Consider the following 54891-nt stretch of genomic DNA (forward strand, 5'->3'; position numbering starts at 1 on the left):
TTACAATTCGCTTAAAATCAATAAGATAATAATTTTGCCATAAATTATTCAATGTATTTAGAATCAGCACATTATAAAAATTTAACGAACTAATGTAACAACGAAGCACTAAATAATTCGAAATAACTCTATTATGACCATATTATTTATCAACTCCATTAGAAAAACAAAATGGGGAGGAGGGGAAAAGTGGATATTAAATACTGCAAATGGTCTTAAATCGTTAAATCATCAGGTTGTTATAGGTGCTCGTCAAAATTCAATTTTAATAAACAAAGCACAACAACAGCAATTAAATACAATTAAAATAAAAAACTATACTGATTTTAGTTTAATTAGCTGTTTACAACTTGTTCGTTATATCAACAATAATAATATTCAGGTAATTGTTGCCTGCCTAAACAGGGATGTAAGAATTGCCGGGGTTGCTTCAAAATTATCTAAAATCAAACCTAAAGTAATTAGCAGACAAGGTGTTGAATTGATAAAAAATCAATGGAAATATAAATTTACTTTTACCCATTTAACACATGGCATATTAACCAACTCTTTTTCAATGAAAAAACTATATGATAGTTTTGGTTGGTGGGATAATAATTTTGTAAAAGTAATACATAATGGTATTTCAACTAAAAAAATAAATAATTCCAAATTTGATTTAAAATTAATTACAGACATTAAGCCTTCTACAAAAATTATTTTAAGTGCTGGAAGACTTGATAAACAAAAAGGTTATATTTATTTATTAGAGGCCGCCAAATTCGCTATTGAACAAGGTAAAGACTGGAAATTTTTTATTGCTGGAAAAGGCAAACAGTATAATTATTTAAAGCAACTGATTGATAAATATAAACTCAACAACAACTTCTTTCTACTGGGCTTTATTGAAAATATCCATCCTCTGCTACAAGCAGCTGATATTTTTGTATTGCCTTCCCTTTACGAAGGTATGCCAAACGTTTTGTTAGAATCAATGCTTGAAAGTGTTCCTGTAATAGCCACTCCTGTAAATGGAACGCCCGAATTGCTAGAAAATAACAAAACCGGCTTATTTATAGAAATAAAAAACTCAAAAGATATTTTTGAAAAAATAGAGTATATTTTTGACAATCCGGAAAAAACAAAACAAATGTCACAGTTGGCCAAAAACAATGTAATCAACAATTTTAGCCTAATAAATTCTATAAAAAAAGTAGAATTATATTTAAAGGAATTATTAGCTAACTAGATTTTTTATTGGTCATATCAAAGTACTTTTGCATAACCAATAAAGAAATTAATTTTTCCCTTTTCTTGTTTTTAAACTGTGCAACATAGGCGTTTGCATTCTTTATTATTTCTAAGGCTTTATCACGATTTTTAATATAATAGGTATTTTTTTTATCAAAATCGTAATAATCTTTCTTAATACATATATAATGAAATTATGTAGTTTTGCGGACTATAAAGGTTTTATAATGAAAAGAGAAGATATAGAAATAATGGCACCTGTAGGTTCCTATGAATCTTTAAGGGCAGCCATCAAGGGTGGGGCTAACTCTGTATATTTTGGGATTGAAGGATTAAATATGCGATCGAGGTCGTCAAATAACTTTACAATTGATGATTTACATGAAATAGCCAGAATTGCGCATAAAAACAACGTAAAAACCTATCTAACAGTAAATACAGTATTATATGATCAGGACTTAAACCTGATGAAAAAAGTTATCCTTGCGGCAAAAGAAGCCAAGCTTTCAGCAATCATTGCTTCAGATGTTGCAGCCATATCTTTTGCACGAGAAATTAATGCTGAAGTTCATTTAAGTACCCAACTTAATATTTCCAACATTGAATCGTTGAAATTTTATGCAAAGTTTGCCGACGTAGTGGTATTAGCAAGAGAGTTGAATCTGGATCAGGTGGCTCAGATATATAGGGAAATAGAACTGCAACAAATAAAAGGACCTGGAGGTAAACTCATTCAAATAGAAATGTTTAGTCATGGAGCATTATGTATGGCAGTTTCCGGGAAATGCTATTTGAGCTTGCACAATACGGACCATTCAGCCAACAGAGGAGCTTGTTTACAGACTTGCAGGAGAAGCTATGTGGTTACAGATAAAGATACAGGACAGGAACTTGAAATTGATAATGAATACATTATGTCGCCCAAAGATTTGAAAACCATCCATTTTTTAAATAAGATGGTAGATGCAGGTGTAAGGGTATTCAAAATAGAAGGAAGAGCAAGAGGACCTGAGTATGTTTATACAGTTGTTAAAGCATACAACGAAGCCATAAATGCCATATTGGAAGGTTCATTCGACCAGGAAAAAATTGAAAATTGGAACAAAGAGTTGAGCACTGTGTTCAACAGAGGATTCTGGGATGGATATTATCTGGGTCAAAAGCTTGGGGAATGGAGCCATAACTATGGAAACAGGGCTACAAAAAGGAAAATGTATATTGGAAAAGGAACAAACTATTTTCCGAAGATTGGAGTGGCTGAGTTTTTACTGGAAACACAAAGCCTGAAAGTTGGGGACGAAATATTGATTACAGGCCCAACTACAGGCATTGTAAAAATGGTTGTTCCGGAATTGAGGGTAGATTTAAAACCAGTTAAAGAAACTATTAAAGGAGACCGTTTTTCAATGCCTGTGCCCGAAAAAATCAGGCGCTCAGATAAACTATATAAAATTGTTCCTGCCCATCCAACTCTAAATCAATAATAACTTTTAATTACAACACCAATGAAATATTCAGGAAACATAGAAAAAATGAGGAGTAACCTTGCTGATGAAGTTCAATATTCATTACCTATAGGAGATAGTTTAATTCTTATGGAGAAACTAATAGGAAAGCAAATTTCCCTTCATTTTTTAAATCAGATAAACTGTGTTTCCTGTGGTAAAAAAACAAATAAATCCTTTGGTCAGGGCTTTTGCTATAACTGTTTTGTAAACGCACCTGAAGCTAGTGAATGTGTTTTACATCCTGATAAATGCAAAGCCCATCTTGGTATCAGCAGAAATATGGAATGGTCAGTAAACCATTGCCTAACACAACACATTGTGTATCTTGCAAACTCTTCAAATCTGAAAGTTGGTATTACACGAAAAAGTCAGGTACCAACAAGATGGATTGACCAGGGAGCTACTGAAGCAATGATAATTGCTGAAACTCCAAACAGACACATTGCAGGTACTATTGAAAAATTTTTAATGCAATACTACTCAGATAAAACAAGTTGGCAAGCCATGCTTAAAGGCAATCCTAAGCCTGTTGATCTCGTAGGGGAGAAAACTAAAATACGGGAATTACTCCCAAATGAGCTAAAAAAATATCTTATAGACTGCAACGATATAGCGCAAATAAACTATCCAATAAATAAATTTCCTGTAAAAATTAAAAGTGAAACTTTTGATAAAACAGATAGGGTAGAGGGGGAATTAACCGGAATTAAAGGACAATACCTGATATTAGATAATTCAAGAGTTATAAACATTAGGAAACACAGAGGTTATTTGGTTGAAATTTCATATTAGCCTACATAAACCATTTTAAAAACACATATAGTGATATTATTCCGGTAAAACATCACCATATGAGTTCTTTTTGATGATTTTAGTTTTCTGCGAAAATTTAATAGATATATTACTCATTAAATAACTGTCAGTTACATTTTCATTAATTGATTTAATTTTAAAAAAATCATTAGTAAAAAACTTTAACTCTTTATTTCTTTTTACCGGTGCTTTAAATAAATTATAGTGCCCTTTCCATTGTTTTGTAATTAATTCACTCACAATTTCATTATTAGTGTCAAAATAACTCATAATAACAACTGGGGCGCCCGATGATATATCATGTACTTTTTTTAATAAATTATAACTTAATAATTGCCTTTTTGAAGGATTGATACCATTACCTACATTTAATTTAAACAAATAAAAAATATAGCCTGTTTTCAGGTATTTAAACTTGTACCATGAAACTACTTTATTCCCAAATGAGTTTCCCTTGTTTTCAAACTGCGTAGAAGAGGTTAAAAGACTAATAACCTTTTTATTAATTAAAAGAAAGTTATTAAATGATAATGAGCCTTTATAGATGGTATCGGTGCAAAGTATTTCATATTCATTTTCATCAATTACATTCTTAAAATGTTCGAACGAAAAAAAACCTCTTACCTCCACAATATCTGATTTCAAAATTTTAATAAAGTTTAAAATAGAATCTCTATGTGAAGATGATTTTTGAGAATAAGAATTGGTAAAATCAAAAGAAACAACTGATATTTTATTATTTGTATTAAAACAACCAGTACAAATAATAATAAGGAATAATATAAATAGCAGTACTTGTTTCATTGAATTGATTTTTAGCCAATATAAAATCAATTCAAACGCAACAACGGATATATTACATGAGAGTTATAATATTATTGATAGTAAGGCTAATATTTTACATTATCGTATTTATCAATTGAATCGATATGAATGGTAACACCAATATTATGGACTTGTTTAACAAGAATTTCATATTTTGAAGCAATAGTATGTGCTTCTGTTAAACTCATTGCTCCCGGAAGTGAGATATGAAAAGTTAATTCTGCGTGATGCCCATATTGATGGATTAAAAAATGATGCGGATCCAGATCCCTTTTAAACTCATTTATTCCAATATCCTGAATACTTTCTTTTAATTCTTCATCAATTTTTTCTCCTAAAAATATTGATAAGGATTCTTTTAAAATTTTGTATGTAGTATAAAAAATCAAAAGCGAAACCACTAATCCCAATACACCATCAATCCACCAAAAATAATGGCCCAGAAATAAACCACCTAAAATAATTATACTGGAAAACGCATCACTCCTATGATGCCATCCATCTGCAATCAAGGATTTAGCATTGCTTTTTTTTCCATAATAAATAGAATACTGAGCCATAGCCTCCTTTACTACAATAGAAATTAAGGTAACTATAATGGCAAAATTACCATATTCAAAGGCCTCATGACTACGTAACTTTATAACAGATTCATAAGTAAAATTAGCACCAACCAACGCCAGTAAAATTCCAACAAAAATTGTGGCCATTAATTCAGCCCTCCCATGACCAAAAGGATGTTCCTGATCTGCTGGTTTAGACGAAACCTTAATACCAACCAATACGGCTACTGAAGAAATTGAATCCGTTAACGTATGCCAGGCATCAGCTACAAGAGCAACAGAATGTGATACAATACCGGCCCAAAACTTTAAAAAAAACAACAATATATTCAGCAATATTGATAGCCATGAAATAATAATCCCAATTTTAAATTTATCCATTACTTTATCTTTTCTGCATCAATGGGGTAACCATTCTTTCGCCATTGATTAAATCCACCTTTTAATTGATAAACATCTTTATATCCAAGTGTATACAACCATTCTGCAGCCGCTTTTGTTCTTTGTCCTTCTTCACAATAAATAAAAATTACAGCTTCTTTATCAATTTTTTTCAAATACTCTGAAAATTTTTCTTTTGTATCTGCTAATACTGCATCTATTAGCCTACTTTTAATATACTCACTTTCAATGCGTAAATCAAACAAATGCACATTACGCTTATTTTCGTATACTTCGCTAAAAAATTCATTGCTTGTAAGTATATTATTTTCCGCTTTTTGGATAAAACCAGAAAATAACATAAAGCAATTCATTAATACAACTGTAAAAAAACTCCGTGTCATAAATTATTAAATCATAAAAAAATCTGAAATAATTTGATCCGTAATCATTTTTTTATCATCAGAAACCATTATAAAACCTTGCTCCATTATAACATTTTTATTACGAAGCTGAATTTCTAATTCTTTATAAAAATGTTGCCAAATATGCTCATTAAACAACTCTTTTAAACTTGAAATACATAAACCTTTTCGGGTTCGTAAACTAAGCATCACTACCTCATTGTACCGATCCTTTTCTGACAAATACTCTTCTGTAAAATAATCAGCATTATTAAATAATCCGTATATATAATCTTTTATGCTAGAAACATTCCACCTCCTGATATTACCATATAAGGAATGGGCTGCGGGTCCTATTCCAATATAGTCTTTACCAGTCCAATATGAAGAATTATGTTTGGATTCAAAACCTGAAACAGCAAAATTTGATATTTCATAATCTACAAAACCCTTACTATTAAGCTCCTTGATTAAATAAGAATACTGTTGTAAACTATCATTATCCGAAAGTTCAGCGATTTCCCCTCTTTTAAGTTTTTGATAAAAGGGCGTTCCTGTTTCAAAAGTTAAATGATAGGCCGAAATATGCTGAACATTTAACATCAGGGCAGTGTTGACAGTTTTTTTCCAACTATCTAAATTTAAACCTGGTACCCCATAGATTAAATCAATACTAATATTTGAATAACCAACTTTTTGGGCAAGCGAAACAGTTTCCCGAGCCTGCAACGCACTATGCCTCCTGTTCATAAAATTTAATACGCCATCATCAAAACTTTGGGTACCTATGCTTAACCGGTTAAATCCCACCTCAAGCAGGTCTGTTAAATACTCTTTTGTAACGTCATCCGGATTAACTTCTACAGTCATTTCTACTACTCGGGATTTATCAACATACTTAAATATTTCTGAAAAAATAGCTTCAAAATCATTCTTACTTAGCAAACTCGGTGTTCCCCCTCCAAAATAAATTGTATCAGCCCCATTAGAGATAATTTCTTCTTTTCGTTGCAATATTTCTTTTTTTACAGCGTCAATAAACTGTTTTTTAAAGCTTATATCTGTAATACTGTAAAAATCACAATAACCACATTTTTTGATACAAAACGGTATATGAAAATAGATACCTGCCATTTAAAATAACTATTAAAATCTTTTAACATCAACGTTTCACGTGAAACATTTATTTTATACTATATTGCGAACAATTGTTAATAAGTTCCGTTGAAAAATAAGGAATTGTTGAAAACTTCACTATTGAAAAATGCATATTTTAAAAACATATTGGAGAACATTAATTGTAATAGCATTTATACTCTTTTTAAGTCTTATAAATGTTAACAAGATCACTCCAAATAACATCCATTTTTTTAAGCACTTTGATAAGTTTGCCCATTTTATTATGTACTTTGGTTTAAGTCTTATCTTTTTTTTAGAGAACTATAAAAACAAATATTCTTTACGCAAATTTTGGATTATTATTGATACAATTTCTTTTGGAATATTAGTTGAGTTTCTCCAACTTATTTTGACCAATATTAGAACTGCCAATTTTTTCGATGCTGTTTTTAATAGCATTGGGGTAATATTCGGAGCTGGCTTATTCCTTTTAATAAAAGATTCAGCCTTTGTTTATAAGATTCTCTTATTCAAAAAAACATATTATAATAAATAGTAGTCATCTTTATTTTCTATCCTGTCAATAATATTCTTAAGCGTTTCTGATTTAAACATATCATACATATCAGCTCTGAGCTTGCAAAACTTGTCGTGTATCGGACACGGCAGTTTTTTATCGTGTATAGATTTACAGGAATTTAATCCTATCAAACACATTTCAAACATATCCATTCCGTCCACTACCTTTATTATATCCAAAAGTGAAATATCTGACGGATCCATAGCTATTGAAAAACCACCATGCGGACCTTTTGTTGACAACAACATTTTTTGTTTTGCCAGTTGCTGCAATATTTTACCTAAAAAAGGAGTTGGTATATTTAACTCTTCTGAAATCTTCTTAATTCCAATTTTCTTTTCCTCGTTTTTATTTAAAGCTAAATATATAACTGCCCTTACCGCATATTTACAGGTATTTGATAACATAATAAAAGATTTTTATATGCAAAAATACATAAATAAAATAAATCACAACAACAAAAACACTATGCCCCTAGTATCCAATCACTTAAATAGTATATTTTTAAGTAAAAACAAAAAAAAGGCTAACAACCAAATATAGTTATTAGCCTTAAAAATTAGATAGAATATTTCTTATTTACATGGAATTTTTTCTATACGCGCCATATGGCGACCTCCTTCAAAGGTGGTATTAATAAATGCAGTAACTATTTCTTTAGCAACTTGCGTTGAAATAAACCTGGCAGGTAAAGAACAAACATTAGCATCATTATGTAACCTGGCCAACTCCGAAATTTCCTTATTCCAACATAAAGCAGCTCTAATTCCCTGATGTTTATTAACTGTCATATTAATACCATTTCCACTACCACAAACAGAAATACCAAAATCTACCTCATTGTTTTCAACAGCGGAGGCCATTGGATGAGCCCAATCTGCATAATCTGTACTTTCAGTCGAATGTGTACCAAAATCAATAACCTCTAAACCTAAGTCACTTAAAAAGTCTTTTAAGACTTCCTTTAATTCATAGCCTGCATGATCAGCGGCCATACCTACCTTTGTATATTGCATTTTTGTTTTCAAAGATAGAAAGAAATCAACACTTTAAAAACATGTTGATAACCGTTTAAACACTGTTAATAAAATGTGAATTCAGAAATTAGAATTTAAAGAAAATAAATTTGGAAAAATGAAATTAAAATTAAATTAAAGTCATTCCTATTCAAGTCAAGAAATAAAACATCTTTTTTAAAGCCAATTTCAAACAGTATTTTAACAGCTTAAATAAGCTATAAACAGATATTCTTATTAAATTTGCCAGCTATTAACAACATGTTAATAAAGTAGGTTAAATATTTGATTTTAAACAATAACTACAGTAAAGAAATTGTTAATTGAATATTAATATCTCGATCGTAGATGTTTATGAAGATATAAAGCAAACGATTTTCCATATTTTTATAAACTTTACTAACAGGATATTATCATTACTATAGATTTTTAAATTTCTCTTTTTATATATTTATTATAATGGAAGTAAAAGAAAGTTGGATTAAAAATGGTTTCGTAAATGAACCTTGTGATAAGATTGAAAATATTCGTGAAGAGTTTTTAAAATTGAAAAAAGAGAAGAATGCCGTATTAATGGCGCATTTTTATCAGGAAGACGATATTCAGGATATTGCAGATTTTGTTGGTGATAGTTTAGCATTGGCCCAATATGCCAGTAAAACTGATGCCGATATTATCATTGTTGCAGGAGTTCACTTTATGGGTGAAACAGCTAAAATATTGTCGCCGGAAAAAACGGTACTGATTCCAGATCTTAATGCAGGGTGTAGTTTGGCCGATAGCTGTCCGCCTGATGAATTTGAGGAGTTTATTAAAAATTACCCAGAGCATAAAGTGATTACTTACGTAAACACCTCTGCCAAAATTAAGGCACTCTCTGATGTTGTGGTAACTTCAACCAATGCCAAAGCTATTGTTGATAGTTTTGATAAAGAGGAAAAGTTAATATTTGGTCCCGACCGTAATTTGGGTAATTACATTAATGGTATTACTGGTAGGGAAATGGTGCTTTGGAATGGAGCATGTCATGTCCATGAAAAATTTTCGTTGGAAAAGATCCTCGATTTAAAGAAGGAGCATCCGGATGCTAAATTATTAGCTCATCCCGAATGTAAAAAACCTTTGTTGATGGTTGCAGACCATGTAGGATCGACTGCTGCTTTGTTAAAATATTCCTTTACCGACAATGCAAATAAATTCATTGTTGCTACAGAATCTGGTATTTTACACCAAATGCGCATAAAGAGCCCGAATAAGACCTTTATTCCTGCTCCGCCTAATGATTCTACATGTGCATGCAATGATTGCAATTTTATGCGCTTAAATACGATGGAAAAGCTATATAATGCCTTGAGGTATTCCTGGCCTTCTGTAGAAGTTGAGGAAAGTATTAGGGTAAAGGCCGTAAAACCTATTGAAAGGATGTTGGATATATCTGAAAGATTAGGTCTGTAAATCATTTTAAATCAATATAATCTAAAAGTATTTATGAATCCATTGAATATATTATTAGTTGAGGATAATGTATTGAATCAAAAGCTCATTTTTTTAAACTTGTCAAAATTTGGTCATCAGATTGATGTAGCCGACAATGGAAAAGTAGCAGTAGATAAGGTGAAGAATAATAAATATGATATAGTAATTATGGATTTGATGATGCCAGTAATGGATGGTATCGAAGCAACAAGGAACATCAGGGAATGGGAAAAGGATAAAACTTTTAAAACCTGTATTATTGGTTTAACCGCTAACACCTTTGATGCCGACCGGGATAAATGTCTAGCCAACGGTATGGATGAATATATGGCTAAACCTTTTAACCTTAAATTGTTTGATAACTTACTTAGGGAGTTGGATATTGTTAAATAGTATTATTGATGCAAGATCAGTTTGATATACGTGAAGAGGGCTACCAGTCGGTAGAAAATGAGGTGGAGAATAAGTTACGGCCTTTAAGCTTTGATGATTTTCAGGGACAAAACAAAATTGTTGAAAATCTTAAGATTTTTGTACAGGCTGCCTCCATGCGAAATGAAGCTCTGGACCATGTTCTTTTGCACGGACCACCTGGACTTGGCAAAACTACGCTTTCCAATATAGTAGCTAATGAGTTAAATGTGGGTTTCAAGATTACCAGTGGACCTGTTCTTGATAAACCTGGCGATTTAGCCGGAATTTTGACCAATCTTGAACCCAATGATGTTTTATTCATTGATGAAATACATAGGCTTAGTCCTGTAGTTGAAGAATATTTGTATTCTGCAATGGAGGACTACAGAATTGATATAGTGATCGATAAAGGACCAGGAGCAAGAAGTATCCAAATTGATTTAAATCCCTTTACCCTTGTTGGTGCCACTACCCGAAGCGGACTGTTGACTAGTCCACTAAGAGCCAGGTTTGGTATTAACTGTCATCTTGAATATTACGATTCTGATGTTTTGTCAGGTATCGTAAAAAGATCTTCGAGTATTTTAGATACCCCAATTTCAGAGGACGCAAGTTATGAAATAGCTGGAAGAAGCAGGGGGACTCCCCGAATAGCTAATGCTTTGTTACGTAGGGTCAGAGATTTTGCCCAGGTTAAGGGTAATGGAAGTATAGATCTTAAAATTTCTGAGTTTTCGCTTGAGGCTTTAAATATTGATCAGCATGGCTTGGATGAAATGGATCATAAAATTTTATTGACTCTTATTGATAAGTTTCAGGGAGGACCTGTAGGCATTAGTACTATAGCTACTGCTATTGGCGAAGATGCAGGTACTATTGAAGAAGTGTATGAACCTTTTCTTATTAAAGAGGGATTTATAAAGAGGACTCCCAGAGGACGTATGGTAACTCCTTTTGCCTACGATCATTTAGGAAGAAGTAATAATAACCAGGAACAATTTTCATTGTTTTAAAAACTAAGCTACTTGAGTAAGTTAAAGTCGTTGGCAGGAGAAACCATAATTTATGGAGGGGGTACTATTTTAGTACGTTTGTTAAATTGGCTTATGATGCCTTATTACATTCGTACTATGGATCAGCTTCAATATGGTTATCTTACTGAAGTTTATAGTTATATCGCCATCTTTTTAGTGATTTTAACTTATGGATTTGAAACCACTTTTTTTAGGTTTTCGAAGGAAGATAATTACAAAAGAGTTTTTACTACCGGGTTATACAGTATTGTAGGAACAAGTATATTATTTCTCTTCATTTTATTTATCGCCATTAAAAATTTAAATTTCTCAAATACATATGGTGCTTATGAGAATTTGTTGTTAATAGCTGGTTTGATAGTTGCTATTGATGCTATATCTGCCCTTATTTTTGCTAAAATGAGGTATAAGGGACAAAGTATTAGGTTTTCTCTTATTAAGCTCTTAAACGTATTTATATTGATTTTTTTTAATGTCTTTTTTTTATTTATCTGTCCTCTTTTAAAAGATCTTGATTTTTTATTGGATAGTAATTACAGCCGTTTTATTAATTGGTTTTATAATTCAGATTACGAAGCCTATTATGTCCTTATCTCTAATCTTTTTGCATCCTTGGGTGTTTTGGTCTTATTATTGAAGGATTTTGTTAAAGATATAGGCATATTTGACCTTGTTTTGTTAAAGAAAATGTACAAGTATTCTTATCCTATTTTGATTGTTGGTATTACCGGTATGGTTAATCAAAGTATTGATAAGATTCTTTTACCCAGATTAATTGGAGGAGAAGAAGGATACAATATGGTAGCTTTGTATGGTGCAAATTTTAAGATTGGGGTATTAATGGCCATGTTTACCCAATCATTTCGACTTGCTTTTGAACCTTTCTTTTTTAAACATAATCAAGAATCAAAGGATAATACAATTTATGGTCTAATTCTTACATATTTTATTTTATTTGGTTTATTGATCTTCTTGGGGGTTACCTTTTTTATCGATGTTATTAATATTATTTTGGTACCTGCCTATAAAGATGCCAACGGTGTTATTCCGCTTGTTTTACTAGCTCAATTGTTAAGTGGTATTTATTTTACCCTGTCAATTTGGTACAAAGTTACTGATAAAACCATTTATGGTGCGTATATGGGTATTGTAGGTACACTTGTTACCTTGATATCTAATATTTTATTAATTCCCGTATTGGGCTATTATGGGTGTGCATTAAGTGGAGTTCTATGCTTTTTAAGTATGGTTTTATTCAGTGTTTATTGGGGGCACAAAAAGTACCCGATAAGTTATAATTGGAGTAAAATTTTAGGATACTTTATACTGGCATCTATTTTGTATGGGCTGGGTGTTTTTTTATGGCCTAAATTTGTTTTATATGTGTATTTAGAAGATACTGTTTTGAGTAATATTAGCATTTTAATGGGTCGTATTTGCTTATTAGTTGTATTTTTGGCAGTTGTGTATAAAGTAGACATAAAGAGAAAAATTGTTTTTTGAAATGGGAATACAAATTAAAATTGTAAACAAGAGTAATAATCCATTACCACAGTATAGTACTAAGTTATCTGCAGGACTTGATTTAAGAGCTTATTTAAGTGGCGATATTATATTAAAACCCCTTCAAAGGGTTTTAATTCCTACAGGTCTGTATATTCAATTAGAAGAAGGATATGAGGCTCAAATTAGACCGCGTAGTGGTTTAGCACTTAAGCATGGTCTTACTGTTTTAAATACTCCAGGTACTATTGATGCAGATTACCGTGGTGAAATTAAAGTAATTTTAGTTAACCTTAGTAATGAAGATTTTACTATAAAATCTGGCGAGAGAATCTGTCAAATGGTTATTGCAAAACATGAAACTATCGAATTCCTGTTAGTTGAGGATTTGGACTCCACAGCAAGAGGTGAAGGAGGATTTGGACATACCGGAAAAAATTAGTAGTTAAAATAAGATTAAATGAGATATTTGCTTTCTACCATAATTATAAGTAGTGTTTTAATAGGTTGTAATACTGTCAAGAAGGTACCGCATGTTGTGCAGGAATCTCCATCAAAAAATATAGTTCTTTCATCCATGGATAAAAGGAAATTCGACTATTTTTTTTACGAAGCACAACGTTTAAAAGTACAAGGGAAAATTGATAAGACTAAAATGTACCTTGTTGAATGCTTAAAAATTGATTCATTATCAAGTGCTTGTTATTATGAGTTAGCAAATATTGAAATTGGATTTAAAAATTTTGAAGGAGCCCAAGAGTTACTTACCCAAGCTGTTAGGTTAGATCCCGGTAACAAGTGGTATAAAATGTTACTAGGTGATTTGTATCAACAGAATAAGGACTTAGCAGGATCAATAAAAATTTATGAACAGCTTGTTTTGCAATATCCCGATAATGAGGAGTTTTTGTATATTCTTTCTCAATTATACGCTCAAAATACTCAATATGAACAAGCCATTAATTCTTATAATCAATTAGAAAGTAAACTGGGCATTAATGAAGTAATTTCTTTGGAAAAAGAGAAGTTATATATAAAATTAGGGAAAAAGAATCTTGCGTATAAAGAAATTGAAAACCTTATAAAAGATAATCCTTATGAACCTAGATATTATGGTTTTTTAGGAGACGTATACTTTTATAATAAAGACTTGGAGAAAGCTAAACAAGCCTATTCAAATATATTGTCGTTAGATCATGGAAATGGTTTAGGTTATTTTTCTTTGGCAAATGTTGCTCTTCAAGAAAAAGATACGATTAATTTTTTCAGTTATTATAAGAGTGCTATCAAAGATAAGGATTTAGCTATAGATATTAAAGTGCAAAGATTATTACCTTTTCTTTTCAGTAATGACTTTAAAGGGTATAGTGATACTACAGTCATTAATAATCTATTTATATCTCTTACTGAAATTCATAAGGATGAAGCTAAGGGATATAGTGTTTATGCTAATTATCTTCAAAATAAAGGTAATTTAAAACAAGCTATTAGTAATTATAAAAAGGGACTGGGAATAGATAATAGTGATGCTTCAGTATGGCAGGAAATGTTTTTATTACAAATTAATATTGGAGATTTCCAAAATTTATTGCTAGATACTAAGGAAGCTTTAATTATTTTCCCTAATGAGCCCGTTTTTTGCCTATTTAATGGTATGGCCTTTATGCAATCAGGAGATAATAAGTCCGCATTAAATGCATTACAACATGGCTTGGAATATGTGGATGAAAATAAGGTTTTAAAGGGGCAATTCCATTCTTATTTGGGCGATGTATTGTATAGTATGAATCAGAAAGAGAAAGCATTTTCAAATTATGAAATGGCACTACAAATTGATGAAAATAATGTGGTTGTTTTAAATAATTTCAGTTATTATTTATCATTAGACAATTCAGATTTAGAAAGGGCAGAAAAGATGATTTCTAAATGTATTGAATTAGAACCAGGTAATGCAACCTATCTTGATACTTATGCCTGGGTATTATTTAAACGAGGAAGGTATTTTGAGGCCAAATATATCATCGAAAGGGCTATCGATAATGGTGGAACTGAAAGTAATGTTATAGTGGAACATTATGGTGATATTTTATACAAGAATGGAAATGTATCTGAAGCTCTGATACAATGGAAAAAATCTTTAGATATGGGAAATCAATCAGAGGTTTTATTAAAGAAGATAGAGAAGAATATATATGTTGAAGATTAATATTTGTTGGATTTCATGTCTGATGTTCTTACTTTTTTCATGTAAGTCCGCAAAAACTTTTAACGTTGGTAAAGTGTCAAATATTACTGATGTTAAACTCAGAAAAGAGTTGAAAGATAATGAATTAAGTTATAATAAGGTTTATCTGAAGAAGGTTAATTTTAATTATAATGATGGAAAGCAAAAGCGTTCCTTTAAAGGAAGTTTTGTTGTTCAAAAGGATAGTCAGATCGTTGTTTCAATATATGCTTTAATGGGTATTGAATTGGTTAGGGCTAAATTAACAAAAGATGAAGTAATTATTATTGATAAGCATAATAAAAAGGTATTTAAAACTGATTATTTATATTTTAAGCGGAATTTTGGAATAGAGCTTAGTTTTAATGTTATACAATCTCTTATAACTAATTCTCTATTCTTATATCCTGATGAAGAAGACTATTATGATGGATTAAAGAAATATAAGCACCATATTGATACTGATTATTACTCTTTTAAATCAATTAAAGATAAGAGAGTCAATAGATTATCAAAAAGATCTAGAAATGATTTGATAATACATGAAATAAATATTTATCCGGAGAGTTTTAAAATATTTAATGTATTTATAAAAGATTGGGGTACGAATCAAAAATTAGTAATTACTTATGATAATTTTAAAGATTTTAGCAGTATTTTTTTTCCAGAGGATATTTCTATAAGTGCTAGTCAAGGCACCAGTACCGTTGATGTATCACTAAAAGTAAACTATATTGAAATAGATAAAGGAGGTAGTTTACATTTTAAAATTCCATCATCTTATGAATTTAAGGAGTTATAAGATTTTAGTTATATTTTTTTTTATTTCAGGTTTGGTATTTTCTCAATCAAATGAAATAGAGAAATTGAAGAAAAAAAGAATTCAATATCAAACTGAAATTAAAAATGCGGAAAGACTTTTGAGTAAAAAGGGTAAGTCTAAAATTAGTTATTTAAATGAATTGAAAATTTTAAATTCCAAAATTGCCTCTCAAAACAATGTCATAGCTACGTATAGATCCGAAATTGACGTAATTAGCAAAAAAGTTGAAGAGAATAAGGAGTTTATACATCAACTCGCCCTTGAGATTAGTACTATTAAAAAGGGATATGAAGCTTTAATATTAGAGGCTAACAGGCAACTTGGCAGTAATATGAACGAGTTTATGGTTGTGTTCAGCTCCTCGTCTTTTTCAGAAGCTTATCGACGGTTTAATCTGTTAAAACAATATAGTTCTTACCGTAAAAGGCAAGGATTGGTATTGTTAGAAACTAAAGTTAAACATGATAGCATATTAGCTAAAAATAAGATGATACTTCAACAGAAAACAAATACTTATAATTTATTGAATGAAGAATTAGAATCGATAAAGTTGGCTATTGCATCGAAACAAAATTATGTAGGTAAACTAAAGAAAGAAGAGAAGTGGCTTAAAAAGGATATAGAGATAAAGAAGAAATCATCTAATGATTTAAAACTGGCTATTGAAAAATTAATTTTGGAAGCCAGTAAAAGTTCTACATATACATTTAGCAATTTTAGCAAAGCAAAGGGGCAATTGGTTTGGCCTGTTAAGGATGGAGTGGTTACCAATAAATTTGGTGAACATAATCACGCTATTTTAAAGGGCGTAAAAGTAAAGAATAATGGGATAGACATCACAGCCCTTAAAGAAAACGAAGTTAAATGTGTTTATGAAGGTACTGTAAGCCGCGTCATTGCTATCCCTGGGTACAATAAGGCAGTAATTGTTCGGCATGGTAAATATCTTACCGTTTATGCCAATTTGGTGGATGTATATGTAAAAAATGGAGACGTTATTCAAAGTAACCAGGAAATAGGTCAAATTTATACAGATTCTAATGAAAAGAGTGGTATCTTACATTTTGAAATTTGGGAAGAGAATAAAAAGATTAATCCGGTTGACTGGTTGGTGAAGTATAATTAATTAATCGATTTTTTTTATAGAATTTAGTAACTATTTATTAAAAAAATAGTATACGGGTTAAACGTATATAATTTGCAAGTTAAATGAATCTAATTGTGGAAAAAATAGTAATTGATTCAGATGTTAAAAACATTAGCTTAGTAGAAAAATTGATTGATGAAATATCAAATCAATATAATTTACATTCTGATGTGTATGGAAAGTTATTATTAGCTGTTGTTGAAGGGGTTAATAATGCCATAGTGCATGGAAATAAATTAAATTTAGATAAAAAGGTTCAGATAGAATATTGTATAACAAAAGAAGCTGTTGAGTTTATAATATGTGATGAAGGAAAAGGTTTTGATTATACTGCTATACCTGATCCTACATTGCCAGAGAATATAGAAAAAACACATGGTAGGGGTATTTTTCTTATGAATCATCTAGCTGATGAAATTGAATTTGAAGAAAATGGCAGTAAAGTTAAACTAGTATTTGATTTATAGTGATAACTTTTTATTACGAGGAAGTATCTGAAAATCAGATTAATGAAGATGTTATTAAGAGTTGGGTTAAAAATGTTATTTCTAACCATGGCTCTTTTTTAGGTTCTATAACCTATATTTTTTGTAATGATGAGTATATTCTTAAAATTAATAAAGAATATCTGAATCATGATTATTATACAGATATAATTACTTTTGATTATTGTGAGGGTAAGGAAATATCTGGAGATTTATTTATTAGTTTAGATACTATACTCTCTAATTCTAAACTATTTAACTCTTCTTATCATGAAGAGTTACATCGTGTAATTATACACGGAATACTTCATTTAATTGGCTATAAGGATAAAAATGATGACGAAGCAGTGGTTATGCGTCAACAGGAAAATAATGCCTTAAATCTGCTTAAAACAATTTCTTAGTATTTCTGTTGTTTTTTTATAAGTAAATTACTGGATACTTGTACCTTTGCATCCTTATTGAATTGTTATGGATTTTAATTATGATATTATAGTTGTTGGTGCCGGACATGCTGGCTGTGAAGCTGCTGCAGCTGCTGCTAATTTGGGCTCCAAAACTTTGTTAATCACCATGGATATGAACAAAATTGCACAAATGAGCTGTAATCCAGCCATTGGTGGAATTGCAAAAGGACAAATTGTTCGTGAAATTGATGCATTAGGTGGTTTTTGTGGAATAGTAACAGATCGGGCATCTATTCAGTTTCGTTTATTGAACCGATCTAAAGGGCCTGCTATGTGGAGTCCCAGAGCTCAATGTGATCGTATGGTATTTTCGCATGAATGGAGAAGTGTTTTAGAAAATACTGATAATTTATCATTTTGGCAGGATACTGTTGTTGATTTGAATCTCGATGTTGAGGGAGCGTACAAAGTTATTACGCAATTGGGAGTAGAGTTTGAGTGTAAGGCTATAATTCTTACCAATGGAACCTTTTTAAATGGTTTAATGCATATAGGTAAGGTTCAGGTAGAAGGTGGGCGTATTAGTGAACCTTCCTCTTATGGTATTACAGGTAAATTATTTAAAGCTGGTTTTCAAACTGATAGAATGAAGACGGGTACACCTGTGAGAATAGATGCCAGGACTATCGATTTTTCTAAATGTTTGGAGCAAACGGGTGAGGATACTTTTTATAAGTTTTCATATTTGCCTAATGTTCAGCGAACGTTAAAACAAAAGAGTTGTTGGCTGACTTATACAAATGAAAGTGTTCATACTTCTTTAAGGAATGGTCTTAATGAATCACCTTTGTATGATGGAACCATTCAAAGTATCGGTCCAAGGTATTGTCCAAGCATAGAGACAAAGATTGTTACTTTTGCAGATAAAGATAAACATCAACTTCATCTCGAACCTGAGGGAGAAACAACTATAGAATATTATCTCAATGGATTTAGTAGTTCATTGCCTTTAAAAGTTCAATTGGAGGCATTAAAGCAAATCCCGGGTTTAGAAAATGCTAAAATTTTTCGTCCAGGTTACGCTATAGAGTACGATTTCTTTGATCCTACTCAATTAAAGCACACCTTAGAAACCAAATTAGTAAATAATTTATATTTCGCTGGTCAGATTAATGGCACTACTGGTTATGAAGAGGCTGGAGCCCAGGGATTGATGGCTGCTATTAATGCGCACCAAAAATTACAAGGTAAAAATGAGTTTGTTTTAGGAAGGGATGAAGCTTATATTGGTGTTTTAATTGATGATTTGGTCACTAAAGGAGTAGATGAGCCTTATCGAATGTTTACTTCCAGAGCAGAATATCGTATTTTGTTGCGTCAGGATGATGCTGATGTAAGACTTACAAAAAAGAGTTACGAAATTGGTTTAGCTAGTGAGGAGCGTAAGGTGCTTTTAGAGGAAAAAATTAAGGTAAGGGATGAAATTATAGATTTTATTGAAAATTTCAGTATAAAACCTGTATATATAAACGAATACCTTGAATCAGTTGGAACTACTCCTTTAAAGCAGACTGTAAAGTTAAAAGATATTTTGCTACGTCCTCAAGTTGAGATTTTTGGACTTATAGATGCAGTTACTCCCTTTAAGAAATTTTTAGATATTGTGCCACTAGATAGGAGGGAGGAAATTATTGCTTCTGCTGAAATTTTTATTAAGTATCAGGGCTATATTAATCGGGAAAAATTAATGGCTGAGAAACTCTCCAGGTTGGAAAATTTGAATATAAAGGGTAGGTTTAAGTATGAGGAGATTAAATCTATTTCAACTGAAGCGCGTCAAAAACTCTCTAAGATTGATCCTTCAACTATTGGGCAAGCCTCTCGTATTTCCGGTGTGAGTCCAAGTGATATAAATGTATTATTGGTTTTGATGGGAAGGTAATTATCATGTTCCACGTGGAACTTTTATATGCTATATTATGACTATAGGTGGACAAATTGTTGATATTATCAATAGGACTATCTTTAATGGTGAGATCACAATTAGAGATGGTATTATAAAAAGTATTGTACGAGTAGATAAAAAATTCTCTAATTTTATTCTTCCCGGGTTGGTGGATTCTCATGTTCATATTGAAAGTTCTATGCTTACCCCGTGTTTTTTTTCAGAATTAGTTGTTCCACGTGGAACCGTTGCGGTGGTTACGGATCCACATGAAATAGCAAATGTTGCTGGTATAAAAGGGGTGAATTTTATGATTAATGACTCTAAAAATACGCCCTTAAAATGTTTTTTTGGTGCACCCTCGTGTGTTCCTGCAACCTCTTTTGAAAGTAGTGGAGCTGTAATTCAATCTGATGATATTGATGCTTTAATGCAAAAAAAAGAGGTTTGTTGTTTGTCTGAAATGATGAATTTTCCTGGAGTTGTAAATAATGAAAAGGAAGTTTGGGATAAAATAAATATTGCTCATAAGTATAATAAGCCCATTGATGGCCATGCACCTGGATTAAAAGGGGCTGAACTGGATCAATATATCAAAGCAGGTATTTCTACAGATCATGAATGTGTATCGGTGGAAGAAGCTGTTGAGAAAATTAATAAAGGGGTTATTGTTCAAATAAGGGAAGGGAGTGCTGCAAAAAACTTCCAAGCCTTGTTGCCTTTATTTGATTCACATCCTGATAACATTATGCTTTGTACAGATGATTCCCATCCGGATGAAATAGTTAGTAAAGGACATATAGATAAAATTATACGTTTAGGTTTAAAAGAAGGTATAGATATTTTTAAGCTATTAAGGGCTGCCATTCTAAAACCAATACAACATTATAACCTTCCTGTTGGTTTATTAAGAGAAGGGGATGCTGCTGATTTTATTGTGGTAGATAACTTGGATGATTTCAATATTATTGAAACTTTTATTGATGGCAATAGGGTATATTCCGATGGGAAAATTCGTTTTAATATTTCTAAACCAGAACCTATAAATAACTTTAATATAGATAAGATTGCTGAAGAAGATATTAAAGTTAATTATGTAGAAGGAAAAAGAATTAGGGTTATAGGAGCTGTTAATGGTGATTTGTTGACAGAAGAATTGGTATGGAGTCCTACTTCAAAAGATGGATTTATTGATTCTGATATACAACAGGATATTTTAAAAATAGTTGTTGTAAATAGGTATAAACAGTGTAAACCTGTAGTAGGATTTATAAAAAACATAGGCTTAAAAAAAGGGGCTATTGCTTGTAGTATTGCCCATGATAGTCATAATTTGATAGCAGTCGGTGTTTCTGATTCAGATATTGTAGATGCCTTAAATATTATTATTGAAAATAAGGGTGGTATTTCTTGTTCAGAAAATGGTATTTCCGATATTCTTCCCTTGGAAGTGGGAGGGTTGATGACATCCGTTTCTGGTAAACAAGTAGCTAAACAATACCAAAAAATCAATTCAAAAGCATTTGAGTTAGGGGCAACATTGAGTGCACCATTTATGACTTTATCATTTATGAGCTTATTGGTTATTCCTAATATTAAAATAGGGGATAAGGGTTTGTTTGATGTGACTAAGTTTTCTTTTACAAATCTCTATACAGAATGAGTGGCCGAATTAATCCTAATGTAGAATATTTAAAGAAAAAGATTTCAGTATTACCATCCGATCCCGGAGTTTATCAATACTTCAATAAGGATGGTAAAATTATATATGTAGGTAAAGCCAAAAACCTTAAAAAAAGGGTTTCTTCTTATTTTTCCGGGCGTCCGGATAATGGTAAAACTGCCTTATTGGTTCGTAATATTGCGCACATTGAACACATTGTTGTAGATACAGAAGAGGATGCTTTGTTGTTGGAGAATAATCTAATAAAAAAGTATCAGCCAAGATATAATGTTTTACTTAAAGATGATAAGTCCTTTCCTTGGATTGTTGTAAAAAACGAACCGTTCCCAAGGGTTTTTTCCACCCGTAATGTTATTAAGGATGGGAGTCTTTATTTTGGTCCTTATACCTCAGTTGGTATGGTAAGGACTTTATTAGATTTATTTAAGTCGATTTATCCGTTACGTACTTGTAAATTGAATCTTTCCTCGCATAATATTGCTGAATATAAATATAAAGTTTGCCTCGAATATCATATTGGTAATTGTAAAGGTCCTTGTATTGGTGAGTATGATGAGTCTTTATATAAAGAGAATATAGAAGCTATCAAAAACATACTTAGGGGAAATATTCATTCGGTTATACATTATCTTAATGAAATAATGATGCAATATGCCACTGAGTATAAATTTGAAGAGGCTAATGAAGTAAAGCAAAAGATTAAACAGTTGGATTCCTACCAAAGTAAATCTACAATAGTAAGTTCCAGTATAAATAATGTAGATGTGTACTCAATAATTGAGGATGAAGATTCTGCCTATGTAAACTTTTTAAAAGTAGTTAATGGTGCAATAATTCAAGCTCATACTATTGAGTTGAAAAAGAAATTGGATGAGTCTTTACCGGAATTGTTATCCTTGGCTATTTTAGAAGTAAGGGAACGCTTTCATAGCCGTTCTCGTGAAGTTATAGTTCCTTTTAAACCTGATACTGTTTTTGAATCGGTTAAGTTTATTATACCTAAAATAGGGGATAAGAAGAAACTATTGGAGTTATCTGAGCGCAACGTAAAATATTATCGTCTGGAAAAATTAAAGCAACAATCCTTGCGAAAAAAGGAAACCAGGGAAGATCGTATCTTAAATACTATGATGAAAGATTTAAGATTAAAACAACAGCCTAAACATATTGAGTGTTTTGATAATTCCAATATACAGGGTAATTTCCCGGTTGCAGCATGTGTTGTTTTTAAAAATGGAAAACCAAGCAAAAAGGATTATAGGCATTTTAATGTTAAAACAGTGGTTGGACCGGATGACTTTGCCAGTATGGAAGAGATTATTGAGCGAAGATATACCAGATTGATAAAAGAAGAAAGTGGACTGCCTAACTTAGTAATTATAGATGGTGGAAAGGGGCAACTTGGGGCTGCAATGAAAATATTCAGGAGACTCAAAATTGATGATAAAGTAAATGTAATTGGTATTGCAAAAAGGTTAGAAGAAATATTTTTTCCAGGAGATCCTGTGCCATTGTATTTAGATAAAAATTCAGAAACTTTAAAAATTATTCAACATGCCCGAAACGAGGCTCACCGTTTTGGTATTACTTTTCACAGAAATCAACGATCTAAAAATTTTGTAACTTCTGAGTTGGATAGCATAAAAGGAATAGGAGAGAAGACTGCTAAAAAATTATTGGTAGAATTTAAATCAGTAGAACAGGTTAGGCAGTTAAATTTTGATAATATTCAGGGCGTTATAGGCAAGGCTAAAGCCCAAATAGTATGGGATTATTTTCATAAATAAAACTTAAAAAATAGCCTGTAAAAACTCTTCCAGGTCAAGTTCCGGGTTCTCTTCAAACAAAACACTTAGGCTTATTTGAAGTGATTTTTTATCATGGAACTTATTTTTTAATTCTTCTTGTAATTTATTTAGCCATATTTTTTTTATTGAATTCGACTTTATTTCAACCTCATTAATTAAACCCTTTTGCACATTTAAGATGAATTCAAATCGTTTTCCTGTTTTTGATTTGATTCTTTTTTTCAAAATATATTTAGGACTATATCCATAGTTCCATTCCCAGGTATTATATTTTTTATTTACCAGCAGATTTATAACAGAGTAATCATCCTTATTTAACTCGTAAGGTTTTCCCTGGTAGTTAGTATGGATGTATTTATATAGCTCATCAGTAAAAGCATTGATTTCTTTTTTATCAGTTATATGCTCATGGATATTGGTAACCTTGCTTCTGACTGACTTTACTGCCTTATCCTTAAATTTTAGAGGATCACTTTTAAGAGCCTGGGTTAAGGAGCTGAGTTCGCTTTTGTATAGTAAAGTTCCATGATGCATAACCCTACTTTTAAAAACATGAGATGCGTTTCCACTAATCTTACATCCATTTATTAGTATATCATTTCTGCCACCAATAGAAGCATCAATATTTAGTGATTGCAAAAAGTCGACTATGGGGGAAATAAATTTTTTAAAATTCACTAACTCTCCTTTCTCACCTTTTGTAATAAAACAGAAATTTAAATTACCTAAATCATGAAATACAGTTCCACCTCCGCTTAATCTTCTAATGACTGGTATTTCTTCTTTATTAACAAAAGAATAATTTAGCTCAGCAAGTGTATTTTGATGCTTTCCAACAATAATACTTTGAGTGTTTCTATAGAGGAAAAAAATGTCCTCTTCAAAATTTTTTAATAAATATTCCTCAGTTGCAATATTAATGTATGGGTCGTTGTTTTTACTTAAAATGATGCGCATATTCATGTATAATTTATCGGGCATTGGAATTTAAAATAATCTAAGAGCTTTAAATATTTAATTAAAGCTTTATGTAAACAGTGTAAATATCAATATTATAATTAAATAGGTTAAAAATATAAGTTATATACTCTTCTTTGTATTATTGTTATTCTAGAAAAATTATGCTCAAAATATTCCTTTTTTGAGCAATTTAACAAATATTTGAGCTTTAAGTTTTAAAATAATAATATATAAAAATATATACATATTAGAATTAATATAATAATGAAGGCAGTTATTCAAAGAGTTTCGGAAGCTTCTGTTTCTGTAAACGAAAAAATTAAGTCGGAGATAAAAAATGGTTTATTGGTTCTATTGGGAATAGTAAATGATGATGAAAAAAGTGATATTGATTGGTTAACCAATAAAATTGCCAACCTAAGGATTTTTGATGATGAAAATGGTGTAATGAATAAATCTTTGCTGGATATTGGAGGTGAAATTATTGTGGTTAGTCAGTTTACGCTGCATGCTAAAACAAAAAAAGGAAACCGGCCATCATATATTGATGCAGCGAAACCTGATGTTTCTATACCCCTTTATAAGGCTTTCGTTAAGAAAATGGAAGATGTTATAAGCCAGACGGTACAGACTGGTGAATTTGGGGCTTATATGAAAGTATCAATGGTAAATGATGGACCAGTGACCATTATTATTGATACCAAGAATAAGGAATAGTCTATGGGTATAGGGCGTTTATATTCATCTATCTTAATAGTTTTAAATCGTTAATTAGCTTATAATCTTTTAAATAAACATCTTTACCATATATTATTTCATTATATGTTGGATTAAACCAGCATGTAAAATAGGTAATGTGGATCGGAATAGGTTTGTTGTAAAAAACTTTTACAGGAAATCCCTTCTTTAAATAATTGGATGTTAATATGTTTTGCTTATCAATTTTGTTTAAGGAAAATTCAGCAAGTTGTAGCGCATTTTCAACCCGTATACAACCGTGACTAAAGGTACGTACGGGTTTTTTGAAAAGTTTTTGTTGGGGAGTGTCATGGAGATAGATTGAAAAACGATTTTTAAACATGAATTTAACCTTTCCTAAGGCATTAGAGGGTGAAGTTCGCTGGAATACCTTAAAGGGGAAATTAGAGCTTGAATATTGCGAAAAATCTATACTATCAATCGGTACTTCTGTTCCGTTTGTGCAAATAAACATATTTCGGTTTTGCAGGTACAGCGAGTCTTTTTGAGCCCCCCTTAAAATTTGGGTAGTTGAAATTGATTGGGGTATTGTCCAGCATGGATTGAATACCAGGTAATTGATGTCAGAAGTAAACACTTCAGTTTGGTTCTTAAATTTTCCTACAATTACTTTTGTTTTGAACATGCAGCTGTCGTGTTGCATGAATTCGAGCGTTTGAAATGGGATATTAATGAAAATTCCCTGGGTAAACTGATCGTTTTCAAACCATCTCAGTCTTTCAATATTTGCTTTTATGATGCCTATATAAAGAGTGGGTTTCCATTGTAAATAATGATATGTTTGCTTACCTGCAATGCCATCAGGTTCTAAACCATGCTTAGCCTGAAACTTTTTTAATGCAATGGATAGCTCTTCATCAAATACCATTGAAATTGCAGAATCCCGGCATATATTTAGTAGTTGCCTTTTTATAGGAAGTACATATTGGTTCGAATCTCCTTTTTGTATCAAAAATCCAGGGTCAGTAATTTCTTCTGTGGGATGTTTTGTTTTAGATTCATAAATGTTTTTCAGTTCCTTGGCCAGTTGGGTATATAGAGGGTGTTTGGGGGCAAAAAAGCTGTTTAAATGGGCTGTTTTTCCGTGTTTAACCATATTTACCCATATTGTATCGTGTGGTAATGGCTTTGGCGATTTATAATTCCAACCTTTGTGGTAATTTAAGGGATTTATTGGGGAGAACCTTTTGCGGTAGCCACATTTTCTGATGTTTAAAGTTAATTCTATATCTAAACGGGCATAATTGCTTATATATTTTGAAGAATCCTTTTTTAATGCCTGGTAAAGACTATCAATTTCTACAATATTAAAATTCAATGGGTTCAGTCCTTCATATCTTGAGTTTTTAAGCCAGTTTATGCCTTGTTGAATACTACTGTCATTTTTCCAAATCAGTTTGTTTGAAAAGTTTTTATATATTGAAATAATGGTTGAGTCACCTAATGTATTTAACTGATGTACAATTGAATCTGAAATTTCATTTTCTGGGAAATAGACTGTCTTTTTTTTCTCATTACCAGGGGAATGAATAACGTTTTTCTTTCCTGAACATGAAAAAAGAATGGCAAAAAGTATTATGTATATGGTATTTCTTATCATAGGCTATAATTACTGCATTCTTCAATGTAATGTTACAAATCTTTTAAATCATAGCAGTGTTCGTGTTTTAATTCGCCCATAACAAAGGAACTTTGAATATTAGAGATGTTTTGTATGGTAGAGAGTTCTTTAAGTACAAATTGCTGGTAGTGCTCCATGTCTTTAACTACTACTTTTATAAAAAAGTCGTAATTGCCAGCTATATGATAACACTCCATTGCTTGCGGAAAAGTGTTAATTTTCTCCTGAAATTCATCTACATAGCTTTTGCCATGCCGAGTTAATGATACATGGCAAAATACAGTGAGTCCCCTGTTTATTTTTTTTGGATTTAATAGCGTAATGTATTTGTTTATAATACCGCTACGTTCCATTTTTCTGATGCGTTCAAATATTGGTGTTCGGGTTAGGTGTAATTTTTCGGCTATTTCTTTGTGGGGAATTTTAGCATTTTGTTGCAGTAATTTCAAAATATCCTTGTCTGTTTGATCTAACTGTGGCATAAAACAAATGTTTTGCTAATTGATAAATATTTGATTGAAAATAGGCAAAATGATTAAGATATACCTTAATATAAGTCAAAAAGACTAAATATTTAAGATGTAATAGTTTATGTACCTATGAGTGTTTAATGTCTTCATAACTTTGATACAAATCATTAAACTAATAATATCTCATGAAATCAGAACCGCATAAAATAAAGACTGTACGAAACCTGAACATTACAACTTATTACGAACGTTCAGTTATTTTACGGGAGGCATTTTATAACACCTTCAATATACACAGCAATAAGGTTACATATGATTTGGTTAGCCAGGGGAGTAGTGCCAAGAGTCAGGATCAGGAAGCCGGCAGTTTGATTGGTGATGAAACTTACGCAGGAAGCCGCAATTTTGAAAAGCTTCAGGGGATGGTAAATAAAACCTTTGGACATCAATATGTTTGTCCTACCCATAACTTGCAGGGGGCCATAAAACTTATTGTGGCCACCATGGTAACTAAAGGTGCTGTTATTCCTTCCAATAGTAGTTTTCCGGAATTATTGATAAAGGATTTTGGTGGAAAATCAGACTTGATTGAAAAGGGCCATGATAAGAAATATAAAGGCAATATTAAACTGGATGCCTTGTCTGTACTGTTGAGTGAAAATAATAATGTGCCATTTATTTATTTCGATCTTTATGTGGATGGATATAAGCCTGTGTCGATGCAGTTTTTGAAAGAAGCCCATGTTTTGGCTTCAACCTATCAGGTACCGGTTGTTGTCAATGTATCGCAAAGTGTAGAGTGGGCCGGCTATGTCAGGGATAATGATGCAGAATATTCAGGGAGGTTATTGTCAGAAATAGTAAAGGAAATGGCTTCATTTTGTGAGGTTATGGTGCTGGATGCTGCCCAGGATCCAAGATGTAACGTTGGGGGGCTGATAGGTTCCAATAACTTTGCTTTGTACGAAAGGTATATGAATGAAGTGGTAGTATATGAGGGGCTTCATACTTATGGGGGTATGGCAGGACGAACAATGGAGTTGTTTGCAAGGGGTATTGATGAGATGGTTTACGAACCTCAGGCCGGGTGGATTAAAGGGCAAATAGAACTGTTGTCTGCAAAAGTAGAAGCTCCTCACTATGTTGGGGCAGATGGTATTTACCTAAAAGCGTACAAAATTTTACCCCATATTAAAAGTGAGCAGGCCAATGCCCTGGCGGCTATGCTGTATTTAAAAGCCGGTATGCGATGCCTTGTTCAGGGTATTTATGATGATTATTCTGTTTTACCGGTTCAATTGCCACGATTGGGGTTTACAAACGATCAAATTGATTTTTTAGCCAGGGCTATTAACGAAGTGTATTCAGAAAGGGATAAGCTAACGCATTTTGTGTTGTTGAATATGCCACAGTGGATAGACCAGGCTCAATACAATTGGAATAATCCCACATTGAGCCTTTTTAATTATGAGTGTGAGGCTTACCGGATTTACACTATTGAATATATAGGTGTAACCACCAAAGAGGAGCGGCAGAGTATTTGTAAAGAGGTAGGCTATAATACCTTTTTATTGCCCTCAAAGGATGTTGGTATAGATTTATTGACTGACTCAGGAACTTGCGCGCAAACAACCATACAATGGAGTAAATACAATGAGGGGGATGAAACCCCGGCATCGAGCAAAGACTATTTTGAAATGGTTGATATGCTTAAAGAGGTTACTGGATACAATTATATAATTCCTACCCATCAGGGGCGGGCAGCAGAGCATATCATGTCGCAAATATTGATAAAAGACGGTTTTGTGCCAGGTAATATGTATTTCACAACTACCAAGTTGCATCAGGAAATGGCAGGAGGAACCTTTGTTGATGTAATTTGTGATGAAGCACATGATCCTCAATCAGATTTTATTTGGAAAGGGAATATAGATATTAAAAAGATTGAGACCATATTGGATGAGCATGGTGAGGGCTCTATACCATATATTAGTTTCGAATTTAGTGTGAACCTTGCCGGGGGACAGCCGGTGAGTATGGACAATGTGCGCGAAGTGTATTTGTTCTGCAAAGCGCATAATATCCCGGTTATGTTCGATGCCACCCGGGCGGTGGAAAATGCCTATATGATCAAGAAAAAAGATGAACGTTATCACCATGTTCCTATCAAAGATATTTTGCGCGAATTATTTAGTTATGGTGATGGTTGTACAGTTTCGAGTAAAAAGGATTACCTGGTAAACATTGGGGGCTTTTTAGGTATCAGAGAAGATCAGGATTTTTATGAAAAGGCACTTTCTATGATCCGAATTTATGAGGGCACCAGAACCACCGGCGGCATGTCGGCAGGGGATATGTCCATGCATGCCGAAGGGGTGCGTGAAATGCTCGATTTCAACTATATTATGGCCCGGGTAGAGCAAACTCAGTATTTGGGCAACCGTTTGTTGGATGCAGGTATCCCTATAGTGGAACCCATAGGTACCCATGCTGTTTTTATCGATGCCAAGCGTTTTTTGCCCCATATCGACCAGGATAAGTACCCAGCGCAGTCCCTGGCTTCTGAATTGTATATTGAGTCTGGTATCAGGGCAATGGAAAGGGGCAATGTGTCAAGTGGCAGGAACAGGATAACAGGCGAAAATTATCGTCCTTGCTTAGAGCTGGTCCGTCTTACCATACCTCGGCGGGCCTATACCAAGTCGCATATGGATTTAGTGGCAGATAGCATTATTGAACTGTATAAACGCCGTGATGAGATTAAAGGACTGGAGTTTGTTTACGAGCCTGAAAACCTGAGGTTTTTCCAGGGTAAATTTGAGCATGTGGATTAAATGCAGCTAAATGTTGTTTTTAATTAAACAGTAGTTTATTATGTTTTTACCCCCATCCCCATGCAATTTGCATGGTACTTCCCCCTGCCAGGGGAAGATTTTGATTTACATGATGGTTAATTACCCAGCTCAGTAGGTAAGTTATTTTTAAAGTTGAATATTATTTCAATGAAATGTTTTGGTAGCTAGTAATAATACGTAATGCGAATCAATCTTCCCCTGTCAGGGGGAAGTACTTTGCCGCAGGCATAGGGATGGGGGTTAGAAAAAAAATACCCCATCCTCATGCATATTGCATGGTACTTCTACCTGGGTAAGATTATGATTTACAAGATGGTTAAATTACTCAGTTCAGAAGGTAAGTTATTTTAAAATTGAATATTATTTCAATGAAATGCTTTGGTAGCAAGTAATAATACGTCATGCCCATCAATCTTCCCCTGTGAGGGGGAAGTACTTTGCAGCAGGCAAAGGGATGGGGGTTAAAAAAGTATGCTACAAAAAAGATCTATTCATTTTCATCCATTCCGTATAAAACTCAATAATGTCATTAATAATAATATTTGGGTGTTCCAGCGCTATACAATTTTCGTATCTCAAAATAGTTATTCCGTAATTTTTAAGATACAGATCCCTGTTTTGGTCATATTCTTCAGTATATACATGGCCTTCTCCATCTAATTCAATCCCAAGCTTAATTAGCGGACAATAAAAGTCAATAATGTAGCAATTAAACGAGTATTGTCTTCTAAATCTTAATCTTTTAATTTGTTTGTTTTTAAGAAGTTTCCATAAATAAACCTCAGCAAAAGTAGATTGATTTCTGAGTTTTTGTCTGTAATACTTTAGTTCAGGCCGGTTGATTTGTTTCATGATTTTACAGTTTGAAAAATAATATAATGAAGTTAAAAAAATAGTATGTATTTGAAGAATTGATAACTAAATTTTTACCCCCATCCCCATGCAATTTGCATGGTACTTCCCCCTGCCAGGGGAAGATTTTGATTTACAAGATGGTTAAATTACTCAGTTCAGAAGGTAAGTTATTTTTAAAGTTGAATATTATTTTAATGAAATGCTTTGGTAGCAAGTAATAATACGTCATGCCCATCAATCTTCCCCTGTGAGGGGGAAGTACTTTGTCGCAGGCAAAGGGATGGGGGTTATAGTACAAATACCCCATCCCCATACCTAATTCAAGGTATTTCTACCAGTGTAATATTTTTATTTACAAGATGGTTGATTACCCTGCTCAGTAGGTAAGTTATTTTAAAGTTGAATATTATTTCAATGAAATGCTTTGATAGCAAGTAATAATACGTCATGCCTATCAATCTTCCCCTGTGAGGGGGAAGTACTTTGCCGCAGGCAAAGGGATGGGGGTGATACTACATTAAATCAAACCGGCATAAAATGCTGTATTCAAGTTTTATTTTTTCAAATTCTATTTCCGGGACTTTCGCTTTTTCCATATCTAATGAAGAAGCATCCCCTTTCATATAAAAGGCATTGGAAACCGCCGGACGATAGAGCATGTAGTTTTGTTCTTGTATAAATATGGCTTTACCTGCAGACTGGTTTATGGCTTTAGCCAAATGGCCGGCTTTTTCTTTGGCTGCTTTAATGGCATTGATTTTTACTTCGTTTCGTAAATCTTCAATTTCACTATGGTCTACTTTTTCAATCGAAATATTTGAAATACCAATTTTTTCCAGTTCCAAAAACACCCTACCTGCAGTTTGTCCGTTTTTTACCAGTACCTGATATTCTTTTGAAAGCACAATATCTTTCTTTTGCAGGAAATAGTATTTAAAATTACTTGAGATGTCCTTTAGTTTTACATCGTTTTTAATGTCAACACCGATTTTCTCCAACTGGTTAATCATTTTACGTTCCAGTTCTTCTAGCGAAATCTTGTTTTTCGTGTCTTTTTCATCGATGTCAACCTTAATGTAAATCATATCGGGTTGCACCTGCATTTCTGCTTTGCCGGTAACTTCGATATAAGGGTGGTCAATAAAATTTTTTTGTCCTTGTTGTGCAAATGTTGCTGTAGTTATCATTACAGCAAGTGTTAAAATTAATGTCTTCATTGTTTTAAAATTATAATTTATCAATTTGGTTACTGGTAAAGTTAATATCTCCAATGGTGTATTCGCCTTTTTTATTTGGTTCTAACTGAAGCGTTAATATTTCTTTTTGTTCATGATCTTTACCAAAGTTAGTATATACCGTGGCACGGACGGTTACATTTTGTAATGTGGTTTGTTTTCGGGTTCCATAAAAGTTGGCTTCAATGGTATATGTGCCATCAATCGCTTTTTTAAGGCGGAATTCTTCAGGGCCGTAGCCTTGGGTAATATCATTGGATATCCTGCCACCAATGCGGGTGTTTTTGTTCTGGTAGCTGCATTTTTCCCCATCCGGGTCTGTAACCCATAAATCAATATCCGTTTCATTGGCATCCCAGTCAATTACAATTCTGATGTCTACTGGCATTTGTTTTATAAAGCAAGGTTTAATAAACGAAATATCCAACAGAGAGGCGTGTTTTTCAATAATATTATTGATATCGTGTAACACAATTAGTTCAATGCCGGGGAAACGTGAAATAATATCTGGATCCCACTCTTTAGATATTACAGTATATAGTTCGTTTATGGCCTTTTGGTAAGTTCCTTGGGCAGCATAGGCCAACCCTAAGTCTATGTACGAGTGTGGCTCAAATGAGCGTTGACTTAATACTTCCTTAAATATTTCAATGGCTTCTTCGTAATATGCATATTCAGATAGTTTACGGGCCAGTGTGCGCATCAATTCAGTATTTTCTAATTCCAGTTCGGCAAGGTTGGAAATAACCCTTAAACCTGCTTCTTTTTGATTTTTTTGGAACAGGTAAGTTGCCACATCAAAGTAAAAGGATGGGTTATCTGCATTCCCATTTTTTAGACTAAGGTATGATGCGTACAAATTTTCGGGATTGGTGGCTTTTAAATCGGTCATATACCCAGCATTGCTTTCCCATTTTACAATATTCATTGAGGAGGTTGTTACATGCTTTGGGCTACGGTTCAATTTTGCAGCCTTTGATACAGAAAGTCCTTGAACACGGCCTTGTAAGGCATTCATAGCACGGTTATCAGCATAACCTGTAACAACAGTCTCTTCTTCGGCCATCTCAAAATTTACACTGATTTCAGCATCATCTTCCACAATTGACAATACATCGGCCACATGTGCCGAACGTTGCGGAGGAGGAGGAGGGGTTTCGCCTGATTTTTTATGAGGCTCGTATTTTTTTATAGTTACCGTTTCCCACCAGTTAATATCCGATTGAAACATATTGCAAATCCTTTTTATGCGCATTTCTTTATTATCAATCCTGTTTTTTTGTTGTTGTAACAGAATTGAATTATAGGTATTTAATAACGATGGGGGAGGTGTGATTTCATATCGAACATAGTCATGCACATCATCTAAAACAATTAACGATGTACCGGGCGTTACCAGGCTAAATTGCTTTCCGTGTTGCTTTATTTTTTCAGGATTGTTTTTAACCAGCAGTGTTTTGAGTTTTTTCTGAGCCCATATCCTTTCGCCCAGGTTATTGTCAATTCGTTTGGTATTGTCTACCATGATGGTATGCGATTCTGTAATCTTATTTCCATAACCAAAATAAAGGGTAATGTTGTTTTGCGCCCCTTCTGCAATACCTGCACAACTGAATTTCCCGTCCATACAGTTTCCTTTGGCAGGATAAAACTCTTTGATCTGGCCATGATCATATTCTGCCTTTATAAACTGTTTTGATTGGTGTGTTAAAGCCTTTATTATTTCGTTAGCCGAAAGCTCAAAACCATTGAGGTATATACCGCCCGATTCCGAGGCAAAATACTCCAGCAGGTTATGGTCGGCAATATTAGAGGTATTAATCGTAACAATTGGCTTTGAGAAGCTAAATCCTGACTTTACCCCAAAATTGCTTATACCATCCGAAAAACATATGATTTCATCGGTATTAATACTACTAAAATCAACACAATGCATATTGGTACCCCCGTCGTATTGAATAGATGCTAAAGTGTTTATTAAACTTTCGCATTTTCCATTTTTAATAGGAAAGGATAGCTGGCGGTGTATGGTGTTTGAAAAGGTAATGAGTTCAATGTTACCATGGTGTATCCACTGTAAATAGTTTTTCAATATTTCTAATTCTTTTTCAATATTTCTTTTTTGTGCCGATGATGATTCATCCCATATTATACTTATGTTTTGTGGTTTGCGTTTAACCTTGTCTTCATTTTTTAGGTTAAGATGGATGTAAAAGTAGTTATCAGAAGTTACCTTACCCTTATAAGTTGTTACCTTGTTTATTTTTTGTGGCATAGGTGCAGTAAAGGCAAGATGTGTGTCAAGGGTTATGTAGCTGGCATTGTATTCAGCTACATATGCGTTATGTTCCTGGTTAAATTTCAGGTTGATAAAAGGATCATTGTTCTTAGGGGTTGTGGGTTTATTCATCACAACCTCCACTTTTACGCCAAATTGCTCTAACTCATGTTTAAAATTTAAAGGTAACTGATAAATATATTCATTGTTTTTACCCCAGAGCTCCTGTTCAAATGCAATTACTGCTTTTTTGTAACCCTTGGCTGGGATAGGGTATACCCTGCTTTTAAAGTTATTGCCACGGGTTACTTCAACCAATCCCGGATCAATATTCCTGCGGATTACTGCTTCAAAGGCTTGCGTGGCTTTTTCCTTTTCAACCACTACGCCCTCTCTTAATTCGCCATTTACATCAAGGGCAAAACGTGAAACGGTAACATCCCTTGCCAGCGGAAAGTTAAGCTCTCCTTCCATTACACGGCTATTTTGGTTGTAAAATTGCATTTCGTATGTGGTTGTGGCTATGTTTTCAACCACAAAAACCGAAATGCGCAGTTTTTTGAGTTCAATGGGCATATCGTTTGCCGAAGGAGTTTGTATGGTTGGCCATATGATATTATTTTGCCCTGTTGCTGAATGGAATATAACCACCAACAATAATGTGAAAAGTAAATTCTTCATAATTTGTATAATTTGCGACAGTAAGGTTTAAAAATAATGTGGGCTTTTATTTTAATCCCTTGGTATTTCCTTTTTTTCATCCTTACGGTCTATTAAACCATGTTTCCCTTTTGGGGATAGGATGCTGTCAGGAATAGAATTCCATAAAAAGATGTTCTCTTTTTATGGAATCTTATTATTTGATTGTCGGTAAATGCAGTGATACTTTGTTTTTTGGCGGTTGATATATAGATGTTTATAGGATTTTTCTTCGGTAATATAATTTCACCTGTTTAAAGGGATTGGGAAATTACCGGCTCATCCATTCCTTCAAATCTGGCAATAGTTCTTCACTATGCATAAAACCCATGTTATAGGCCTCCTTTAGTTTGTTTTTATTGCGCTCTGTCCGGCCAACAGGAATACTGCTTTTTGGTCTGAAAACAAAAGCTTTCCCTTCTTTTTCAAGTTCGCTGATCAGGCGCAACTGGTTGTTATATACCTGATGCCTGTTATTCAATACAGCAAGCAAGTCAGGGTAGTTTTTGTAAAATAATTTTCCAATAGTATTAAAGTGTGTTTGGGGCTTAATAAATCCTTGTGGCTGAGTTAATACCACAATTAATTTGTCGCATCCATCATCAAAAGCTTTGGTAATGGGAACCGGGTTGCATATACCTCCATCCAATAACTTTTTACCCTGAAAATCTACTATTTTGGATGCAAAGGGCAAACTGGTTGAGGCCTGTAAGGCTTTGTTGACGGTATGATGTTTAAAATCAGAAATATAAAAGGGTTTTCCCGTAATGCAATCTGTTGTAACTACAACAAACTCTTTATCAGATGAATAAAAAGTGTCGTAATCAAATGGTATCAGTTTATCAGGAATTTCTTTAAAGATAAAATCCATACCAAATAATTCACCTTTAGTAAAAAGGCGTTGTAAACTGATGTACCTTTTGTCGTTTACGTAAGTGTATGGTGTACTAAGGTTTCTGCCCGGTTGTTTCGATATGTAATTTACTCCGTTGCAGGCTCCCATCGACACACCGATTACATAGGGTACATCAATATTGTTTTTGAGAAAACAATCAACAACTCCGGCACTATAAAGACCGCGGAAACCGCCTCCTTCCAGTACCAAGCCAATTTTTGCTGACATATTATTATCAATTCTTTAGTTTTCAACAGAATACCTAAATTCTTCTGCTAGTTTGTAAAATTTGGGATCTTCACCAAATTCAACAGTGCGGACAACTGTATTGTTACAAGACATGCATTTTCCCTGGATTACAATATCGTTTAACGAATTTAAGGTTACTTTTTCTACCGCCACCCCTTCTTTACAAATCTGATCACATTTACTGCAGTAAACACCGTTTTTTAATAAATAATCCAGGTCCTGTTTTAAATCATCATCTAGCAAACTGTCCACCTGAACAACGGTAAGTTGTATATCCTTCTTTCTTCCCATAAATAAATTTTGATGTTGCAAGTTACAATTTATTGCTGTAAAAAAAATGCAGGAGTGTTAATTGCTTGTTATAAAATGTATTTCAATTCTTTTGTTAAAGCGGAAAACTTAAAATAAAACGGCATCCACCTTCCTTTAGGTTTTCTGCTTTTATTTGCCCATTGTGCTGTTTCATCACCAAATCGGCAAAACTTAATCCCAGGCCGTATCCCTTTACGTTATGTATGTCTCCAGTAGGTACACGGAAAAACTTATCAAAAACCTTATTTATATATTCTTTTGGTATTCCTGGCCCGTTATCACTTACTGCTATGTACGCATGTTTTTCGTGTTTCCACACCTCCAATTGAATCTGCACCTGGTTTCCTCCGTACTTAATACTGTTGTCAATCAGGTTTCTTAGTATACTTTCGATGTATACTTTATCAGCATTTACATTAATAGATACTTTAGGTGATGAATAATTGACTTTTATTCCTTTGTTATTGTACAGTAAGTTTATGGAGTGGGTTAGCTGCCCCGAAAAAGAGGTTAAGTCTGTTTTCTCTAATTTTAAAATATGTTTTTGTCCCTCCAGTTTTGCATGTTCCAGTACTTTTGAGGTTAAGCTATCCAAACGGTTCATTTCCTGAAATACCATTTCAAGGTATTCCTGTGTTGTGTTTGGATCGGCGTGTAAGCCAAAGTTTTTAAGAGCCTCCAATGCTGCTTTAACTGTGGCAACAGGTATTTTTAATTCGTGGGTAATGTTATTTATAAAGTCTGATCTGAGCATGTTTAGCTTTACCTGTTTAATATATCCCCGATAGGTAAAAACCAATGCAAATCCGGTTATTGCAATTAATACAAGGGCAAATAAAAACTGGGGCAGTATTTTTTTAAACAGGTGTTTCTGATATTCAGTTATGATCGCTTCAACTTCGTATTTTTTTTCGTTGTAATTGTACCTCTCAATTGCAATCATATTATCTTCAAACTGCACATGTTTATCTTCAGGAAGCCAATCGATTTCCACATCAATATTGTTACTCTTAATTAAACAGGAATATAGCCATCTGTATAATTCAAGGTCAAAGGGTATTGTATTGGTGTAATTGTAACTGGCATAAGAATCATAGGCTACCCTTACCCCATATCTGTGCATTATGTTTTTCATGTCCTCAAATATCCTGAGTGCATTTTCATCAGCATTGTGTGAGGGGTAGTCTTCGCAGAAACATTCATCCAGTTTTGTTATTAAATTGTCGTTTTCACGATATATAGCCATTACTTCTTTTACTAAAGCGGTTTTTTTGTCGAGTGTCATGGTAATATAATCGAATTCCAGGCTGTCTATGCTCAATGTATCATTATGTTCTAATACTTTTGAAAGCACACATTCGTAAACCTTTCTGTTAATCATGTCTTGTTTCGACTTGTAACTGATTTCCATTATTTTTGACCGGAGTTGATCCTTCTCGTTTTGATATTGGTTCACCAGCCAGTATGAAACAAACAGGGTAAGCAACAACTGACTTACAATCATCAATACTATATTGCGTATTTTGTTTTTTTGTAAAGATCCTTTTCGCATCTAAAATGTGTTTTTAAACAATAAGCATACAAAAATAGAAGCTTTAAAAACGTGGTGGGGTGTTTGTTAACCTAAATTAACCTTGATTTTCTTGATGTTAACTTTAGGTTTGATGTGGTTTTATTTATTTAGCAGCATAAAATAAAAACATGCATAAATATAAAATTCATATTGCTTTTGCCCTGTTCTTGTCGTGTGTGCCGATTATGGCCCAGCAAACGCTTAATGTTAAGGGAGTGGTTGTAGATGGGATGGATAAAAAACCCTTGCCTGGAGCTACTGTCTATTTGAAAAACACAAGAGATTCAATCAAATCGGAAGGAACTATTACTGATGTTAACGGGCTTTTTTCTATTGATACCCCCAAAGGTGACTATGCCCTTTCTGTGTCATTTTTAGGATTCAATAAGTTTTTGGATACCTTGATTGTAGGCAATTCTTCTTTGGATATAGATACGGTGAAGCTATATGAGGAAGATTCTATACTGGAGGAAATTAATGTGGTGAGTACCCTGGCACCTACTTTTCAAAATGGAGATACAACCAATTATAATCCTGATGCATTTAAGGTTAACCTGGACGCCACAGCGGGTGATTTGTTAATGAAAATGCCTGGTTTTTATACCGTAGAGGGCAAGCTGATGGCAATGGGAGACACCATTAAAGAGGTTTTGATGGATGGTAAAAAATTTTTCGGCGATAATATATCACAGGCCCTGGAGATGATTCCTCCTAAGATTATTGAAAAAATTGAAGTATATCAGTACAAAAGCGAAGGAACAAAACATTCCGGTTTTGAGGAAAGTACAGAAGGCAAAACCGTAAATATTGTTACTAATTTGGATAAGAAAGCATTTGTCAGAGCAGAAATTTCTGCTGGAGCCGGCAAAGATGAACGCTATGCCGGAGAAGGTTTTTATAGCCGTTTTATGGAGTCGAACAGGTTGGGCATCAGTGCCCAAAAGAATAATGTTGCGGTTCCTTTGAGAATTAATAGGGGTGGGGGCGAAAATTCTATATCTGGGGATCCGGTGGACAATAATGTTTTTTTTGCAAACTTTGGCTTATCCGGGGCTACAGATTTTAATGTTAATTATGCCTTCAATAAAGCAGGTGCTGAAACAGAAAATTCTTCAAGTCAGGAGTATGTTACAGGTTCTTTACTCGGACAAAGTTTAAATAGTGAAAACTCCTCAAACAATACAAACAACAATCATGATGTAGGGATAATTTGGAACAGTAAAGAACAAGAAAAATACCATTTTTCATCCAATATTAACTTTTCATCCAATACAACAAAAAACAGTACATATTCCCAGTCCGAAACGCATCTGTATGATGATCTGATAAACTCAAGCAGTAATAATAGTCAGATGAATAATTCAGGGTACAACCTGGATGCAAAACTGGAGTTTACCAAAAAATTAAATGATCGGGGCAGGTCAGTATCATCTCATTTTAATTATGCATTCCATAATAATACAAGTGACAGGTTGCAGGATTCGGAAACACAAAACGGGAACAGCGAAATATTGCAAAATATCAATCAAAAATCAGAGAGTGAGAGTTCCAGCAATAATGTCAGTTTTGGTGTTTCATACAATGAAAAAATAGGTAAAAACAGTCACCTTTCGTTTGGTTACCGTTTCCGAAATTACGCCCAGGTTTCCGATAAGCGGACAAAAGACTATGATGAAACGCTAAACTTGTTTTCGCAATTGGATTCGCTTACATCAAACAGTTTTGATAATAACTCCTATGTTCATGTTGGAAAACTTGGCTATCGATGGGAAAAGGACAAGTTTAAGAGCTATGTTGGCATGGATTTGATTAACACTACCATGAAAAGTGATGAAAAATTCCCTGAAAAGACCTCGTTTAAGGAGTTGTTTACATCATTTAGTCCCCAGGTTAAGCTATCTTACAGTTCAAAGAAAAAACATCGTTATTCATTGATTTATGGGATGACTCAACAGATTCCTTCCATTAGCAAGTTGCAGGATATTGTTGATAATACAAATCCTTTATATATTTCCACTGGAAACCCCAATTTAAAGCTATCTTCACGCCATTCGCTTACATTTTCATTAACCAAGTCTAATGTTAAAAAATCTACCTTTACTACCATACAGTTCAGGGCAAGCCTGGCCAATAATATGGTTGCTTCAAACAGGATAGTAGCCCTAAATGACACGGTAGTTTTAGGGTCTTACTTTTTGCCGGCAGGCGGGCAGTATAGCAGGCCGGTCAATTTGGATGGGCAGTATTCTTTGGGTATTAACGGTACTTTTAGTTTCCCGTTAAAAAAATTAAAATCAAAGGTCAATTCAACTTCCAGAATAAATTATAGTCGCACACCCAATATCCTGAACAATATTAAAAATGATGCAAGTCGGATTAACCTTACGCAAGGTTTTACGCTGGCTTCCAATATCAGCGAAAAAATTGATTTCACACTTAATACCAATACAGGGTATTCAATTGTTGAAAACACTTCGAACACAGCAAATTCATCATCATATTTTTCGCAAAGAACGGGTGTGAATCTCTATTGGAATTTTTATAAGAGATTCATATTTAAAACCAGTACAAATCAGGTTTATACAGGGGCTTCAGGAAGTTTGGCTAGTAATAACCGTTGGTTTGTAAATTTAAGTCTCAGCAAAAAACTATTTAAGGAAAATAATGGTGAAATAACTATTTCGGCCTATGATATTGCCAACGATCAGAGTGATATTAACAGAACGGTCAGTGATTTATATATTGCCGAAATGTACCGGCGTACATTAAATAAGTTCTTCATGGTGAGTTTTTCATATACGTTGTAAACAAACGAGTTGGCAGCATAACCTGCAAGTACACTATAACCGGTGGTTACTCAAAAGCTTCCAGTTTTTGCATGACTTCTGTTTTGTAGCTCCTGCTAACAGGTATCATTTTCGTATCTATTTCAACGTATTCATTGGTAAAAGAAGTTATTTTATCCAGTGCCACAATATATGACCGGTGGGTGCGGATGAATGCCCCGGATGGCAGTTTTATTTCAATATTTGAAATGGTTTCGCGTGTAATAACTATTTGCTGGTCAAGATGTATTTTAATATAGTCGCTCAGGCTTTCAATATAGGCGATGTCATAGAAATTAATCCTCACCATTTTTCTGTCAGATCTTACAAAAATAAAATCATTTTTTTCTTCAATGTAATCAGGACTGTTAGCAGATTGGACTACCATATTTTCCTCGGTAAATTTGTTAAGGGCCTGTAAAAGTCTTTCGAATGAAATTGGTTTTAACAGATAATCAACAGCCTTTAAATCAAATCCTTCAACGGCATAATCTCTATAGGCTGTTGTAAATATTACTTTTATATTTCGGTTAATAGTTTTGGCAAAATCCAAACCTGATATTTCAGGCATGTTGATATCCAGAAATATCAGGTCGATAGGCTGTGCACTTAAATATTTGAAGGCTTCAATGGCATTTTTACAATATGCCACTACGTTGATTTGTTCAATTTTTGACAGGTGCTCTTTTAAAATTTCCCGGGCAACCGGTTCATCATCAACTATTAAACATGATATGGTTTTATTCATGACTAAGATCTTTCAGGTTATCTATTTTCAGTTCAACTTTATACCAATGGTGCCCGTGTTCAACCTCAAGCTTATATCTGTTTGGATAATACAGTTGTAGTCGTTTTTTGATGTTTTCCAATCCTAAACCATGATGGCCTTCGGTTATATGGAGTTCTTTAACCGAGTTTTTGATCGTAAAAGCTAGCTGGTCACCAATTATATCGATATGAATGTTTATAGATAAAAATCCATCTACCATTTGACCGTGCTTAAATGCATTCTCAACAAAAGGGATGAGCAGCATCGGGGGGATTTTGTGTTTATTGCTTAAGTTCGAGGCATTCATTTGTACCCGTAAAGTATCGCTGAAACGCATTTTTTCAAGACCAATATACTCTTCAATGTGTAATACTTCTTCCTTTAAATTAACAACCGGTTTATTTATTTGGTATAGAATATAGTCAAGCAGGTTTGATAGCTTTAAAATGATATCAGGTGTGTATTTTGATTGTTGTATGGCAAATCCATATATGGTGTTTAAGGTATTGAATAAGAAGTGGGGGTGGATTTGTCTTTTCAGATAATTTAATTCCTGCTCTTTCATTTGGAGCTGTGTGGCCAGAATCTTATTTTCTAGTTCCTTGTTTTTTGAATCGGTTTTAAAATTGTGGTTTAAGATACTTACAAAGCTTATTACACCTACAACCAGGTAAACCAAAATCAAAATAAACAGAAAATTTTTGCTCATTGGCGGCATTATTGAAACATTGAAGCGCAATAAGAAAATAAGGCAGGCATATAAGGTAAGAACTGTCAGATATGAGGATATGACAAAGGTATAGAAGCTATATAGGGCAAATAGACCGTATTTTTTTGTTAACAGGTATTTGGGTATTAAAATTCGTTCCACAAAATAGGTTATTCCAATTGTTAGGGGTAATAAACCACTTGAAAACCATATGTTATAGGTATTGTTATTTGAATTATAACTAAAGAAATAGTAATAGAAAAACCAAACGGCAATCCAAAACACCAGATGATACCCGATGACTTTAGTTTTTATAGGGAAGAAACTATTCATTGTTACAATATTACTATTTTTCTATCTTAAGAAAGAAATTAATCGATGAATAACGGTTTAATGGCCACTTGTAACAAAAAAAGTCATTAAGTGTGCAGTTTGTGAAGTATGCAGCCATTAAAGTGCTTTTTGTCGAAAAAAAAATTTTTGTGATAAAAGCTGAATTAATTTTGGTTTAGTAATCATTTAAAAACTTTAGTTATGTCTGCATTATTCGACAAATTTAACGATGGAGGTCCCATTTTTTCTTACCCTATTATGATTATGTTATTAATTGTAGTCTTTTTAATAGTGAAAGGATTTATCCAGGGAAACAACAACGGAAAAACGATAGCCTTGCTAAAATCAGTTGGGTGGTTTGCCCTGGCGTGGGGATTTTTAGGAAGAACCTTTGGTTTGATAGTGGCTTTTGACAATGTTGCATCACGCGGGGAACTAACACCTTCGTTACTGGCAGAAGGCTTGAAAATGGCTATCCTGGGACCGCTTTTTGCAATTATTGTATTTATAATTGCCCGAGCCGGGGTGATTTTCTTTTTAAGCATGCACAAAAAAGGAGATTTTCATCCGGATGGAAAGCTAAAAACAGATCTTTGATTAAGCACTAACAAGGTGTAACGTTTTTACATTTACCTTACAACATCCCTGACCAATAAGTCGGGGATTGTTATTATTTAGCTGTTCTACAACAACTTTTTAAATAATTTTATCTTTACTATTGTGTTTTGATAAGTTATCCCTTAAATTGAATTGGAAAATTTAAAACACACATTTTATGAAAAGATCTTTTATCATCCTATCTGGTGCCTTGCTGTTATTTTCATGCACTTTAACTGAAACCAAAACCGAAATTTCAACCAAGTCGTTATCGGAATTAGCTATGTTAAAAAGTATCACTTATGTTGCAGAGGCGGGTGATTCTGTTTTAAAAATCACATCATTTCTTAATGAGTTTAATGAAAAGGAAATGGCCAATTTGGCAATGGTTAGTTTTAATGGCGTTTGGATCGCTATTGATAATTTAAAAGATGTAGCCAAACTGATTGATTTAGAACTTAAATTCAAGGATTTAAAAGGCCAATCAAGTTTCGTTAACCAGCATTTGGAAGTATATGTTCCCAAGGGGAGTAAGACTGTTTTTATACCCGAAATGCTTGAAGATAAAGATTGTGATTACAAGAATCCATCCTTTGTCCTGGAGGGGAATACTCCCATAGAGGGAGCTGAAAAAAGCACGGTACAATTGAGTTTAATATTTGATGGAGACCATATTGTTGATCAGGAAGCAATAATAATCAATTAATATTTCAATCTTGCTTTTGCCATTGCTCCAGGGCGTTAAGTAAAAGCAAGTCCTTTTCATTACCATTCGTGGCAACACGAAAATACTTATCAGTCAATCCCCTGAAATTGGAAGCATCACGGATTAAAAGGCCATGTTTATCAATTAAATATTCTTTTAATTCTGATGCTTTTCCTTTTGCCAACTTTACCAGGAAATAATTACACCTGGAACTTATTACACTGAAATTTGTTAGTTGGTTTATTTTACTTTGTAGTTCGCTTGAATGATTCAGTAGTTCATCTATACTCGCGCTGTTTAAATCAAGGTGGTCTAATATATAATTCCCGGCTTCTTGTGCCAATACATTAACCGCCCAGGGCATGTGGAGCTCTTTTAATTGTTTGATAATGTTAGTTGATGCAGCAATAAAACCTAATCGAATGCCTGGTATGGCATACAGCTTTGTAAATGACTTGATGACAATCAGGTTGCTGAAATTCCGCACAAAAGAGGTAATACTTTCTCCTAATACGGATAAATTGATGTATGCTTCGTCAATGATAAAAATAGTTGAAGGATTTAATTTAATTAAATCCTTTATATAATCAGGTTTAATATATTTTGAATCAGGATTATTAGGGTTTCCAATCCAAATAATTTTATTTGTAAGCTCCAGGTCTTCAAAATCTGATTCATTTGGAACAAATTCCAGCGAATGCCCATATAATTTACAGGCATCCTCATACTCTGAAAACGATGGTGTTAAGATTATTGATGTTCTGCATTTAAACAAGTGGGCCACCAAATAAAAGGCTTCAGTAGACCCGTTGCAAACCAATACTGAATCCGGTGATATTTTATATTTTTTTGAAAATTTTTCCCTTAAAAGGGTGCAGTTGCAATCCGGATAGTTTTTTACGGCATGAACCTGGGTTTTTAAATACTCAATAATTTCATTTGTTTCCGGGTTGTCAAAAACATTGGTGCTAAAATCTGCTACAATTTTGTTTTTATACTGGTGAATATCGTTTCCATGACCGTTTATCATGATTGTAAATCTTTATATATCTTTTCCATATCTATATTGTCTCTTACAAAAGAGGCTAATTTGTCATATTCCTGGTTTTTGAAATCACGGTAGTTAGTAATTTTAAGTTCCTTGCCTAAAAATGGTTCCAATATGGATTTTAATACTACCGGGTTATCAAATATACCATGGATGTAAGTCCCCCATACTCTTTCATTTTTGAAAAAACCGTCTTCAAATCCGTTATTTAGTTTTGCAACAGGTTGTTGTTGTTGTAAAAATGTAGTTTCTCCCATATGTATTTCATATCCTTCGCAAGATTCGGGGTTGTCACGGAATTGAAATAGGCTTTGGGTGCTGTTTTTTTCTTTTGTAATGGTGGTTTCCAGGGGTAATATGCCTAATCCTTGTATTTCGTCTTCTTTCCCTTCAATATGCATTGGATCCAGAATTTTATGCCCCATAATCTGGTATCCGCCGCAAATACCGTAAATACACTTTCCTTTGACGTGCCAATTTTTTAAGTGTTCCGAAAGACCGGTTTCGTTCAGGTATTTCATGTCGGAAATGGTGTTTTTTGAACCGGGTAGGAGTAAAATATCAGCTTTGTTAAGTTCTTGAATATTATCTGTAAAATATAGGTTTACTTCATTTATTTCTGCAAATCGGTTAAAGTCGGTAAAGTTTGACATGTGCCTTAATGGTACCACGCCAACATTAACCTTGTTTTCTGCAGCTGTTTTATTCATTTTTAAAAGGCTTACCGAATCTTCTTCTTCAATGGTAATGCCCCTGAAATAAGGGATAACAGCCACAACCGGAACTCCTGTGATTTTTTCCAGAATCTTGCGTCCTTCAGTAAATAAGTCCATATCTCCCCTGAACTTGTTGATAACAATTCCTTTAATTAGTTTCCGTTCCTCTTCGGGCAGGAGTTTTATGGAACCGTAAACAGAGGCAAACACACCACCCCTGTCGATATCGGCAATGAGGTAGGTGCAAGCGCCTACGGCTTTGGCCATGGGCATATTAACAATGTCGCGTTCGCGAAGGTTAAGTTCTGAAATACTTCCGGCCCCTTCCAATACAATCGGGTTGTATTTCGATTCCAGTGTTTTGAATGCTTCTAGTGCTTCCTTAAATAGGTACCGGTTGTTATCCTGTGTAAAATATTCTTTTGCCGAACGGTTTCCAATTGGTTTTCCCAGCAAAACTACCTGGGAGTCCTTATCGCCTGTAGGTTTTAATAAAACCGGGTTCATTTCCACTTCGCATTCCAGTCCGCATGCTTCAGCTTGTACTGCCTGTGCCCGTCCAATTTCTAATCCATCAGGGGTGGCATAGCTGTTTAGCGACATGTTTTGTGCCTTATATGGTGCCGGGCTGTAACCGTCCTGAAGCAGAATCCGGCAAACGGCAGTATTGATGATGCTTTTCCCAACATCGGATCCTGTTCCGACAAACATAATTGGTTTTAATCTTTTCATTCTAAAAAAATATATTTACCAGGATATAACAGAAGAGAGGAGTTTCCCTGTGGCTCCTTTTCGCTTTTATCCCGAAAGCATTTTGTTATCTGGCAGGTCTTCTGGCTCGTCCTTAACTTTGATGCCTTCCCATTTTATCCTAATAAATCAGGAACCTGCCTTTGTGTTTCATCAGCAGGTAATAGTGGCTACAAGAATATCAAAGTAATCATTTAGACTTACAGCTGCGGGTACAGCTCCGGACTTTTTCAGGCCGACCTGAAATCACCGGATTCCCATATTAAGGTTTCTCCTGATGGGAGAAATCCACCAAACATGGCGCAAAAGTAATAAATAGAAAAGAATTTATAGTGATGCAAGCATAAATAATGTGCCTAGTCCAAGTATCAGAAAAAACAGACTGGCTTTTAGGTTTATACGGCATGAGTAGGTGATGTCTTTTGAAGTTAAGATGGTTTTTTTTTCGCCTATGTAGGGCTTATTCACCACTATGCCAAAATACTCTGATGGTCCACCAAAACGGCAATTTAATGCCCCGGCCAAAGCGGCCTCAGGATAGCCGGCGTTAGGACTGCTGTGTTGGTTGCCATACTTAAAAATATAGGTGAATGAGCGCGATTTAAAGCTTACTGCAGCAATTAAAAGCGCTGTTATTCTTGCCGGTATAAAATTAAAAACATCATCCACTTTAGCGGCAATACATCCAAAGTCCTTATAGCGTTCGTTTTTATAGCCGATCATTGAATCCAGGGTATTCACCATTTTATAGGCAAACATGAAAGGGATGCCCCCGATAAAAAGGTAAAATAGCGGGGCAATAACTCCATCGCTTAAGTTCTCAGACAAGGTTTCCAAAGCAGCTTTGCGTATCGATTGTTCATCAAGACGGCTTGTGTCCCTGCCAACAATAAAGCTTAGTTGTTTCCTGCCTGCTTCGAGGCCTTCTTTTGAAAGCACTCTGTCTACTTTTCGAACTTCGTTAATTAGTGTTCTGTTGGCAAGACCATAGAATACAAATATTGAACCCACTATAATTTCCATATAAGTATTCAGCGAAATCATCTTTTCAATACAAACGAAAACAAAATAAGTACATAAAATTAACAACACGCTCATAATAGCACCTTTGGCAAAACGCTGGTTGCCTTTGTTCAGGATGGTTTCTCCAAAATTAATGGCTTTGCCAAATAGTTTTATAGGATGGGGCATTGAATAAGGATCCCCAATTAGTAAATCAAGGATAAAACCGATGGCTACAATAAGTAATGTTGTTGTTATCATTTGAGTGTGTGAAATTTGGAGGTGCAAAGATATAATTTGGTATATTTTTTTATCAATGAATTGGATAAGTTTATAATAACAATTTACTTTTTTTTCATAACTGCTGTAACTTTACCAACACTAAAGCGTCACACATCAAGAAATAAAGAAAAGTAATGGGTGTCATTTCTTTTTGTCTTATTAATTAAACCCTACTAAATCCGGATGACGGTTAAAGAATATAATAATAGTGTAGAGGCATATTCAGATAATATCTATCGTTTTGTGTTGAAGAATATTAAAGACTCGGAGCGGGCAAAAGATGTGGTTCAGGATACCTTTGAAAAAGTGTGGAAAAACCATTCGGATATTTCCTGTGCAAAGGTGAAAAGCTATTTGTTTTCAACAGCCTACCACACTTTGATCGATTCGATTAGAAGAGAAAAATACAAGGCCTCCTGGGAGGATGCGGATGCAAATAAATATTATACAAATGAATCCTATTCAGATGTTAATGAGGTACTCCACGAGGCCTTGGATCGTTTGCCTCCCGACCAAAAAAATGTTATCCTGCTTCGGGATTATGAAGGGTATTCTTATCAGGAAATTGCTGAAATAACCAATCTTAGCGAATCGCAAGTGAAAGTATATATTTTCAGGGGAAGGCAGTTTTTGAAACAGTACATTGGTAAAATTGAAGTTTTAGTTTGAGTTATGAAGATCACTATAGATAATTACGAAGAATGGATGGTGGATTTCCTTGATGGAACATTATCTGAAGAAGATCAGAAACAATTTGAGCAGTTTTTGGATGAAAATCCGCATGTGAAAGATGAAATGGATGGTTTGGATGAGTTGGTTTTGACTCCGGAACCTGCATTTTATGATGACAAATCATCTCTGATAAAAACTGAAGCTGAATTCTTTGAAATTCCATACCAGGATTATATAGCCATTAAAGAACTGGAGATAGGATTAACCCCAAAGGAGCAGAAATGGAAAAAAGATTTGTGTCAATCACATACTGAAAGTAAAACTTTATTTAAAACGTATCAAAGAACAATAATACATAGTGATAAGAATATTTTGTATTCTCATAAGAACGACTTAAAAAGAGCCAGTATTCTTCCTTTTGTTTCTATTTCTACATTTAGAAAAATGAGTGCGGCAGCAGCCATCGCTCTTTTGTTAGGTATTGGTGGTATTCCAATATTAAAGCAGTCTGGAAACCAATTGCAAACAGTGGTGGTTAACGATACTCCATCTTTGATTGAAATACCTAAAAAAGAGCAGCAAAAATCAAAAGAAGTTTCCTTGGAGAAAGATATTTTATCTACACAAAATGCAAACAACAAAAAGATAGAAGTATACAAAAGGGAAGAAGCATCCGAAAAAAGTACTGTAAAACTACTTAAGGATTCAGTTAAACCAATGATTGCAAAAGGAATTGATAACAGATTTTATAATAAAACATTAAATGCTTACGAAATTGGACTAAATTCCATGATGCCCATTGTAATTTCGAATAACCTAAGACAAACAGAAGAGGACTTGATAGCCCTGGAAAATCATGTGAGCCTGGAGAGTCAAAAGTTATCCCGTTCTGCAAAAGTGGTTAATAGTGGTATCAAGTTTATCAACTATTTATCCGGAAACCCAACTACGGTTAAAAAGTATCTTAACGAAAATGGGGAAATGGTAGCTTACCAATTGGAGTCGGATAATATTTCTTTATCCCGTAAAATTAAATCGTTGCCTGTAACAAATTAAGGTATCAGGCGTCGTAAACATAGAAAAGCTTTTCACGAAATAATAGTAATTGTAAAACAAGTAAATATGCAAAAGTTATATACGCTCATAATATGCACCTTATTAGTTCCATCTATGATGTTGGCTCAAAGCTCGGATGATTCAAAGAAGGGTGAAAAAGACAATAATTCGGTGGATATTATTGTTATTGATGAAAATGAGGAAAAGGCCATAGTTGGTTTTCCTAAGGCTAAGGTTGAGTTTGATGAATGTAACGATACCATAACAAAGATTACCCTGGGGCATAAGCGTTGGGAATTTATTGAGGAAGACGATAAAACTAATGTGAGGATGGTTCATATCCCCAGAGAGAAATTCAAAGGTCATTTTTCCGGTGTGCAGCTGGGGTTCTGTAATTATATGGGGCCAGATCATGATGGTTCATTGCCTGCTGGTGCCGACTTTTTGGAGTTGAACTCAGGTAAATCCATGGCCGTTTCAATTAACCTGTTGCAATACAATATTGGTTTGCAGAAGAGGAAAAAGAATGTAGGATTGGTAACCGGATTAGGATGGACGGTTTATAATTATCGTCATGACAATCAGTATGGTATTCAGGTTAATGATCAGGGGACTACCTTTGGAAACCCTATTGCCGAGCCTGTTGATAAAAGCAAGATTGTAGCTTCTTACTTAAATATTCCCCTGTTACTTGAAGCACAGATTCCATCGGCTAAGGACAGGTGTACTGCTTTTGTTTCGGCCGGGGTGTATGGTGGATTTAAATTGGGATCGCATACCAAAATAAAGTATGCCGATGGCGATAAACAAAAATCAAGGGATGATATTAATATTAATCCGTTTCAATATGGTGCCATGGTTCAGGTAGGTTATAAAGTACTTAAACTATATGCTACCTATAATTTTTCTACTTTATTTGAAGATGGTAAAGGACCGGAAATATATCCCTACAGCGTAGGTCTTACATTAGTGAATTTTTAGTTTAAATAGAAATTACAACATATTATTATGAAGAAAGTTACAATGTTCATTTTTGTGGTTTTTTTTCTTGTGGGTGCCTATGCCCAGGAAGATAAATCCTTTCTTAAGGCCTATCAAAAGACCTGGGAAATAGATGATGGATATTACCGTGTAATGCAGGATGGGAAAATGGGATTGGTTGATGGAAATGGTAACATCATAATCCCCTGTGAAAATGAGCAGGTTTGGAACCTTCAGGACAATGGTAATATAAAGGTGATTAAAAACGGGAAAATTGGTATTTACAACATTAATGGCGATTTAATAATTCCTACAACATACGATATGGTATGGGATTATGAAGACGGGAGAGCCAAAGTATTGAAAAATGGGAAGATGGGCTATGTAAATGAAGCCGGCAATGAGTATATCCCTTGTAAATACGACCAGATATGGGATTTTGAAGACGGTAAGGCCCGTGTGTTCCGTAACGGAGGAATGGGGTATATCAACGAGGCTGGCAATGAGTTTATCCCTGCTCAATATCAGAAAATATGGGACTTTGAAGACGGCCGGGCCAAGGTGTTGAAAAATGGGAAGATAGGAATGATCAATGAAAGTGGTTATGAGGTAATTCCTGCACAGTACCAAAAAATATGGGATTTTGAAGATGGGATTGCCAGGGTGCTGAAGAATGGTAAAATGGGATATATAAACCAAGTGGGAACTGAACTCATACCTTGTCAGTATCAATATATTGGCGATTTTGAAGATGGTGTGGCAAAAGTGGTTAACAACGGAAAGGTATCTTATGTGAACTTAAATGGTGAGCAGGTGAATGATCCTGAAATTTATGAAGATATTGATGATAAAGTTGAGGAGAGTAACTACTCGGTGATAGAAACCGGTGATGGTACTACAATTATTACCAATGCTAATGATACTACAACTATTAGGTTGTTTGGGTCTGATATGGAGTTGGTTGCGGATGACAGTTCTACAAAAATAAGCTTTAAAAAGAAGGATGATAACGATAAGCCCGGGATCATTAAAAGAAAGAAAAAAGATGTAAGAGGTTTTGATGGCCATTACTGGGGTGTAGACCTTGGTTTTAACAATTACCTCAATAAAGATGGTGATTTGTCGTTGGCTGATGAATATGATTACCTGTCGCTTAATACAGGAAAGTCAGTAGAAGTCTCCATTAATATCCTGGAACAAAATATACCATTAAGCAGGAAAGGAAATGTAGGTTTTGTTACCGGTTTGGGTTTTACTTACAATAATTACAGGTTCGATAACCCAATCACCTTGATAAAAGATGCACAGGGACAGCTTACTTATAGAGATATAGAAGGCGACCTGAATAAAACCAAGTTTACCAGTTTGTATGCAACCGTGCCATTTCTTTTTGAGCTCCAGTTTAGTCAAAAACGAAGGGATGGGTTTTATATTTCTGCTGGTCCGATAGCAGGTTATAGATTAAGTTCACACACAAAAGTTGTGACTGAAGAAAATGGAAAGAAGTCGAAAGATAAAGATAGGGGAGGGTTCAATTTAAATGATTTCAGATATGGGGCACAGGCCCGAATCGGATATCGTGCCATTAATCTTTATGGTACTTATTATTTATCGCCATTGTTTGATAAAAACAAGGCACCTGAACTTTATCCAATTTCAATAGGCTTTAGCATTTACCCCGAATGGTGATGTCAATGAACAATGAACAATGATCAATGATGAACTGCTCATTGTTCATTGTTCATTGATCACTGTTTATTGCGGATTATCCGCTTTTAACGAACCTATTGCAATAACCACCAAACCTAACAATCCGGCCAGGGCAATAGGAGCATACGAATCAAATAGTTTATATGATAAGCTGAACATATAGGGACCTAAAGCACTCGAAAACACAATCATTTGCATATTTACGCCAGAAATAGCCCCCAGGTGCTTTCTTCCAAAAAAGCGAGGCCAGGTAACAGAAGACAAAACGGCATACAAGCCACTCATGATCCCAACTCCCCCAATTAGCAAATAGAAGCCCATTCCTGACGATAACAAAGCCAAGCCAATAGAACATACCATTGAGGCAATAATCATGGCAAAAAGTAGCTTTTTAAGCTTTATTTTATCGCTAACCGCATTGCAAATAATAGAGGCTACCAACGAAACTACCGACATGGGCAAAAAGAAGCTCAAAGCCTGGGTTTTGTCGTAGCCTACACTTCCAAAAACAGAAACAATGTGAAAGGTTAACCCGGTTACAAAGTAGCCATTAAATGCCAGCATCAAACCATACATCCAGAATGCCCGTGTTTTTATGGCTTCCTTTCGTGTAAATTGTTTTATTGAAGAAGAGCTTTCTTTAGCAGATGTTTTTTTCAATAAGTTACCATCGGGCTTTAAATCATATTTTTCAGGACTGTCTCTAAATGTGATCAAAATAACTAAAGCCATTACAACCAATCCGGCACCAATCCATAACCAGGCGTGTTCCCAGCCGTAGCCTTCTATTAAATAATCAATCCATAGTGGCGAGATGGAAAATCCCAGTGAAACAGCAACCGAACTTATGGCGTTTACCCTGCCTCTGTATTCTTCAAACCAAAGCATGATCATGTTCCGGGATGACAAGGTCAATACGCCCTGACCGGAAAAACGGATCATGAAAAAACACAGCATGATAACTATGAAAGGGATAACCCAAGTAAAGTAACTAATACGGCTTTGTATCCAATCTGAAACATGGGCACTTTGCGAGGCTATGGCCACAGAAAGGGCTAATCCTGCCGCAGCATAAAAGGAAACTTTTCGGGCTCCATATTTATCGAACCATTTTCCGGCAATGCCTAATATCAGCGAACTGCCTATAGTTCCTAAAGCATAGGCCAGGCTTATCTGGTCGCGTGTTAAACCAAGTGCCTCTTTTACCGGATCGGTAAAAGTACTAACGCCTACTGTTTGTCCGGGTACACTCACCCAAACTCCAATAGTACCTACTAAAACAATGATAAAACCATAAAAAAAAGGCCATTTATTTATAGATGCCAAACGTGTCATGAAGTAGTTTTTTGTGAAGCGACAAATTTAGGCATTGTCTCGATACTACTGTTCATCAATAACTTTATTTAACTTATTGCAGTAGAAAGGATCGGATATTTAGTGTTTTAACTTCTGAGGGTTTTGTCTATTGTCCCAAAAGGTTAATAGGATGATTTCTTTTTTGCGTGGCCTCACTTGGTAAAACAAGCTGTTGTGCTTGGTCACAAAACCCTTGTAAACATTCTTTCTTTTTGTTGATGCAACAAAAGCTTTGGAGTTAGTAGCTACTGTTTTTATGGTATCATTTGTTTTGCCGACAAAATCACTTACTTCTTTTATTCCCCAGTTTTCATGTATATACTCAATTACGTTAAGATAATCCTGTTTTGCTCTTTTTGTCCAAATTACTTTCATCCTACAATCCGTATTTTAACTTTACCTCTTTCATAACTTCTTCATGAGGTATTGTTTCTCCACGGTCTGACTGCTCTATTGATTCATCAATAGATTGTTGTACAGACAAGGGTAATTCGTCCCACCAATCGGCTTCCTTTTCTTGTGAAAGCAAACTGCTGACTTTATCAAGTAATGACAGACGGTCTGTGTTTAATATCAACTGTACTAATTCCAGTTTTTTAGCCTGTAAGTTCATAACTTTCATTGTTTTTATCCTTTACAAAGTTAACGATTAATATTCAGTTTTTGTTTCTATTTTAACGAATGATATTTATTCACATCCATACTAACAAAGCGTTGTATACGGTATAAATAGTTGTTCCTTATTTGCATTAAAACGTAGTTTCAAAGTTTATCTAAACCTAACAGGTTTCAAAAAACTGTTAGGTCTGCTGACAATATGTGTTGAATGTCAGTAATCCTTTATTTTTTTAAATAAATAAGAGCTGCAAAAAATGGCGCAGCTTTTTTACGTTACCATCTGATTTTAAATTATGACAGTAGAATTTCTACTGAAGTTACCATTGAAGACAAAACAGCCTTGGAGCAAATGCGACTGATACAACAGATTTGCAATGATAACAAGTAAGCCATTTTTAAACTGATTGATAAAATGCTTATCAATAAAAAATTCAAAGACTTCTTTAATAAAAATATTGCAGCGCTGTAATCAGTTTACATACTACCGCATAAAACAAAAGCCGCACTCTAAAATGCGGCTTTTGTTTTATTTACAGGCCAGAGGCCTTGGTTAATACGACATAGCGAGACGCTATGCCGAGCCGTTTTCTTACTTAATCGCTACGATCAGC

At 34.0% G+C, this 54891-nt stretch carries 49 protein-coding genes and 1 riboswitch; of the genes, 26 read left to right on the top strand and 23 right to left on the bottom strand.

What is annotated here, in order from left to right; all coding sequences use genetic code 11:
* Nucleotides 1–133 precede the first annotated feature (133 nt).
* The 3 genes from OM074_RS15200 to OM074_RS15210 all read left to right on the top strand — a co-directional run bounded on the left by OM074_RS15200 (nucleotide 134) and on the right by OM074_RS15210 (nucleotide 3530).
* The gene (locus OM074_RS15200; RefSeq protein ID WP_301200950.1) at nucleotides 134–1228 is read left to right on the top strand and encodes a glycosyltransferase; all 1095 of its coding nucleotides are present in this window, start codon (nucleotides 134–136) and stop codon (nucleotides 1226–1228) included.
* Nucleotides 1229–1457: 229 nt separating this feature from the next.
* Nucleotides 1458–2714, top strand: coding sequence for a peptidase U32 family protein (locus OM074_RS15205; protein ID WP_301200952.1), 1257 nt, complete (start codon nucleotides 1458–1460; stop codon nucleotides 2712–2714).
* A 21-nt stretch (nucleotides 2715–2735) separates the two neighbouring features.
* Complete coding sequence (locus tag OM074_RS15210) at nucleotides 2736–3530, top strand: DUF2797 domain-containing protein (protein WP_301200954.1); 795 nt, start codon at nucleotides 2736–2738, stop codon at nucleotides 3528–3530.
* A gap of 36 nt (nucleotides 3531–3566) precedes the next feature.
* Here the strand turns inward: OM074_RS15210 and OM074_RS15215 are convergent, their stop codons facing one another.
* The 4 genes from OM074_RS15215 to hemW all read right to left on the bottom strand — a co-directional run bounded on the left by OM074_RS15215 (nucleotide 3567) and on the right by hemW (nucleotide 6858).
* Nucleotides 3567–4355: a hypothetical protein gene (locus OM074_RS15215; protein ID WP_301200956.1), complete on the bottom strand. Its 789-nt coding sequence runs from the start codon at nucleotides 4353–4355 to the stop codon at nucleotides 3567–3569.
* Between the two features lie 86 nt (nucleotides 4356–4441).
* Nucleotides 4442–5320 (bottom strand): cation diffusion facilitator family transporter, encoded by an 879-nt coding sequence (locus OM074_RS15220; RefSeq protein ID WP_301200958.1) that lies wholly within the window; start codon nucleotides 5318–5320, stop codon nucleotides 4442–4444.
* Nucleotides 5320–5682, bottom strand: coding sequence for a rhodanese-like domain-containing protein (locus tag OM074_RS15225; protein ID WP_301200960.1), 363 nt, complete (start codon nucleotides 5680–5682; stop codon nucleotides 5320–5322). Before OM074_RS15225 ends, OM074_RS15220 begins: the two co-directional genes overlap by 1 nt.
* Before the next feature lie 48 nt (nucleotides 5683–5730).
* Nucleotides 5731–6858 carry a radical SAM family heme chaperone HemW gene (hemW, locus tag OM074_RS15230; RefSeq protein WP_301200962.1) on the bottom strand — a complete coding sequence of 376 codons (1128 nt, stop codon included), beginning with the start codon at nucleotides 6856–6858 and terminating at the stop codon, nucleotides 5731–5733.
* A gap of 130 nt (nucleotides 6859–6988) precedes the next feature.
* On the opposite strand from hemW, the gene OM074_RS21495 reads away from it, so the two are divergent.
* Nucleotides 6989–7399, top strand: a complete 411-nt coding sequence (locus OM074_RS21495) for a VanZ family protein (RefSeq protein WP_363320272.1) — start codon at nucleotides 6989–6991, stop codon at nucleotides 7397–7399.
* Here the strand turns inward: OM074_RS21495 and OM074_RS15235 are convergent.
* Entirely contained in the window at nucleotides 7387–7830 is a 444-nt protein-coding gene (locus tag OM074_RS15235) for an RrF2 family transcriptional regulator (RefSeq protein ID WP_301200964.1), read from the bottom strand. The genes OM074_RS21495 and OM074_RS15235 overlap by 13 nt on opposite strands.
* Nucleotides 7831–7998: 168 nt before the next feature.
* Nucleotides 7999–8439 (bottom strand): ribose 5-phosphate isomerase B, encoded by a 441-nt coding sequence (gene rpiB / locus OM074_RS15240; RefSeq protein WP_301200966.1) that lies wholly within the window; start codon nucleotides 8437–8439, stop codon nucleotides 7999–8001.
* A 459-nt stretch (nucleotides 8440–8898) separates the two neighbouring features.
* On the opposite strand from rpiB, the gene nadA reads away from it, so the two are divergent.
* From nadA to uvrC, 13 genes are all read left to right on the top strand, one after another.
* Nucleotides 8899–9894 carry a quinolinate synthase NadA gene (gene nadA / locus OM074_RS15245; RefSeq protein WP_301200968.1) on the top strand — a complete coding sequence of 332 codons (996 nt, stop codon included), beginning with the start codon at nucleotides 8899–8901 and terminating at the stop codon, nucleotides 9892–9894.
* Between the two features lie 33 nt (nucleotides 9895–9927).
* A complete protein-coding gene (locus tag OM074_RS15250) occupies nucleotides 9928–10308 on the top strand; it encodes a response regulator (protein ID WP_301200970.1) in 381 nt (126 codons plus the stop codon).
* An 8-nt stretch (nucleotides 10309–10316) separates the two neighbouring features.
* Nucleotides 10317–11342, top strand: coding sequence for a Holliday junction branch migration DNA helicase RuvB (gene ruvB / locus OM074_RS15255; RefSeq protein ID WP_301200972.1), 1026 nt, complete (start codon nucleotides 10317–10319; stop codon nucleotides 11340–11342).
* A 12-nt stretch (nucleotides 11343–11354) separates the two neighbouring features.
* Nucleotides 11355–12866, top strand: coding sequence for an MATE family efflux transporter (locus tag OM074_RS15260; RefSeq protein WP_301200974.1), 1512 nt, complete (start codon nucleotides 11355–11357; stop codon nucleotides 12864–12866).
* A gap of 1 nt (nucleotide 12867) precedes the next feature.
* The gene (gene dut, locus OM074_RS15265; protein ID WP_301200976.1) at nucleotides 12868–13308 is read left to right on the top strand and encodes a dUTP diphosphatase; all 441 of its coding nucleotides are present in this window, start codon (nucleotides 12868–12870) and stop codon (nucleotides 13306–13308) included.
* Nucleotides 13309–13326: 18 nt separating this feature from the next.
* Nucleotides 13327–15072, top strand: coding sequence for a tetratricopeptide repeat protein (locus tag OM074_RS15270; RefSeq protein WP_301200978.1), 1746 nt, complete (start codon nucleotides 13327–13329; stop codon nucleotides 15070–15072).
* A 22-nt stretch (nucleotides 15073–15094) separates the two neighbouring features.
* Nucleotides 15095–15892 carry a lipoprotein insertase outer membrane protein LolB1 gene (lolB1, locus tag OM074_RS15275; RefSeq protein ID WP_494515697.1) on the top strand — a complete coding sequence of 266 codons (798 nt, stop codon included), beginning with the start codon at nucleotides 15095–15097 and terminating at the stop codon, nucleotides 15890–15892.
* Entirely contained in the window at nucleotides 15873–17039 is a 1167-nt protein-coding gene (locus tag OM074_RS15280; protein ID WP_301200982.1) for a murein hydrolase activator EnvC family protein, read from the top strand. The genes lolB1 and OM074_RS15280 overlap by 20 nt, the downstream gene beginning before the upstream one ends.
* A gap of 95 nt (nucleotides 17040–17134) precedes the next feature.
* The gene (locus tag OM074_RS15285) at nucleotides 17135–17527 is read left to right on the top strand and encodes an ATP-binding protein (protein WP_301200984.1); all 393 of its coding nucleotides are present in this window, start codon (nucleotides 17135–17137) and stop codon (nucleotides 17525–17527) included.
* On the top strand, nucleotides 17527–17949 hold the full coding sequence (gene ybeY / locus OM074_RS15290; protein WP_301200985.1) for an rRNA maturation RNase YbeY: 423 nt from the start codon (nucleotides 17527–17529) through the stop codon (nucleotides 17947–17949). Before OM074_RS15285 ends, ybeY begins: the two co-directional genes overlap by 1 nt.
* Before the next feature lie 67 nt (nucleotides 17950–18016).
* Nucleotides 18017–19894, top strand: a complete 1878-nt coding sequence (gene mnmG / locus OM074_RS15295) for a tRNA uridine-5-carboxymethylaminomethyl(34) synthesis enzyme MnmG (protein ID WP_301200987.1) — start codon at nucleotides 18017–18019, stop codon at nucleotides 19892–19894.
* Between the two features lie 37 nt (nucleotides 19895–19931).
* Nucleotides 19932–21560 (top strand): adenine deaminase, encoded by a 1629-nt coding sequence (ade, locus tag OM074_RS15300; RefSeq protein WP_301200989.1) that lies wholly within the window; start codon nucleotides 19932–19934, stop codon nucleotides 21558–21560.
* A complete protein-coding gene (gene uvrC / locus OM074_RS15305; RefSeq protein ID WP_301200991.1) occupies nucleotides 21557–23368 on the top strand; it encodes an excinuclease ABC subunit UvrC in 1812 nt (603 codons plus the stop codon). The genes ade and uvrC overlap by 4 nt, the downstream gene beginning before the upstream one ends.
* A 3-nt stretch (nucleotides 23369–23371) precedes the next feature.
* Here uvrC and lplA read toward each other — a convergent pair whose 3' ends face one another.
* A complete protein-coding gene (lplA, locus tag OM074_RS15310) occupies nucleotides 23372–24370 on the bottom strand; it encodes a lipoate--protein ligase (protein WP_301200993.1) in 999 nt (332 codons plus the stop codon).
* 243 nt (nucleotides 24371–24613) lie between these two features.
* Between lplA and dtd the strand changes: the two genes are divergently transcribed.
* Nucleotides 24614–25066, top strand: a complete 453-nt coding sequence (gene dtd / locus OM074_RS15315; RefSeq protein WP_301200995.1) for a D-aminoacyl-tRNA deacylase — start codon at nucleotides 24614–24616, stop codon at nucleotides 25064–25066.
* A gap of 28 nt (nucleotides 25067–25094) precedes the next feature.
* Here dtd and OM074_RS15320 read toward each other — a convergent pair whose 3' ends face one another.
* Nucleotides 25095–26708, bottom strand: coding sequence for a L,D-transpeptidase family protein (locus tag OM074_RS15320; protein ID WP_301200997.1), 1614 nt, complete (start codon nucleotides 26706–26708; stop codon nucleotides 25095–25097).
* Between the two features lie 32 nt (nucleotides 26709–26740).
* Complete coding sequence (locus tag OM074_RS15325) at nucleotides 26741–27211, bottom strand: Lrp/AsnC family transcriptional regulator (protein WP_301200999.1); 471 nt, start codon at nucleotides 27209–27211, stop codon at nucleotides 26741–26743.
* Between the two features lie 173 nt (nucleotides 27212–27384).
* Here OM074_RS15325 and OM074_RS15330 point away from each other — a divergent pair, with 173 nt between their 5' ends.
* Complete coding sequence (locus OM074_RS15330; protein ID WP_301201001.1) at nucleotides 27385–30033, top strand: tryptophanase; 2649 nt, start codon at nucleotides 27385–27387, stop codon at nucleotides 30031–30033.
* Between the two features lie 495 nt (nucleotides 30034–30528).
* Here OM074_RS15330 and OM074_RS15335 read toward each other — a convergent pair whose 3' ends face one another.
* The 6 genes from OM074_RS15335 to OM074_RS15360 form a co-directional block, all read right to left on the bottom strand.
* Nucleotides 30529–30906: an endonuclease domain-containing protein gene (locus tag OM074_RS15335; RefSeq protein WP_301201003.1), complete on the bottom strand. Its 378-nt coding sequence runs from the start codon at nucleotides 30904–30906 to the stop codon at nucleotides 30529–30531.
* A 515-nt stretch (nucleotides 30907–31421) separates the two neighbouring features.
* Nucleotides 31422–32126: an SIMPL domain-containing protein gene (locus OM074_RS15340; protein ID WP_301201005.1), complete on the bottom strand. Its 705-nt coding sequence runs from the start codon at nucleotides 32124–32126 to the stop codon at nucleotides 31422–31424.
* A gap of 10 nt (nucleotides 32127–32136) precedes the next feature.
* Nucleotides 32137–35103 (bottom strand): DUF2135 domain-containing protein, encoded by a 2967-nt coding sequence (locus OM074_RS15345; RefSeq protein ID WP_301201006.1) that lies wholly within the window; start codon nucleotides 35101–35103, stop codon nucleotides 32137–32139.
* A gap of 289 nt (nucleotides 35104–35392) precedes the next feature.
* Nucleotides 35393–36244 carry a patatin-like phospholipase family protein gene (locus tag OM074_RS15350; RefSeq protein ID WP_301201008.1) on the bottom strand — a complete coding sequence of 284 codons (852 nt, stop codon included), beginning with the start codon at nucleotides 36242–36244 and terminating at the stop codon, nucleotides 35393–35395.
* Nucleotides 36245–36259: 15 nt separating this feature from the next.
* Nucleotides 36260–36556, bottom strand: coding sequence for a hypothetical protein (locus tag OM074_RS15355; RefSeq protein ID WP_301201010.1), 297 nt, complete (start codon nucleotides 36554–36556; stop codon nucleotides 36260–36262).
* Between the two features lie 94 nt (nucleotides 36557–36650).
* Nucleotides 36651–38129 carry a sensor histidine kinase gene (locus OM074_RS15360; protein WP_301201011.1) on the bottom strand — a complete coding sequence of 493 codons (1479 nt, stop codon included), beginning with the start codon at nucleotides 38127–38129 and terminating at the stop codon, nucleotides 36651–36653.
* Between the two features lie 149 nt (nucleotides 38130–38278).
* Between OM074_RS15360 and OM074_RS15365 the strand changes: the two genes are divergently transcribed.
* Nucleotides 38279–40957 carry a TonB-dependent receptor gene (locus OM074_RS15365; RefSeq protein WP_301201013.1) on the top strand — a complete coding sequence of 893 codons (2679 nt, stop codon included), beginning with the start codon at nucleotides 38279–38281 and terminating at the stop codon, nucleotides 40955–40957.
* A gap of 46 nt (nucleotides 40958–41003) precedes the next feature.
* Here the strand turns inward: OM074_RS15365 and OM074_RS15370 are convergent, their stop codons facing one another.
* The gene (locus OM074_RS15370; protein ID WP_301201014.1) at nucleotides 41004–41723 is read right to left on the bottom strand and encodes a LytR/AlgR family response regulator transcription factor; all 720 of its coding nucleotides are present in this window, start codon (nucleotides 41721–41723) and stop codon (nucleotides 41004–41006) included.
* Nucleotides 41716–42453 (bottom strand): sensor histidine kinase, encoded by a 738-nt coding sequence (locus OM074_RS15375; RefSeq protein WP_301201016.1) that lies wholly within the window; start codon nucleotides 42451–42453, stop codon nucleotides 41716–41718. The genes OM074_RS15370 and OM074_RS15375 overlap by 8 nt, the downstream gene beginning before the upstream one ends.
* Nucleotides 42454–42987: 534 nt before the next feature.
* Here OM074_RS15375 and OM074_RS15380 point away from each other — a divergent pair.
* Both OM074_RS15380 and OM074_RS15385 read left to right on the top strand, forming a co-directional pair.
* The gene (locus OM074_RS15380; protein ID WP_301201018.1) at nucleotides 42988–43383 is read left to right on the top strand and encodes a MotA/TolQ/ExbB proton channel family protein; all 396 of its coding nucleotides are present in this window, start codon (nucleotides 42988–42990) and stop codon (nucleotides 43381–43383) included.
* A gap of 178 nt (nucleotides 43384–43561) precedes the next feature.
* On the top strand, nucleotides 43562–44089 hold the full coding sequence (locus OM074_RS15385) for a hypothetical protein (protein ID WP_301201020.1): 528 nt from the start codon (nucleotides 43562–43564) through the stop codon (nucleotides 44087–44089).
* Between the two features lie 4 nt (nucleotides 44090–44093).
* Here OM074_RS15385 and OM074_RS15390 read toward each other — a convergent pair whose 3' ends face one another.
* From OM074_RS15390 to cbiB, 3 genes are all read right to left on the bottom strand, one after another.
* Nucleotides 44094–45119, bottom strand: a complete 1026-nt coding sequence (locus tag OM074_RS15390) for a pyridoxal phosphate-dependent aminotransferase (RefSeq protein ID WP_301201022.1) — start codon at nucleotides 45117–45119, stop codon at nucleotides 44094–44096.
* Nucleotides 45116–46585: a cobyric acid synthase gene (locus tag OM074_RS15395; RefSeq protein ID WP_301201024.1), complete on the bottom strand. Its 1470-nt coding sequence runs from the start codon at nucleotides 46583–46585 to the stop codon at nucleotides 45116–45118. The genes OM074_RS15390 and OM074_RS15395 overlap by 4 nt, the downstream gene beginning before the upstream one ends.
* A gap of 74 nt (nucleotides 46586–46659) precedes the next feature.
* Nucleotides 46660–46914, bottom strand: a riboswitch (cobalamin riboswitch).
* A gap of 16 nt (nucleotides 46915–46930) precedes the next feature.
* Nucleotides 46931–47866: an adenosylcobinamide-phosphate synthase CbiB gene (gene cbiB / locus OM074_RS15400; RefSeq protein WP_301201026.1), complete on the bottom strand. Its 936-nt coding sequence runs from the start codon at nucleotides 47864–47866 to the stop codon at nucleotides 46931–46933.
* A 204-nt stretch (nucleotides 47867–48070) separates the two neighbouring features.
* Between cbiB and OM074_RS15405 the strand changes: the two genes are divergently transcribed.
* The 4 genes from OM074_RS15405 (at nucleotide 48071) to OM074_RS15420 (ending at nucleotide 52285) form a co-directional block, all read left to right on the top strand.
* Entirely contained in the window at nucleotides 48071–48556 is a 486-nt protein-coding gene (locus OM074_RS15405; RefSeq protein WP_301201028.1) for an RNA polymerase sigma factor, read from the top strand.
* Nucleotides 48557–48559: 3 nt separating this feature from the next.
* The gene (locus tag OM074_RS15410) at nucleotides 48560–49615 is read left to right on the top strand and encodes an anti-sigma factor family protein (protein WP_301201029.1); all 1056 of its coding nucleotides are present in this window, start codon (nucleotides 48560–48562) and stop codon (nucleotides 49613–49615) included.
* A gap of 66 nt (nucleotides 49616–49681) precedes the next feature.
* Entirely contained in the window at nucleotides 49682–50596 is a 915-nt protein-coding gene (locus tag OM074_RS15415; RefSeq protein WP_301201031.1) for an outer membrane beta-barrel protein, read from the top strand.
* A 27-nt stretch (nucleotides 50597–50623) separates the two neighbouring features.
* Nucleotides 50624–52285, top strand: coding sequence for a WG repeat-containing protein (locus OM074_RS15420; RefSeq protein WP_301201033.1), 1662 nt, complete (start codon nucleotides 50624–50626; stop codon nucleotides 52283–52285).
* A 66-nt stretch (nucleotides 52286–52351) separates the two neighbouring features.
* Here the strand turns inward: OM074_RS15420 and OM074_RS15425 are convergent, their stop codons facing one another.
* The 3 genes from OM074_RS15425 to OM074_RS15435 form a co-directional block, all read right to left on the bottom strand.
* Entirely contained in the window at nucleotides 52352–53641 is a 1290-nt protein-coding gene (locus OM074_RS15425; protein ID WP_301201035.1) for an MFS transporter, read from the bottom strand.
* 99 nt (nucleotides 53642–53740) lie between these two features.
* On the bottom strand, nucleotides 53741–54037 hold the full coding sequence (locus OM074_RS15430) for a type II toxin-antitoxin system RelE/ParE family toxin (RefSeq protein WP_301201037.1): 297 nt from the start codon (nucleotides 54035–54037) through the stop codon (nucleotides 53741–53743).
* 1 nt (nucleotide 54038) lies between these two features.
* Nucleotides 54039–54284, bottom strand: a complete 246-nt coding sequence (locus OM074_RS15435; RefSeq protein WP_301201039.1) for a hypothetical protein — start codon at nucleotides 54282–54284, stop codon at nucleotides 54039–54041.
* Nucleotides 54285–54891: the final 607 nt, after the last annotated feature.

This window comes from Plebeiibacterium marinum (assembly GCF_026013615.1).
GTDB lineage: Bacteria > Bacteroidota > Bacteroidia > Bacteroidales > Marinilabiliaceae > Saccharicrinis > Saccharicrinis marinus_A.

Bases quoted from the DNA above. Each gene is read 5' to 3' on its own strand.
- OM074_RS15200 (WP_301200950.1), top strand. From the start codon at position 134: ATGACCATATTATTTATCAACTCCATTAGAAAAACAAAATGGGGAGGA.
- OM074_RS15205 (WP_301200952.1), top strand. From the start codon at position 1,458: ATGAAAAGAGAAGATATAGAAATAATGGCACCTGTAGGTTCCTATGAA.
- OM074_RS15210 (WP_301200954.1), top strand. From the start codon at position 2,736: ATGAAATATTCAGGAAACATAGAAAAAATGAGGAGTAACCTTGCTGAT.
- OM074_RS15215 (WP_301200956.1), bottom strand. From the start codon at position 4,355: ATGAAACAAGTACTGCTATTTATATTATTCCTTATTATTATTTGTACT.
- OM074_RS15220 (WP_301200958.1), bottom strand. From the start codon at position 5,320: ATGGATAAATTTAAAATTGGGATTATTATTTCATGGCTATCAATATTG.
- OM074_RS15225 (WP_301200960.1), bottom strand. From the start codon at position 5,682: ATGTTATTTTCTGGTTTTATCCAAAAAGCGGAAAATAATATACTTACA.
- hemW (WP_301200962.1), bottom strand. From the start codon at position 6,858: ATGGCAGGTATCTATTTTCATATACCGTTTTGTATCAAAAAATGTGGT.
- OM074_RS21495 (WP_363320272.1), top strand. From the start codon at position 6,989: ATGCATATTTTAAAAACATATTGGAGAACATTAATTGTAATAGCATTT.
- OM074_RS15235 (WP_301200964.1), bottom strand. From the start codon at position 7,830: ATGTTATCAAATACCTGTAAATATGCGGTAAGGGCAGTTATATATTTA.
- rpiB (WP_301200966.1), bottom strand. From the start codon at position 8,439: ATGCAATATACAAAGGTAGGTATGGCCGCTGATCATGCAGGCTATGAA.
- nadA (WP_301200968.1), top strand. From the start codon at position 8,899: ATGGAAGTAAAAGAAAGTTGGATTAAAAATGGTTTCGTAAATGAACCT.
- OM074_RS15250 (WP_301200970.1), top strand. From the start codon at position 9,928: ATGAATCCATTGAATATATTATTAGTTGAGGATAATGTATTGAATCAA.
- ruvB (WP_301200972.1), top strand. From the start codon at position 10,317: ATGCAAGATCAGTTTGATATACGTGAAGAGGGCTACCAGTCGGTAGAA.
- dut (WP_301200976.1), top strand. From the start codon at position 12,868: ATGGGAATACAAATTAAAATTGTAAACAAGAGTAATAATCCATTACCA.
- OM074_RS15270 (WP_301200978.1), top strand. From the start codon at position 13,327: ATGAGATATTTGCTTTCTACCATAATTATAAGTAGTGTTTTAATAGGT.
- lolB1 (WP_494515697.1), top strand. From the start codon at position 15,095: ATGTTCTTACTTTTTTCATGTAAGTCCGCAAAAACTTTTAACGTTGGT.
- OM074_RS15280 (WP_301200982.1), top strand. From the start codon at position 15,873: ATGAATTTAAGGAGTTATAAGATTTTAGTTATATTTTTTTTTATTTCA.
- mnmG (WP_301200987.1), top strand. From the start codon at position 18,017: ATGGATTTTAATTATGATATTATAGTTGTTGGTGCCGGACATGCTGGC.
- ade (WP_301200989.1), top strand. From the start codon at position 19,932: ATGACTATAGGTGGACAAATTGTTGATATTATCAATAGGACTATCTTT.
- uvrC (WP_301200991.1), top strand. From the start codon at position 21,557: ATGAGTGGCCGAATTAATCCTAATGTAGAATATTTAAAGAAAAAGATT.
- lplA (WP_301200993.1), bottom strand. From the start codon at position 24,370: ATGCCCGATAAATTATACATGAATATGCGCATCATTTTAAGTAAAAAC.
- dtd (WP_301200995.1), top strand. From the start codon at position 24,614: ATGAAGGCAGTTATTCAAAGAGTTTCGGAAGCTTCTGTTTCTGTAAAC.
- OM074_RS15320 (WP_301200997.1), bottom strand. From the start codon at position 26,708: ATGATAAGAAATACCATATACATAATACTTTTTGCCATTCTTTTTTCA.
- OM074_RS15325 (WP_301200999.1), bottom strand. From the start codon at position 27,211: ATGCCACAGTTAGATCAAACAGACAAGGATATTTTGAAATTACTGCAA.
- OM074_RS15330 (WP_301201001.1), top strand. From the start codon at position 27,385: ATGAAATCAGAACCGCATAAAATAAAGACTGTACGAAACCTGAACATT.
- OM074_RS15335 (WP_301201003.1), bottom strand. From the start codon at position 30,906: ATGAAACAAATCAACCGGCCTGAACTAAAGTATTACAGACAAAAACTC.
- OM074_RS15340 (WP_301201005.1), bottom strand. From the start codon at position 32,126: ATGAAGACATTAATTTTAACACTTGCTGTAATGATAACTACAGCAACA.
- OM074_RS15345 (WP_301201006.1), bottom strand. From the start codon at position 35,103: ATGAAGAATTTACTTTTCACATTATTGTTGGTGGTTATATTCCATTCA.
- OM074_RS15350 (WP_301201008.1), bottom strand. From the start codon at position 36,244: ATGTCAGCAAAAATTGGCTTGGTACTGGAAGGAGGCGGTTTCCGCGGT.
- OM074_RS15355 (WP_301201010.1), bottom strand. From the start codon at position 36,556: ATGGGAAGAAAGAAGGATATACAACTTACCGTTGTTCAGGTGGACAGT.
- OM074_RS15360 (WP_301201011.1), bottom strand. From the start codon at position 38,129: ATGCGAAAAGGATCTTTACAAAAAAACAAAATACGCAATATAGTATTG.
- OM074_RS15365 (WP_301201013.1), top strand. From the start codon at position 38,279: ATGCATAAATATAAAATTCATATTGCTTTTGCCCTGTTCTTGTCGTGT.
- OM074_RS15370 (WP_301201014.1), bottom strand. From the start codon at position 41,723: ATGAATAAAACCATATCATGTTTAATAGTTGATGATGAACCGGTTGCC.
- OM074_RS15375 (WP_301201016.1), bottom strand. From the start codon at position 42,453: ATGAGCAAAAATTTTCTGTTTATTTTGATTTTGGTTTACCTGGTTGTA.
- OM074_RS15380 (WP_301201018.1), top strand. From the start codon at position 42,988: ATGTCTGCATTATTCGACAAATTTAACGATGGAGGTCCCATTTTTTCT.
- OM074_RS15385 (WP_301201020.1), top strand. From the start codon at position 43,562: ATGAAAAGATCTTTTATCATCCTATCTGGTGCCTTGCTGTTATTTTCA.
- OM074_RS15390 (WP_301201022.1), bottom strand. From the start codon at position 45,119: ATGATAAACGGTCATGGAAACGATATTCACCAGTATAAAAACAAAATT.
- OM074_RS15395 (WP_301201024.1), bottom strand. From the start codon at position 46,585: ATGAAAAGATTAAAACCAATTATGTTTGTCGGAACAGGATCCGATGTT.
- cbiB (WP_301201026.1), bottom strand. From the start codon at position 47,866: ATGATAACAACAACATTACTTATTGTAGCCATCGGTTTTATCCTTGAT.
- OM074_RS15405 (WP_301201028.1), top strand. From the start codon at position 48,071: ATGACGGTTAAAGAATATAATAATAGTGTAGAGGCATATTCAGATAAT.
- OM074_RS15410 (WP_301201029.1), top strand. From the start codon at position 48,560: ATGAAGATCACTATAGATAATTACGAAGAATGGATGGTGGATTTCCTT.
- OM074_RS15415 (WP_301201031.1), top strand. From the start codon at position 49,682: ATGCAAAAGTTATATACGCTCATAATATGCACCTTATTAGTTCCATCT.
- OM074_RS15420 (WP_301201033.1), top strand. From the start codon at position 50,624: ATGAAGAAAGTTACAATGTTCATTTTTGTGGTTTTTTTTCTTGTGGGT.
- OM074_RS15425 (WP_301201035.1), bottom strand. From the start codon at position 53,641: ATGACACGTTTGGCATCTATAAATAAATGGCCTTTTTTTTATGGTTTT.
- OM074_RS15430 (WP_301201037.1), bottom strand. From the start codon at position 54,037: ATGAAAGTAATTTGGACAAAAAGAGCAAAACAGGATTATCTTAACGTA.
- OM074_RS15435 (WP_301201039.1), bottom strand. From the start codon at position 54,284: ATGAAAGTTATGAACTTACAGGCTAAAAAACTGGAATTAGTACAGTTG.